The sequence below is a fragment of the Herbiconiux sp. genome (assembly GCF_023264895.1).
Classification (GTDB): Bacteria; Actinomycetota; Actinomycetes; order Actinomycetales; family Microbacteriaceae; genus Herbiconiux.
In genome coordinates, this window is record NZ_JAHFUY010000017.1 from 1 (window position 1) to 53,632 (window position 53,632).

General features: G+C 69.7%; 62 protein-coding genes and 2 pseudogenes (1 of these 64 cut by a window edge). 25 read left to right on the forward strand and 39 right to left on the reverse strand.

From position 1 onward, the window contains the following. From Q0D57_RS01860 to Q0D57_RS01895, 8 genes and pseudogenes are all read right to left on the reverse strand, one after another. Positions 1-355, reverse strand: a pseudogene (locus tag Q0D57_RS01860) (PucR family transcriptional regulator); the annotation flags it as partial. A gap of 23 nt (positions 356-378) precedes the next feature. Beyond that, positions 379-1,467 (reverse strand): DUF917 domain-containing protein, encoded by a 1,089-nt coding sequence (locus Q0D57_RS01865; protein WP_291037214.1) that lies wholly within the window; start codon positions 1,465-1,467, stop codon positions 379-381. Continuing rightward, positions 1,464-2,657 (reverse strand): hypothetical protein, encoded by a 1,194-nt coding sequence (locus tag Q0D57_RS01870; RefSeq protein ID WP_291037217.1) that lies wholly within the window; start codon positions 2,655-2,657, stop codon positions 1,464-1,466. The genes Q0D57_RS01865 and Q0D57_RS01870 overlap by 4 nt, the downstream gene beginning before the upstream one ends. A gap of 174 nt (positions 2,658-2,831) precedes the next feature. Then, the gene (locus Q0D57_RS01875; RefSeq protein WP_291037220.1) at positions 2,832-3,812 is read right to left on the reverse strand and encodes an ABC transporter permease; all 981 of its coding nucleotides are present in this window, start codon (positions 3,810-3,812) and stop codon (positions 2,832-2,834) included. 12 nt (positions 3,813-3,824) lie between these two features. Then, on the reverse strand, positions 3,825-5,327 hold the full coding sequence (locus Q0D57_RS01880; RefSeq protein WP_291037223.1) for a sugar ABC transporter ATP-binding protein: 1,503 nt from the start codon (positions 5,325-5,327) through the stop codon (positions 3,825-3,827). Between the two features lie 90 nt (positions 5,328-5,417). After that, positions 5,418-6,422 carry a sugar ABC transporter substrate-binding protein gene (locus Q0D57_RS01885; RefSeq protein ID WP_291037226.1) on the reverse strand — a complete coding sequence of 335 codons (1,005 nt, stop codon included), beginning with the start codon at positions 6,420-6,422 and terminating at the stop codon, positions 5,418-5,420. A 76-nt stretch (positions 6,423-6,498) separates the two neighbouring features. Beyond that, positions 6,499-8,226, reverse strand: a complete 1,728-nt coding sequence (locus Q0D57_RS01890) for a hydantoinase B/oxoprolinase family protein (protein WP_291037230.1) — start codon at positions 8,224-8,226, stop codon at positions 6,499-6,501. Between the two features lie 2 nt (positions 8,227-8,228). Then, positions 8,229-10,283 carry a hydantoinase/oxoprolinase family protein gene (locus tag Q0D57_RS01895; protein WP_291037233.1) on the reverse strand — a complete coding sequence of 685 codons (2,055 nt, stop codon included), beginning with the start codon at positions 10,281-10,283 and terminating at the stop codon, positions 8,229-8,231. A gap of 395 nt (positions 10,284-10,678) precedes the next feature. On the opposite strand from Q0D57_RS01895, the gene Q0D57_RS01900 reads away from it, so the two are divergent. Both Q0D57_RS01900 and Q0D57_RS01905 read left to right on the forward strand, forming a co-directional pair. Continuing rightward, complete coding sequence (locus Q0D57_RS01900; RefSeq protein WP_291037236.1) at positions 10,679-11,206, forward strand: helix-turn-helix domain-containing protein; 528 nt, start codon at positions 10,679-10,681, stop codon at positions 11,204-11,206. Next, complete coding sequence (locus Q0D57_RS01905; RefSeq protein ID WP_291037239.1) at positions 11,203-11,754, forward strand: PIN domain-containing protein; 552 nt, start codon at positions 11,203-11,205, stop codon at positions 11,752-11,754. The genes Q0D57_RS01900 and Q0D57_RS01905 overlap by 4 nt, the downstream gene beginning before the upstream one ends. A gap of 100 nt (positions 11,755-11,854) precedes the next feature. Here the strand turns inward: Q0D57_RS01905 and Q0D57_RS01910 are convergent, their stop codons facing one another. The 4 genes from Q0D57_RS01910 to Q0D57_RS01925 form a co-directional block, all read right to left on the reverse strand. Then, positions 11,855-12,739 carry an EamA family transporter gene (locus Q0D57_RS01910; RefSeq protein WP_291037242.1) on the reverse strand — a complete coding sequence of 295 codons (885 nt, stop codon included), beginning with the start codon at positions 12,737-12,739 and terminating at the stop codon, positions 11,855-11,857. After that, complete coding sequence (locus Q0D57_RS01915) at positions 12,736-13,623, reverse strand: helix-turn-helix transcriptional regulator (protein ID WP_291037246.1); 888 nt, start codon at positions 13,621-13,623, stop codon at positions 12,736-12,738. Before Q0D57_RS01915 ends, Q0D57_RS01910 begins: the two co-directional genes overlap by 4 nt. A gap of 22 nt (positions 13,624-13,645) precedes the next feature. After that, positions 13,646-14,500, reverse strand: a complete 855-nt coding sequence (locus Q0D57_RS01920; protein ID WP_291037249.1) for an SDR family oxidoreductase — start codon at positions 14,498-14,500, stop codon at positions 13,646-13,648. A gap of 142 nt (positions 14,501-14,642) precedes the next feature. Further along, positions 14,643-15,521: a PHB depolymerase family esterase gene (locus Q0D57_RS01925; RefSeq protein ID WP_291037252.1), complete on the reverse strand. Its 879-nt coding sequence runs from the start codon at positions 15,519-15,521 to the stop codon at positions 14,643-14,645. An 81-nt stretch (positions 15,522-15,602) separates the two neighbouring features. On the opposite strand from Q0D57_RS01925, the gene Q0D57_RS01930 reads away from it, so the two are divergent. Continuing rightward, positions 15,603-15,947, forward strand: a complete 345-nt coding sequence (locus tag Q0D57_RS01930) for a MerR family transcriptional regulator (protein ID WP_291037255.1) — start codon at positions 15,603-15,605, stop codon at positions 15,945-15,947. Positions 15,948-15,975: 28 nt separating this feature from the next. Here the strand turns inward: Q0D57_RS01930 and Q0D57_RS01935 are convergent, their stop codons facing one another. From Q0D57_RS01935 to Q0D57_RS01950, 4 genes are all read right to left on the reverse strand, one after another. Further along, the gene (locus Q0D57_RS01935) at positions 15,976-16,362 is read right to left on the reverse strand and encodes a DUF5615 family PIN-like protein (RefSeq protein WP_366518571.1); all 387 of its coding nucleotides are present in this window, start codon (positions 16,360-16,362) and stop codon (positions 15,976-15,978) included. Further along, positions 16,308-16,532 (reverse strand): DUF433 domain-containing protein, encoded by a 225-nt coding sequence (locus tag Q0D57_RS01940; RefSeq protein ID WP_291037260.1) that lies wholly within the window; start codon positions 16,530-16,532, stop codon positions 16,308-16,310. The genes Q0D57_RS01935 and Q0D57_RS01940 overlap by 55 nt, the downstream gene beginning before the upstream one ends. A 57-nt stretch (positions 16,533-16,589) precedes the next feature. Next, a complete protein-coding gene (locus Q0D57_RS01945) occupies positions 16,590-17,150 on the reverse strand; it encodes a dihydrofolate reductase family protein (protein ID WP_291037560.1) in 561 nt (186 codons plus the stop codon). 197 nt (positions 17,151-17,347) lie between these two features. Further along, positions 17,348-18,106, reverse strand: a complete 759-nt coding sequence (locus Q0D57_RS01950; RefSeq protein ID WP_291037263.1) for an alpha/beta hydrolase — start codon at positions 18,104-18,106, stop codon at positions 17,348-17,350. A gap of 42 nt (positions 18,107-18,148) precedes the next feature. Here Q0D57_RS01950 and Q0D57_RS01955 point away from each other — a divergent pair, with 42 nt between their 5' ends. Beyond that, on the forward strand, positions 18,149-18,532 hold the full coding sequence (locus Q0D57_RS01955) for a cupin domain-containing protein (protein ID WP_291037266.1): 384 nt from the start codon (positions 18,149-18,151) through the stop codon (positions 18,530-18,532). A gap of 78 nt (positions 18,533-18,610) precedes the next feature. Next, entirely contained in the window at positions 18,611-19,477 is an 867-nt protein-coding gene (locus Q0D57_RS01960) for an alpha/beta hydrolase (RefSeq protein WP_291037268.1), read from the forward strand. A 39-nt stretch (positions 19,478-19,516) separates the two neighbouring features. Here the strand turns inward: Q0D57_RS01960 and Q0D57_RS01965 are convergent, their stop codons facing one another. Next, a complete protein-coding gene (locus tag Q0D57_RS01965) occupies positions 19,517-20,245 on the reverse strand; it encodes a TetR/AcrR family transcriptional regulator (protein WP_291037270.1) in 729 nt (242 codons plus the stop codon). An 85-nt stretch (positions 20,246-20,330) separates the two neighbouring features. Here Q0D57_RS01965 and Q0D57_RS01970 point away from each other — a divergent pair, with 85 nt between their 5' ends. After that, on the forward strand, positions 20,331-21,188 hold the full coding sequence (locus Q0D57_RS01970) for an NAD(P)H-binding protein (RefSeq protein WP_291037272.1): 858 nt from the start codon (positions 20,331-20,333) through the stop codon (positions 21,186-21,188). A gap of 72 nt (positions 21,189-21,260) precedes the next feature. After that, positions 21,261-21,494 (forward strand): hypothetical protein, encoded by a 234-nt coding sequence (locus Q0D57_RS01975; protein ID WP_291037274.1) that lies wholly within the window; start codon positions 21,261-21,263, stop codon positions 21,492-21,494. Positions 21,495-21,543: 49 nt separating this feature from the next. Here the strand turns inward: Q0D57_RS01975 and Q0D57_RS01980 are convergent, their stop codons facing one another. Both Q0D57_RS01980 and Q0D57_RS01985 read right to left on the reverse strand, forming a co-directional pair. Next, positions 21,544-22,311 carry an SDR family oxidoreductase gene (locus tag Q0D57_RS01980; RefSeq protein ID WP_291037277.1) on the reverse strand — a complete coding sequence of 256 codons (768 nt, stop codon included), beginning with the start codon at positions 22,309-22,311 and terminating at the stop codon, positions 21,544-21,546. After that, positions 22,308-22,733, reverse strand: a complete 426-nt coding sequence (locus Q0D57_RS01985; RefSeq protein WP_291037278.1) for a nitroreductase/quinone reductase family protein — start codon at positions 22,731-22,733, stop codon at positions 22,308-22,310. The genes Q0D57_RS01980 and Q0D57_RS01985 overlap by 4 nt, the downstream gene beginning before the upstream one ends. Positions 22,734-22,811: 78 nt before the next feature. Between Q0D57_RS01985 and Q0D57_RS01990 the strand changes: the two genes are divergently transcribed. Further along, a complete protein-coding gene (locus tag Q0D57_RS01990) occupies positions 22,812-23,354 on the forward strand; it encodes a TetR family transcriptional regulator (RefSeq protein WP_291037279.1) in 543 nt (180 codons plus the stop codon). On the opposite strand, the gene Q0D57_RS01995 is transcribed toward Q0D57_RS01990, so the two are convergent. Then, positions 23,351-24,292 (reverse strand): 2-dehydropantoate 2-reductase N-terminal domain-containing protein, encoded by a 942-nt coding sequence (locus tag Q0D57_RS01995; RefSeq protein WP_291037283.1) that lies wholly within the window; start codon positions 24,290-24,292, stop codon positions 23,351-23,353. The two genes, Q0D57_RS01990 and Q0D57_RS01995, sit on opposite strands and share 4 nt — an antisense overlap. Positions 24,293-24,377: 85 nt before the next feature. Between Q0D57_RS01995 and Q0D57_RS02000 the strand changes: the two genes are divergently transcribed. Next, a complete protein-coding gene (locus Q0D57_RS02000) occupies positions 24,378-24,923 on the forward strand; it encodes a TetR/AcrR family transcriptional regulator (RefSeq protein WP_291037288.1) in 546 nt (181 codons plus the stop codon). An 874-nt stretch (positions 24,924-25,797) separates the two neighbouring features. Beyond that, positions 25,798-27,159, forward strand: a pseudogene (locus Q0D57_RS02005) (bifunctional diguanylate cyclase/phosphodiesterase); the annotation flags it as partial. A 39-nt stretch (positions 27,160-27,198) separates the two neighbouring features. On the opposite strand, the gene Q0D57_RS02010 reads toward Q0D57_RS02005, so the two are convergent. Continuing rightward, positions 27,199-27,840 carry a LysE family transporter gene (locus tag Q0D57_RS02010; protein ID WP_291037291.1) on the reverse strand — a complete coding sequence of 214 codons (642 nt, stop codon included), beginning with the start codon at positions 27,838-27,840 and terminating at the stop codon, positions 27,199-27,201. A 69-nt stretch (positions 27,841-27,909) separates the two neighbouring features. Between Q0D57_RS02010 and Q0D57_RS02015 the strand changes: the two genes are divergently transcribed. Further along, positions 27,910-28,329, forward strand: a complete 420-nt coding sequence (locus Q0D57_RS02015) for an Lrp/AsnC family transcriptional regulator (RefSeq protein WP_291037293.1) — start codon at positions 27,910-27,912, stop codon at positions 28,327-28,329. A gap of 16 nt (positions 28,330-28,345) precedes the next feature. On the opposite strand, the gene Q0D57_RS02020 is transcribed toward Q0D57_RS02015, so the two are convergent. Beyond that, positions 28,346-28,915: a hypothetical protein gene (locus Q0D57_RS02020; protein ID WP_291037295.1), complete on the reverse strand. Its 570-nt coding sequence runs from the start codon at positions 28,913-28,915 to the stop codon at positions 28,346-28,348. A gap of 11 nt (positions 28,916-28,926) precedes the next feature. Next, on the reverse strand, positions 28,927-29,787 hold the full coding sequence (locus Q0D57_RS02025; protein ID WP_291037299.1) for a hypothetical protein: 861 nt from the start codon (positions 29,785-29,787) through the stop codon (positions 28,927-28,929). Positions 29,788-29,918: 131 nt separating this feature from the next. Here Q0D57_RS02025 and Q0D57_RS02030 point away from each other — a divergent pair, with 131 nt between their 5' ends. The 5 genes from Q0D57_RS02030 (at position 29,919) to Q0D57_RS02050 (ending at position 32,713) form a co-directional block, all read left to right on the forward strand. Then, on the forward strand, positions 29,919-30,194 hold the full coding sequence (locus Q0D57_RS02030) for a hypothetical protein (RefSeq protein ID WP_291037302.1): 276 nt from the start codon (positions 29,919-29,921) through the stop codon (positions 30,192-30,194). A gap of 100 nt (positions 30,195-30,294) precedes the next feature. Beyond that, the gene (locus tag Q0D57_RS02035; protein WP_291037305.1) at positions 30,295-30,816 is read left to right on the forward strand and encodes a hypothetical protein; all 522 of its coding nucleotides are present in this window, start codon (positions 30,295-30,297) and stop codon (positions 30,814-30,816) included. A 48-nt stretch (positions 30,817-30,864) separates the two neighbouring features. Continuing rightward, positions 30,865-31,599, forward strand: coding sequence for an SDR family NAD(P)-dependent oxidoreductase (locus tag Q0D57_RS02040; RefSeq protein WP_291037309.1), 735 nt, complete (start codon positions 30,865-30,867; stop codon positions 31,597-31,599). A gap of 180 nt (positions 31,600-31,779) precedes the next feature. Continuing rightward, positions 31,780-32,343 (forward strand): nucleotidyltransferase domain-containing protein, encoded by a 564-nt coding sequence (locus Q0D57_RS02045; RefSeq protein WP_291037312.1) that lies wholly within the window; start codon positions 31,780-31,782, stop codon positions 32,341-32,343. Next, positions 32,330-32,713 carry a hypothetical protein gene (locus tag Q0D57_RS02050; protein WP_291037315.1) on the forward strand — a complete coding sequence of 128 codons (384 nt, stop codon included), beginning with the start codon at positions 32,330-32,332 and terminating at the stop codon, positions 32,711-32,713. The genes Q0D57_RS02045 and Q0D57_RS02050 overlap by 14 nt, the downstream gene beginning before the upstream one ends. 25 nt (positions 32,714-32,738) lie before the next feature. Here the strand turns inward: Q0D57_RS02050 and Q0D57_RS02055 are convergent, their stop codons facing one another. The 7 genes from Q0D57_RS02055 to Q0D57_RS02085 all read right to left on the reverse strand — a co-directional run bounded on the left by Q0D57_RS02055 (position 32,739) and on the right by Q0D57_RS02085 (position 40,160). Then, on the reverse strand, positions 32,739-33,836 hold the full coding sequence (locus Q0D57_RS02055) for a hypothetical protein (RefSeq protein ID WP_291037318.1): 1,098 nt from the start codon (positions 33,834-33,836) through the stop codon (positions 32,739-32,741). 51 nt (positions 33,837-33,887) lie between these two features. Then, on the reverse strand, positions 33,888-34,370 hold the full coding sequence (locus Q0D57_RS02060; RefSeq protein WP_291037321.1) for a pyridoxamine 5'-phosphate oxidase family protein: 483 nt from the start codon (positions 34,368-34,370) through the stop codon (positions 33,888-33,890). Positions 34,371-34,440: 70 nt separating this feature from the next. Then, entirely contained in the window at positions 34,441-35,247 is an 807-nt protein-coding gene (locus Q0D57_RS02065) for an IclR family transcriptional regulator (RefSeq protein ID WP_291037324.1), read from the reverse strand. Between the two features lie 60 nt (positions 35,248-35,307). Further along, positions 35,308-36,243 carry an ABC transporter permease gene (locus Q0D57_RS02070; RefSeq protein WP_291037328.1) on the reverse strand — a complete coding sequence of 312 codons (936 nt, stop codon included), beginning with the start codon at positions 36,241-36,243 and terminating at the stop codon, positions 35,308-35,310. Further along, the gene (locus tag Q0D57_RS02075; RefSeq protein ID WP_291037331.1) at positions 36,240-37,361 is read right to left on the reverse strand and encodes an ABC transporter permease; all 1,122 of its coding nucleotides are present in this window, start codon (positions 37,359-37,361) and stop codon (positions 36,240-36,242) included. The genes Q0D57_RS02070 and Q0D57_RS02075 overlap by 4 nt, the downstream gene beginning before the upstream one ends. Next, entirely contained in the window at positions 37,361-38,980 is a 1,620-nt protein-coding gene (locus tag Q0D57_RS02080) for an ABC transporter ATP-binding protein (RefSeq protein ID WP_291037334.1), read from the reverse strand. The genes Q0D57_RS02075 and Q0D57_RS02080 overlap by 1 nt, the downstream gene beginning before the upstream one ends. Before the next feature lie 79 nt (positions 38,981-39,059). Then, positions 39,060-40,160 (reverse strand): BMP family ABC transporter substrate-binding protein, encoded by a 1,101-nt coding sequence (locus Q0D57_RS02085; protein ID WP_291037337.1) that lies wholly within the window; start codon positions 40,158-40,160, stop codon positions 39,060-39,062. A 185-nt stretch (positions 40,161-40,345) separates the two neighbouring features. Here Q0D57_RS02085 and Q0D57_RS02090 point away from each other — a divergent pair, with 185 nt between their 5' ends. From Q0D57_RS02090 to Q0D57_RS02105, 4 genes are all read left to right on the forward strand, one after another. Further along, positions 40,346-40,750, forward strand: coding sequence for a hypothetical protein (locus Q0D57_RS02090; protein WP_291037341.1), 405 nt, complete (start codon positions 40,346-40,348; stop codon positions 40,748-40,750). Between the two features lie 118 nt (positions 40,751-40,868). Beyond that, positions 40,869-41,627, forward strand: a complete 759-nt coding sequence (locus tag Q0D57_RS02095) for an N-acyl homoserine lactonase family protein (RefSeq protein ID WP_291037344.1) — start codon at positions 40,869-40,871, stop codon at positions 41,625-41,627. Position 41,628: 1 nt separating this feature from the next. Continuing rightward, positions 41,629-42,363: an SDR family NAD(P)-dependent oxidoreductase gene (locus Q0D57_RS02100; RefSeq protein WP_291037347.1), complete on the forward strand. Its 735-nt coding sequence runs from the start codon at positions 41,629-41,631 to the stop codon at positions 42,361-42,363. Between the two features lie 69 nt (positions 42,364-42,432). Then, a complete protein-coding gene (locus tag Q0D57_RS02105) occupies positions 42,433-43,986 on the forward strand; it encodes a GMC family oxidoreductase N-terminal domain-containing protein (protein WP_291037350.1) in 1,554 nt (517 codons plus the stop codon). Between the two features lie 78 nt (positions 43,987-44,064). Here the strand turns inward: Q0D57_RS02105 and Q0D57_RS02110 are convergent, their stop codons facing one another. The 7 genes from Q0D57_RS02110 to Q0D57_RS02140 form a co-directional block, all read right to left on the reverse strand. Continuing rightward, positions 44,065-44,520, reverse strand: a complete 456-nt coding sequence (locus Q0D57_RS02110) for a YbhB/YbcL family Raf kinase inhibitor-like protein (protein ID WP_291037357.1) — start codon at positions 44,518-44,520, stop codon at positions 44,065-44,067. Positions 44,521-44,557: 37 nt separating this feature from the next. Then, positions 44,558-45,436: an alpha/beta hydrolase gene (locus Q0D57_RS02115; RefSeq protein WP_291037360.1), complete on the reverse strand. Its 879-nt coding sequence runs from the start codon at positions 45,434-45,436 to the stop codon at positions 44,558-44,560. Next, positions 45,436-46,371: a 3-hydroxyacyl-CoA dehydrogenase NAD-binding domain-containing protein gene (locus tag Q0D57_RS02120; protein ID WP_291037362.1), complete on the reverse strand. Its 936-nt coding sequence runs from the start codon at positions 46,369-46,371 to the stop codon at positions 45,436-45,438. The genes Q0D57_RS02115 and Q0D57_RS02120 overlap by 1 nt, the downstream gene beginning before the upstream one ends. A 73-nt stretch (positions 46,372-46,444) precedes the next feature. Further along, positions 46,445-47,224, reverse strand: a complete 780-nt coding sequence (locus Q0D57_RS02125; protein ID WP_291037363.1) for a class II aldolase/adducin family protein — start codon at positions 47,222-47,224, stop codon at positions 46,445-46,447. Between the two features lie 38 nt (positions 47,225-47,262). Next, on the reverse strand, positions 47,263-47,844 hold the full coding sequence (locus tag Q0D57_RS02130; RefSeq protein ID WP_291037364.1) for an amino acid synthesis family protein: 582 nt from the start codon (positions 47,842-47,844) through the stop codon (positions 47,263-47,265). Continuing rightward, positions 47,841-48,986, reverse strand: a complete 1,146-nt coding sequence (locus tag Q0D57_RS02135; RefSeq protein WP_291037366.1) for an NAD(P)/FAD-dependent oxidoreductase — start codon at positions 48,984-48,986, stop codon at positions 47,841-47,843. The genes Q0D57_RS02130 and Q0D57_RS02135 overlap by 4 nt, the downstream gene beginning before the upstream one ends. Before the next feature lie 99 nt (positions 48,987-49,085). Beyond that, positions 49,086-50,216 (reverse strand): M20/M25/M40 family metallo-hydrolase, encoded by a 1,131-nt coding sequence (locus tag Q0D57_RS02140; protein WP_291037369.1) that lies wholly within the window; start codon positions 50,214-50,216, stop codon positions 49,086-49,088. Positions 50,217-50,492: 276 nt separating this feature from the next. Between Q0D57_RS02140 and Q0D57_RS02145 the strand changes: the two genes are divergently transcribed. The 5 genes from Q0D57_RS02145 to Q0D57_RS02165 are packed head-to-tail and all read left to right on the forward strand — an operon-like array spanning position 50,493 to position 53,235. Continuing rightward, positions 50,493-51,323 (forward strand): SDR family oxidoreductase, encoded by an 831-nt coding sequence (locus tag Q0D57_RS02145; RefSeq protein WP_291037372.1) that lies wholly within the window; start codon positions 50,493-50,495, stop codon positions 51,321-51,323. Positions 51,324-51,340: 17 nt separating this feature from the next. Then, positions 51,341-51,676 carry a hypothetical protein gene (locus tag Q0D57_RS02150; protein WP_291037376.1) on the forward strand — a complete coding sequence of 112 codons (336 nt, stop codon included), beginning with the start codon at positions 51,341-51,343 and terminating at the stop codon, positions 51,674-51,676. A 10-nt stretch (positions 51,677-51,686) separates the two neighbouring features. Next, positions 51,687-52,199: a DUF2243 domain-containing protein gene (locus Q0D57_RS02155; RefSeq protein WP_291037379.1), complete on the forward strand. Its 513-nt coding sequence runs from the start codon at positions 51,687-51,689 to the stop codon at positions 52,197-52,199. Beyond that, entirely contained in the window at positions 52,196-53,011 is an 816-nt protein-coding gene (locus tag Q0D57_RS02160) for a cytochrome c oxidase assembly protein (RefSeq protein ID WP_291037382.1), read from the forward strand. Before Q0D57_RS02155 ends, Q0D57_RS02160 begins: the two co-directional genes overlap by 4 nt. After that, complete coding sequence (locus Q0D57_RS02165) at positions 53,008-53,235, forward strand: RNA-binding S4 domain-containing protein (RefSeq protein ID WP_291037385.1); 228 nt, start codon at positions 53,008-53,010, stop codon at positions 53,233-53,235. Before Q0D57_RS02160 ends, Q0D57_RS02165 begins: the two co-directional genes overlap by 4 nt. A 40-nt stretch (positions 53,236-53,275) precedes the next feature. Here the strand turns inward: Q0D57_RS02165 and Q0D57_RS02170 are convergent, their stop codons facing one another. Then, positions 53,276-53,545, reverse strand: coding sequence for a type II toxin-antitoxin system RelE/ParE family toxin (locus Q0D57_RS02170; RefSeq protein ID WP_291037388.1), 270 nt, complete (start codon positions 53,543-53,545; stop codon positions 53,276-53,278). Then, positions 53,542-53,632 carry the 3' portion of a type II toxin-antitoxin system Phd/YefM family antitoxin gene (locus tag Q0D57_RS02175; RefSeq protein ID WP_291037391.1) on the reverse strand. Its footprint extends 194 nt past the window's final position, so only the last 91 of its 285 coding nucleotides appear in the window; its start codon lies beyond the right edge, outside the window; the stop codon is at positions 53,542-53,544. Before Q0D57_RS02175 ends, Q0D57_RS02170 begins: the two co-directional genes overlap by 4 nt.

Here is a 53,632-nt window from a genome sequence, read left to right on the forward strand (position 1 = left end):
CCTCGAGCGCCCCGAGCTCCCTGGCAAGGGTGAGGGCGGTGCGGTCGATGCCGTCGGAGGTGGTGAACAGCGCCACACCGAACCGGCGGGCGAGCTCGATCACCGACTCCGAGAACGACTGCTCCGAGACGATCAACGCCACCGCCCGCCGCTCCCAGGCGTACCGCAAGGCCACCGACACCACCCAGCCGCCGAGCGCCAGCTCTTCGGCGAGCAGCACGATGCTGTCGGGACCCACCTCCAGAATCTGCTCCACCCGGGTGATCAAGGAGATGTCGCGCACCGACTGGGCTGACGACGGGATGTGATGACCGGTGAGACCGGCGCTGTCGTGGGCCACCAGCAGATCGCGCATACTCACTCCGCGCCTCATCGCGCTCATCGCGCCCTCCCACCTCTCACGGGGCCGACCACGTTCATGGCCATCGGTTCGACCAGGGCCCGGCCCGCGGCGGTGTACCACTGAGCCGCCGCCGGGAAGGTGATGAGGTCGAGCTTGTTGCCCACCCACAGGTCGTCGAGGCCGGCGACACTCGCGTCTTCTGGCCGCACCAGCGTGATCACATCGGGCATGACCGCCTGGATGGCACCGTCGACGATCATCATGAGGATCTCGTTCTGGATCTCGAGCCGCACGATGCGACCCTGCGCCTCGTCGACGAGAGTGGCGCTGGAGGGTCGGTCGGGAAGACCGGGGACCGACGGCCGGGAGAGTCCTTCGACGTCGGTCACACGCGCGCGGATCACCTTGCGGATGCCCAGCAGCGAGGTCAACCGCACGTACTTCTGCTGCGTGTGCAGTGAGGAGTCGAGGATCTGCCCGATCTCGATCAGTCGGGTGATACTGCCCACCACTCCGTGCTCGCCGAGCTGCGCTGCTGTCACCGGATAGGAGGCCGTGGCAGCCCAGCCACCGAGCTCCGAGGCCAGCGCGCGCACGATCCGTTCCGCGCGGGCGGGGGCGAAGACGTCGACGACGGCCGTCTCCCCCGTAGGCCCGGTGAGTGCGATCGGCCCGGCGCTCAGCCCGGCCAGGGCGAGCGTCGTCTGGCTGACCAGCGGGAGAACCCGGCCCATCGGGTCGGCATCCACGAGCGGGAGCCCTGTCCGCAAGGCCACGCTCACCGCAACCATCGCGTTCACACTCGCTGCCGCAAGGGGGAAAACGCCCTGGAGGGGAACCCCGAGGCGCTCCTGAAGCAGCGCGATCGCCGTCTCGAACTCGTCGCCGACGGGAATCATCTCCGAGAACATCAGGCCCTGGTTCACGAAGCCGATCGAGGTCGTCATCGCCGCAGGGTCCAGGCTGCCCACCGGGGCGAGAACCGGACCACCGCCACGCAGCTCGAGCAGCGCAAGGGTCATGTCGCGGTACTGCTTCGAGCTCTCGTGATCGATGGTGCACGCCACGAACATCGCCCCCGTGCACAGGTGGCCCACGTCGGCCGCGTTGAGACGGCGGCTCATGCTCGGCGCTCCTCGAGGCGGGCGCCGGACGGGAACCCGGATGCGTCGGTGTCGGCCATTCCGCGCACGCGCACGCGGATCATCTGCGCCTCGCCGTAGGTCGTGGCGAGCACGCGGGACTCCGTGATGCGCACGCCTGCCGGAAGCGCACCCCACGACACGAGATTGGCCCTGGCGATCGCCTCGCCCTCTGCGAGCACCCGCTCGATGTCGTCGGCCCCGACCACCCTGGCCACGCGATTGTGCCAGTACGACACCGGCGCGACGGCGGCGCCGACCGCGACCAGATCGTCGTCGGTGACCAGTGTCGGTGCGATGCCGAAGGATTCGAGTTCGCTCTCCGCCCCCTGCACCAGAACCGTCACCGGGGGCTCCGCCGAACCGGAGAGGAGAAGGTCGGTGAGGGGAACGACATGGGCCACGCTCGAGGCGAGCGAGATGCCGCCGCGGAGCACGGCCCGGCTGACCACCGAGGGCAGGCCATCGACGAACTCGCCGATCCGCACAGCCCCTGGCCGGGCGACGATGATCCGCGCGTCGGGACGACGGGCGAGTTCGGCGGCACCCAGCATCTCGGCCGCGAGATCGGCGCAGATCGAGTGCACCGGCGTGATGGCGAGTCGCGACAGCGGTGTGCAACCGCCCTCGTTCGTGGCGACGAAGGCCCGCACACCCTCGCCGAGGCCCTGGCCGACGGCATCCGCGAGGCTCGCTGCGAGCTGTTCCGCACCCGCGAGCAGCACCGCATTCAGCACGGCGGTGAATTCCCGCACGAGGAGGCTGTCGCTGTAGAACGTGCTCGACTCGGTGATGCTGCCCACCGCCACCGTGGAACGGAGCAGCTCGGCCGCGCGGTGCTCGTGCTCGGGGTTGACCGCCGCGCCTGCAGCCGACACGACGAGGTGCGATCCGGCATCCATTCCCGCCGACAACCGCGACAGCTCCTCCTCGCCCAGCGGCACGAGCTCATGCCCGAGAGCGTTGTGCCCCCCGCTGACGTGGGCGATCTCGACGGGGATGCCCTCGGCCGGCCAGAGATGGCGACGCGGTTCCCGTGGCCGCCTCGGCTCGATCAGGACGGAGACGACCGAAGCGTCCACTTCTCGGTCGAGTGCGCCGCTGACCTCGAAGACCACTGCGGAAACGGGCTCCGAACCGTCACCGGCGAGCAGCGCCAGAGTGTCGGCCACGACACGGGTCCGGCCGCCGCTCGCGGCGCTCCGCGCGCGACTGAACCGGCCGTCTGCGTGCGCAGCGACGGCGGAGACCTCGTCGCGAGTCACGCGCACGCCGATTCGCATCTCATCCTTCCGCGCCGCCGTCGGGTCGTTGGGTGGTGCTCTATTGTCGCTCGCCCGGCACCGTCACCCGCGTGAGCGCCTCGACCGACGGGAGAGCCAGGAGTCGGCCGCCACCGCGACCAGGATCAGCACACCGGTGACGACCTGCTGGTAGGTGGTGTCCCAGCGCAGCAAATTGAACCCGTTGCCGATCACAGTGAGGATGATGACCCCCACGACCGTGCGCCAGACTGCCCCGGCGCCACCGAGGATGCTCGTGCCACCGATGACGACGGCCGCGATCGCCGTGAGCTCCATGCCGATGCCCATCGAGGGCTGGGCGGAGCCGGCACGGGAGGCGAGCACCATACCGGCCGCCGCCGCGCAGACGCCGTTGATCGCGAACACCGAGATGTGGATCAACGGGGTGCGCACACCGCTCAGCCGCGCGGCTTCCGCATTGCCGCCGACGGCGTAGACCCGGCGACCGAAGGTCGTTCCCCAGAGCACCAGGCCGAGCACCACCGCCGTGACCGCGAACAGGATCGTTCCGCCCGACACCCCGTCGAGCACCGGGAGCGCCCAGACCCTGAAGGCCTCGAGCTGGTCGCTCGTGACGGACAGGATCGCCCCACCGGTCAGCACGATCGCGACACCACGGTAGATGATGCTGATGGCCAGGGAGCCGATGAACGAGTTCACCCGGGTGATGACGATCATGGTTCCCGTGATCGTGCCGAGGATCGCCCCGACGGCGAGCGCCAGGATGAATCCGACGACGACACCGAACTGGGTGGTGAGGAAGACCCCGGCGATCGCGGAGACGGCGAGCGTGGCCGACGAGGAGAGGTCGAACACTCCCGAGACGATGCACAGCGTCGCGCCCACGGCGAGAAGGCCGATCACCACGGCCTGATCGAGCAGGTTCACGATGTTCTGGCTGGTGAGGAAGGTGGTCGTCGAAAGGCTCAGGTAGACGACGATGGCGAGGAGGCCGCCCAGGATGCCGAAGTCCTTGAAGTCGACGCGGCGCCGGCGCGGGGGCGTTGCTGTGTCCGTTGTCATGGTTGTCATCTCCTAGAGGAAGGCGGCGGACATGATGTCCTCGCGGTCAGCGGGGCTGGGGAACTCGGCGACGACCCGTCCCGCACGCAGCACGAGGATCCGGTGCGACAGGGCCATCACCTCCTCGAGCTCGGAACTGACCACGATCACGGCGGTGCCGGCCGCGGCGAGGTCGAGGATCAGGTTGTGGATGTTGACCTTGGCGCCGATGTCGACGCCTCGAGTGGGTTCGTCGATGAGGAAGACCTCCGGCGGCGTGACAAGCCACTTGCCGAAGAGCGCCTTCTGCTGATTGCCGCCTGACAGCGCTCCGACCGGCACGTGTCGCACGCTGCCACGCACGTCGACCATCGCGACGACGCGGTCGACCGCAGACGCCTCGGCACCCTGGCGCACGATGCCGCCGATCTGACGTCCGCCCAGTGAGGGCAGGGCGATGTTCTCGGCAGTGGTCCGGCGCAGCACCAACCCCTCGTCCTTGCGCGATTCCGGCACCAGGGCGAGACCGCGGTCGATCATCCGGCGGATCGTCGCCCGGCGCACCGGAACCCCCGAGACCGACACGCGGCCCGCGGTGATGCGATCGGCACCGAAGAGCGCCCGGAGCGTCTCGGATCGGCCGCTGCCGACCAGACCGGCCAGACCGAGGATCTCGCCACGGCGCACCTCCAGGCTGACGTCGAGGATCCGGTCGTTGGTGAGCCCCTCCGCCTTGAGCACCACCGGGGCGGAATCCGCGAGGGGGGCCGGAGTCCGCGACAGGGCGGTGACCTCACGACCCACCATCAGCCGCACGAGCGAGTCGCTGGTGTGAGCGGATGCGTCCTCGGTGGCGATCTGGGCTCCGTCGCGGAGCACGGTGATGCGGTCGGCGATGCCGAGCACCTCCTCGAGGAAATGCGACACGATCACGATCGTCGTGCCCCGGGCGGCGAGAGTGCGCAGCACCTCCAGGAGCTGCTCGGTCTCGGCCTCCGCCAAGGCGGCGGTGGGCTCGTCCAGGCACAGCACGCGTGAACCGCGAGCGAGTGCCTTGAGGATCTCGACCTGCTGTGCCTTCCCGAGCGGCAGCGAGGCGACCAGCGCGTGCGGATCCAGATCGAACCCGACCTCGCCGCAGAGTTCGTCGAAGCGGCGCCGGTCGGCGGCCGGTGTCGCGAATCCGGCCGCGTTGGCCCAGCCGCCCAAGAAGACGTTCTCGAGCACGGTGCGCTGCGGCACGAGCGCGAGTTCCTGCGAGATCAATGAGACGCCATGGGCGATCGAGTCCCGCGGGCTGGAGAGCCGTGTCGGCACGCCGTCGAAGAGCACGGCTCCTGCGTCGGCCGTGATCGCACCGCCCAGGATCTTGAGCAAGGTCGACTTGCCGGCGCCGTTCTCGCCGAGGAGGCCGTGGATCTCGCCCGGGGCGATCTCGAACGAGATGCCGCGCAGCACCGAGATGCCGTTGTACGACTTGCCGACCCCGTCGAGCGCGAGCACCGGGGTGCTGGTGAGCGTCGTGGGCTTTCCCATCGATGGTCCCTTTCGTGATCCGTGGCGGAACGGACGTTCCCTCCGGTGGAACTCGCCTTCGCGGTCCACCGGAGGGAGACGCCGAGACGATCAGTCGTCGTAGGTCGCTTCGAAGCCCTCGAGGTTCTCCGCGGTGCCGATCCCCTTGCTGGGGGTCAGATCAGCCTCGGAGATGGCCACCTCGACGTCTTCACCCTGGTGCTTCTTGATGCCCAGCTCCGCAGCCGTCTCGCCGTTGAGGTAGAGATCGAGCGTATAGGTGGCGAACCAGTCGCCGCTGCGCACCGCCTCGATGGCCTGACGCGAGGAACCGTTGCCGATGAACAGCACCGGGCTGTCCGGTCCCGCCGCGAGCCGAGCGCCACCGACCGCCTGCGACGAACCGATCACGACGTCGACATCCGGGTTGGCGGTGATGATGTCCTGGAAGGCGGCCTGGCCGGCATCCGCCGTGTACCCGCCCTCGACCTGCGCCACGACCTCGGCGCCACCTGCGGTGAGCGTGTCCACGACGGCCTGGGTGCGGGCATTGTCCAGCGGCAGGGCTCGGAAGCCCTCCATGTACCCCACCTGACACGGGTCGGCCTTCGCCTCCTCGCAGGCGAGCAGGCCCATCTCGCCGAGCTTCTCACCGTTGACCACGGCGGGATCGACGATGGAGATCGCACCGTCGATCTGCGGCTCGACAGTCTCGAAGTCGGGGCCGACGGCCGTGAACTCCGTGACGACCGTGATGCCGGCCGCGATCGCCTCTTCGAGGGGGCGCTGCACGACGAGGTTGTCGTTGGCCTGGATGATGATGATGTCGTACTGGCCGGAGGTCACGGCATCCGTGACCTGCTGGGCCTGGAGCTGGCCGTCGAAGTTCGAGTCGACGAACTCCGAGGTCGCGCCCAGCTCCTCGGCCTTCGCCTCGACACCGTCGTAGACGCCCTGAGCGAAGGAGTTGGCGGCGGCGAAACCGAAGAAGCCGATGCTCAGCTGCTCGTCGTCTCCACTGTCAGCGGAGGGCTCGGGGCCTGACCCGGCGCAGCCGGCCAGGAGGGCGACCGTGGCCAGGGCCAGGCCGGGGACTGCGAAGTATTTCGTCTTCATGGCAGATATCGCTTCCTCGTGTGAGTGTGTCGTGATGGGGCGGGATGTGTTGCGGGGTGAACGTCAGGGGTGGGCTTCAGGATGTCGACTTCAGGACGTTGTGGGTGTAGCCGTAGTCCGACTGCGCCTGCTCGGCGGAGACGAACCCGTTCTCCACGTCGTAGCGCACGGCCTCGAGATCGCGCTCCTCGGGGTTTCCGTAGCCGCCTCCGCCGCCGACGGCCAAGCGGATGATCGTGCCCTTCACCGCTGGCCGGGCATTGACCTTCAGCGTGCGGAACTCCTCAGGCGTCCCGGGATCGATGACCACCTCCGGGCCCACGGCGTCATCTCCGCCGAACAAGCCCCAGGCCGGAGTCGTGGAGCGTTCGAACCAGAGGCCGAACACGCCGTCGGCGAGGAACTCGTACTCGCGGATCACACCGTTGCCACCGCGCCAGCGCCCGGCCCCACCCGAGTCGGGGCGGATCGAGTACTCGCGGATCCGGAACGGCCACTTCGTCTCGACCATCTCGATCGGGAAGTCCTGGAGCGAACCGTTGACGTTGTTGATCAGGGCCGACTCGCCGTCCGCCCCCTCCCACGCTCCCCAGCCGCCGAGGGTGGCCTCCATCGACACCCAGTTGCGACCGACCCGCGGATCGAACCCGGCGCTGGTGATGATCATCGAATCCCCGTGGCTCGCGGCGGCGACCCGGTCGGGCAGAGCAGGGGCCAGCGCGCGCGAGACCATGTCGATCAGCATGCCCAGATGGGAGAAGTACCACTGACAGGCGGCGGGGGCGACCGCACCGAGCACGGAGCCCTCGCGCACCTTCACCGTCAGCGGCCGGAAGGATCCGCCGTTGGAGTTCGTCTCAGGGCTCACCAGGATCTTGTACCCGACGCGCAGAGCCGAGATGGCCTGCGCGACGCCGCAGTTCACGGGGCCTTGGGTCTGATCGGCCGACTCCGTGACGTCGAACTCGATCTGGTTGCCCGAGACCGTGACCGTCAGTTTGATGGGGATGGGCACGTCGAGCGTGATGCCGTCATTGTCGAGGTAGCCCTCGGCCGAGTAGACGCCGTCGGGGATCTCCCGCACTCGCTCGAGCTCGAGCTCTTCGGTCTGACGGAAGATCTCGTCCCGCGCGGCCTCGATCACGTCGAGGCCGTACTTGCGCACGAGCTCCTGCATCCGGATGGATCCCATCCGCAGGGCCGCGATCATCGCGTGCATGTCACCGACGGTCTGGTAGGGGAAGCGGGTGTTCGTCTGGATCAGCTCGACCACATCCGTCTCCACCCCCTGGGAGATGAGCTTCACAGGGCCCATCCGGAACCCCTCCTGGAAGATGTCGGTGGAGTCCATCGAGGCTCCGACGTCCTTTCCGCCCATGTCCATCCAGTGGGCGCGGGTGGCCGAGAACCCGACCAGCACCCCGTCCACGAAGACGGGCGCGAAAATGGTGACGTCGTTGAGGTGGGTGCCGCCGATGTAGGCGTCGTTCAGGATCCAGACGTCGTCGTCACGCCACACGTCGCGCCCGTACTTCTCCTCGACCGCCTTCGAGCAGGTCTCGATGTTGCCGAGGAAGAGGGGAAGCCCGGCAGACTGCCCGAGCACCTGATGGTGCTTGTCGAGCAGGGCGACGACGCAGTCGCCGCCCTCATAGATGATCATCGAGTACGCCGAGCGGATGAGCGTGGCGTTCATGTCCTCCGCGGCGCTCGTCAGGGCATTCCGCAGGATCTCGACGGTGACGGGGTCGACCGTGACCGGGTCGACGGTGACCGGGGATGCGGTGGCGGTGGTGGACGTCATGTTCAGGCCTCACTTCCGAGTTCGAGATTGGTGATGATGAGCGTGCCGTGCTCGTCGACCGCCACCGAGAATCCCGGGGGCACGACGGTGGTGGCGGTGGCCTCGATGACGATCGCCGGGCCGGTGAAGACGTGTCCGGCCCGCAACGCGTCGCGCTCGGTCACGACGGTGTCGAGCTCCTGCCCGTCGAAGATGACCTTGCGGATCTCGTGGGCGAACTCCGGGCCCTCCGCTGCCGCGATCAGGAAGGCGTTCGCCGACTCGAGCCGGCCGACGACCCGGGTGCGCAGGGTGACGATCTCGATCGGGGCGCCCAGGGTGGAGTGCCCGTATCGCGCTTCGTAGGCTTTCGCGAACCGGGCGCCCAGGTCGTCCAGGAAGTGCTCGGCCATCGGTTCATCGGCGCTCTCCAGCGGCACGGTCAAGAAGTACTCCTGGCCGAGGTAGCGCACGTCGACCGCATGCTCGGCGGAGCGGTCGGCGGCGGGGATCCCTTCGCTCTCCAGCGAGGCCAGCGCCTCCGTCTCGACACCGCGCAGCACGCGGCTCATGTCGGTCGTGTCGATGTCCTCGTCGAGGAAGTAGTAGGGCTCGGTGAAGTCGCGCCGGATGTCGCCCTGCAGCATCCCCCAGGCGGAGAAGGCTCCGGGGAACCGGGGCACGATGGTCTCGCGGATGCCGAGTTCCTTCGCGAGGAAGACCGCGTGCATCGGGCCCGCGCCGCCGAAGGCGACAAGCGAGAAGTCACGGGGCTCGATGCCGCGCGAGATCGTGATCGTGCGGATGGCCTGGGCCATCTGTGAGTTCGCGACGTTGCAGATGCCCTCGGCCATCTCGACGACGCCGAACCCGAGCTTCGCACCGACTGATTCGAGGGCGCTCACCGCAGCGTCACGGTCCAGGCGCATCTGGCCGCCGGCGAAGTTCTCGGCGTCGACCCGGCCGAGCACGAAGTTCGCGTCGGTCACCGTGGGTTCCGTGCCGCCGCGGCCGTAACAGGCCGGGCCGGGCTGGGCGCCCGCTGACCGCGGACCGACCCGCAGACCGCCGGCCTCGACCCAGGCAACCGAGCCGCCTCCCGCGCCGATGGTGTGGATGTTCACGATGCTCATCAGCATCGGGAGGCCTTCGAGCGTCGCCTCGGTCGAGACATCCGGCACGCCGTTCACGACGAGCGAGACGTCGAACGAGGTGCCGCCCATGTCGACGCCGATCAGGTTGTCATTGCCGACGATCTTCGTCAGGGCCTCGCCGCCGATGGCGCCACCGACAGGACCGGAGAGCAGTGTCTGCAGGGGCCGCTCCCTCGCTGATCTGGCGGTGAGCACTCCGCCGGAGGACTGCATGATGTGCAGAGGGGCCTCGACACCGCGGGCGGTCAGCTTCTGTTCGAGATCGACGAGATAGCTGCGCACGACCGGGCCGGTATACGCCTCGATCACCGCCGAGGAGGTGCGCTCGTACTCGCGCCACTCCTTGGCGGCCTCGTGCGAGAGCGAGACGGTGAAGTAGTCGCCGAGCACCTCGCGGAGAATCTCGCGCGTGCGCAGTTCGTGGCTCGGATTGCGGTAGCTGAAGAGGTAGCCGACGGCGATCGCGCCGTACCCGTCGCGCTTCGCGCGCTCGGCGGCCTCGCGCACGGCGGCCTCGTCGAGCGGGACGAGTTCGCTGCCGTCGTACTGGAAGCGGCCGGCGATGCCGACCACGTCTTTGCGCTCGACGAGCGGCTCCGGCTTGCGGTACTGGGCGTCGTAGAGTCGCATCCGGGGCCCGCGGGCGATGTGGTAGACGTCCTGCACCCCGTCCGTCGCGAGCAGGAGCACGCGCACTCCGCGCCGCTCCAGGAAGGCGTTCAAGCCCTGCGTGGTGCCGTGCACGATGAAGTCGATCTCGGCCAGGTCGTCGATCATCGATTCGAGCCCACCGAGCACGCCGGTGCTGAGTTGCCCCGGAGTCGTCGACGCCTTCGTCGCCCGGAACTCCCCCGTCGCCTCGTTGAACGTCACGATATCCGTGAAGGTTCCGCCGATATCCATCGACACCCTGTAGCTGGTCACTGCATGCCTCCTGCTGGATCTGAATTAGCGTGAATGCTATTGGGGCGACAGATTGCGGAGGAGTGCAGGATGCACTCTCAAACAGGCGGGCAGAATGCGGTTCGCATAATCCGCACGACGACTACCTTCGGGCATTCGACCCGATGGCCTCAGATCGGCGGAAACTCGCCGAAGTATCCCGGCGCGACAGTCATGTTTCAGCGACGTAAGACCTGTGTTACGAAGCCCGGAGCCGCCCGCCGACGCGTCGGGTGCCCACACTTTGGCCCGCTGCGACGCGCGTCGAGTTCGTCCGGCACCTCCGGTGGAAGTGGCCTGATTCAGCTCGACACGATGGAGGAAACCGCTCAACCGTATGTTCGATTTTTTCGTTTTGGTCGAGTACGATTGACGCTATGAGCACCTCGCCCAACACGCCACGTGGTGCCCGCAAGGCACAGACCTACCTCCCCGAGGCCAACGCCCGCGAGGAGATTCTCGATTTCGCCGAGTTGATTCGCGAGCTTGAGGCCTTCCTCGCGCAGAACTCGTCCAAGGCTGCACTCGTCGACCCCCAGGGCAATGCTCGTCCCATACCGGATGAGATCTTCCGCATCCTCGACCAGGTGACGAACGCCCTCGCCGCGGGTTCGGGCATCACGATCGTGCCTCAGGGCATGTCCATGACGACGCAACAAGCCGCGGATTTCCTCGGTATCAGCCGCCCGACGCTGGTCCGTCTCCTGGAGGCCGGCGACATCGCTTACGACAAGCCCGGCCGTCACCGTCGTGTCCAACTAGAGGACCTGGTCGACTACCAGGCGAACTTCCGTTCCGAGCGCCGTGCTGCGTTGCGCGAGTTGCAGCGCGCCAGTCTCGGGGCGAAGGTTCAGGTCGGCAACCCGGCTGACGTGAAGCGTCGTGCGGAGCTGGACGCTGAGTGAGCTTTCCGGCCTTCTTCGACACCAACGTTCTCTACGGAGCGCTGCTCAACGACTTCATCCTCGAACTCGCGGACAGTGGACTGTTCCGGCCGCTGTGGTCGAAGGATGTGCTGTTCGAGCTGGCAAAGAACCTCGTCAAGAACGGCGAGGATCTGGCGCTCGTCGAGAAGCGCGTCGGCACGATGGAGCTATACTTCGCTGATGCGCTGGTCACCGGCTACGACGACCTGGTGCCGACGATGACGAACGACAAGAAGGATCGGCACGTCCTCGCAGCCGCCGTCCGAGGCAGTGCCGAAGTGCTTGTGACCTTCAACGTGAAGGATTTTCCGACGGAGTCCGTCGAGCCGTTCGACCTCGAGGTCGTCCACCCCGACGCCTTCCTCCTGGATCAGCTCGATCTGTACCACGCGCCGACGCTCCGCGCCCTGGTTGAACTCGTCGAGGGGTACGACTCTCCGGCGATGACCGTCGATGACTTCCTGCTCGCGCTTACCCGTGCAGGAGTGCCGAAGTTCGTGGATGCGGCCCGGTCGAAGCTCTATTGAATATCCGTCTGAGCGATCCCTCCAACCCGTAACCAGCCTGGGTCAGGATTATGAGTAACCGGGTTAGTCATAAAGACGACAAGCGGAGCGCACCCCGGCTTCACGTAGTCGCGAGCACCGCGCTGGCCGCGAGCGCAAGCGCGAGACCGACGATCTGCAGGAGCGTCAGACGCTCTCGGAGCACGACCGCTGCGAGGATCACCGTTCCGATCGGGTACAGGGCGTTGAGGACGCTGACCACCGGGAGGACATCCGCGGTCGCCCCTGAATGGAGGGCAGCCTGGATGAGGACGTTCGCGGAGGCGTCGAGCGTGCCGCAGATCGCGAGCTGCAGCCACAGCTTGCCGCTTCGACCCGGTGACAGAGTGGTGGCAGGTGCTTGTCGGCGCCGTTCGCGGCCGATGACGACGGCCACCCCGATCCACATCACAACCGCCTGCACGATGCGCGCCACGACGAGAGGGGCCAGCCCCTCGTCGGGCGATGTCGCCGCGTAGGCGAGCACGAGCCCACCGAACCCGCAGCCTGATATTGCCGCAGTGAGGAGCCCGCGACCTGTCAGCCGCGAACCCGAACGATCCTTCACCGCGCCGACCAGTGCGACGGCGATGACGGCCACGATCATCGCGGTGGCTCCGAGGGCCGAGAGCCGCGAGCCCGCGAAGATCAGGCCGATGCTCACCGGCACGATGACCGACACGACGGATGTCACCGGCGAGAGCACGCTCATCGGGCCGACCGCGAGCGCGGTGTAGAGCATGAGCACACCGACCGAGCCCGACACCCCGGCCACGGCGCCCCAGAGGAGTGCGTTCGCCGTGAACTGCCCGCCGAGCACCGCGAGACCGACGACGAGCGGCACCAGACCGATGAGCGCCGCCCAGGCCGTCGCCACGATCGGGCGGATCGATCGCGACGCCAGCCCACCCAGGAAGTCGGCGAATCCGTAGGCCAGCGCCCCGGACAGTCCGAGGAGGATCGTCACCGGTTCGGCCAGCTCTCGCGTGCCGCCTGAGGTCCGCCGGGAACGGATCCGGCCCAGCTCGCGAGCAAGGAGAGCGACTGCTCCGACGCCGAGCCCGGCTCCGTCGTGTAGATGTAGAGCGTCTGGGACGTGTCTCCGGGGAGGGTGAGGGTCTCGAAGTGGACGTCGAGCTCGCCCACCAGGGGATGGTTCAGGCGCTTGGTGCCGTGCGTGCGCTGGTGCACCCGGTGCGCCGACCACCACTGGCGGAACTCACCGCTCGCCCCCGACAGCTCACCCACGAGCTGCTGGGTGCCCTTGTCGTCCGGTGTCAGCGCCGCGTCCAGGCGCAGCGCCTCGACCGCGTTGCGGGCCTGCTCCTCCCAATCCCGGAAGAGAGTTCGCGCATCGTCGTCGAGAAGCAGCCAGCGGGCGTAGTTGCGGCTCCTGGCCGGCATCGATTCGAAGTCGGCGAAGAGCGCCCGCGCGAGAGCGTTCGATGCGAGGATGTCGGTGCGACGACCCAGGATCAGCGCCGGCTGGGTGCTGAAGGAGTCGAGGAGTCGGTGGAGCCCCGGCCTCACGCGCTGCACGGAGGGGCGAGAACGGGAGACCGGGGCTCCCGCCGTGCTGATCAGGGTGCGGAGATAGTTCTCGCCGGCGGTGTCCAGGTCCAGAGCCCTGATGAGAGCCTCGACGACCTGTGTCGACGGGGTGACGCTGCGGCCCTGCTCGAGGCGCGTGTAGTAGTCGGTGGAGACACCGGCGAGTACGGCGACCTCCTCTCGGCGCAAGCCGGGAACCCGACGGATCCGGCCATCTGGGAGCAGCCCCGTCGTCTCCGGGTTCCGGCGCGCGCGAGCACGACGGAGGAACTCCCCCAGCTCCCGGTGCGGATCCGTCATGCCTCTATTCTCCCCACGACTCTCAGCGCACGTAGTCGGTGCTCTGCGCGAGTTCACGGCCCGCGAGGACGTCGGCCTTCAGCGAGTCGGCCTTGCTCTCGGCGAGGCCCGAGGAGTCCGAGCCGAGCTGCTGGTGCAGCGGACCGCTCCCCCGCTGAGCGATGGTGACGAACGCCGCAGCGGCCCTGGCCGGGTCGCCGGGCTGAGTGCCCGGCATCTCCTGGTGCGCGGCGATCATCTCGGTGATCTCCGGATACGCGTTCGAGCGGTCACCCGTCAGCACGAGGGAGTCCGCCGTCAGGAACGCCGTGTCGAAGTAACCGGGCTCGATGACCGTGACACCGACGCCGAATCCTGCGACCTCGGCGGCCAGCGACTCGGAGAGGCCCTCCACGGCGAACTTCGCCGCGCTGTAGAGGCCCCAGCCCGGGAACGCGAGCAGGCCCACGATCGAGGAGACGTTCATGATGTGCCCGCTGCCGGCCGCGCGCAGCTGCGGCAGAACGGCGCGGATGACATTCCAGGTGCCGACCACCTGCACCTCGAACATCGCGCGGATGCCCTCGGTGCTGGTGTGCTCGACGGCGCCGAGGATGCCGTAGCCGGCGTTGTTCACCACGACATCGATGCGACCGAACGTCTCGGTCGCCTCGGCGATCGCGGCACTCACCTGCGTCTCGTCGTTCAGCTCCACCTCCAGTGCGAGGAGGTTCGCGGTCTCCACATCGCTGAGCGCGGCAAGGAGGCGCTCCGAAGAACGCGTGGTGGCTGCGACATGATCGCCGCGACCGAGCAGGTGCTTCACCAGGGCGAGGCCGAGGCCGCGCGAAGCACCGGTCACGAACCAGACGGCGGGGCGGTCGGTGGGGTAGGTCATCAGGGTTCCTTTCGTTGGGGTGCTTCCAGCCTCCTCTCGCGCCGGACGGTCGCTCCCGCCATACCTGGCCCGCTAGCGCCTAGGTCTGCCAGTCCTACCCGCACAGCCCTCGGGCTCTGATCCAGCCGCTCTTGTCGTGCGATCACACAGGTCGACTGAGTGCGCCCAGCGTGTCGAGAACGATGTCTTCGATGGGGCGGTCTGCCGCTGTTCGGCCGAGCAGCGCGGGTGCCGGTTTCGCGCCGGGGACGGTGTGGCCGCCGCCGCGGACCGTGTACAGCGTGACGGGCGGTCGGCCCGACTCTCGGTACGTCGTCTCCTCCATCCGGGGGCGGCGGCGCGTGGCGGGTGACACGGGGAGCAGCGTGACCACAGGGACCGCGGAGATGCCGTTGCGGCGCACGAAGTACTCGGCCGTGGCCGGGGCGGAGAGCGCCACTCCCCCGACCTTGAACATCCTGCGCGCCCACCACGCCATCCGGCCACCCGCGTAGGGGACGATGCGATCCGCTGTACCGGCCACGACAGTAAGGGCGATGGGGTGTTCGGACGCCTCGGAGAAGGGGCCGAGGAAGCCGGATCGGTCGGGCATTGTCGCTGCCACGACCACCGCGCCCGCGAGGAGATCCGGTGCCTCGTGGACGAGACGGAAGACCATCTGGCCGCCGTTGGAGTAGCCGACACCGACGACCTTGCTCGTATCGATGCGATGGGATCGGCGCACGGAGTCGACCACGGCACGCGCGAACGCGACGTCGTCCACCTGCTCCAGGCGGGCCGGAAAGGAGCTCTCGGCGCGGGCGTCGTTCCAGTTGCCGCGGTAGCCGTCGAGGTAGACCACAACCGCACGATTCTCCGTCGCAAGCCGGTCGAGGGCACCTCCCGTGAAACGGCGGTGGATCTCGCCGTCTTGCCTCGAGCCGTGGAAGACCAGCACGAGGGCACGGTCTTCGGGGCCGTCTGCCTCTCCGATCACCGTGAACGAGCGAGTGCGGCCTGCGGCCGTGACAGTTGAACGCATGAGACATCCTTCGTGTGCGGACGGATCTCGCCCGGACACCGTCACGCTAGACTCTGACATCATGTCAAGGTCAAACACGCGATGAAGATCGGCGAGGTCAGCCGGCGCAGCGGGGTGAGCGCGCGGTCACTCCGTTACTACGAGCAGCACGGGCTCATCTCTGCTCGCCGCGAGTCGAACGGGTACCGCGAGTACGACGACTCGACCGTGGAGCGCGCCGAGATCATCCAGATGCTGTTCGGAATGGACTTTCCGCGGGAGGTCGTGACTTCGGTGCTGGCGTGCACCGGCGACGCACCAGCGGCCGCGCACGAAGCACTCGCGGAGCAGCTCGTGCACGTGCGGGCGGAGTTGGCGGAGCGGATCGAACGGCTCAGCGCCACGCACCGGCAGGTGAGTGCGTTCCTGGAGGAGCACGGGCGCTGAAGAGCGGCGACGACGCGCCCCCGGCACGTCAGCGAAGTTCGACGAGATCGTTGCCGGCGTCGATCATGTCGACGACGGTGTCGACCAGAGGCTCGAACCACTCGATCAATGCGTGGCGCCGAGTGTTGCCCACACGGATCCACACGATCGCAGGCGATTCACCACCCAGTGCGAGCATGCTCGGGAAGTCCTCGTCTTTCGTCACGAGGACCGCACTGTGTTCGAGCGCGTAGTGCCACAACTCTCGGTCTGACGCATTCGCTGGACCGATGTCGGTCACATGCTCCGCATGATGGCGTGAGCCGTCAGGATGCGGGCAAGTGCCGGCGGCAGCTGGGCGTCGACGAGGAAACGCACGAGCTAAGACGCGAGCAGAATCGGGTGATCGGCCTGAGCAGCCGCGTATGCCAGGCAGGCTCGGATGTCTTCAGCGGTCAGGTACGGGTAGTCCTCGAGGATCTCCGCCTCGGACGCACCGGCGGCGAGCAATGACAGAACGTCGGTCAATCGGATGCGCGTGCCGCGAATAGCCGGGCGGCCGTGCACGACCTCCGGGTTGACGACGATGCGATCCAACAAAGACATGTCTCAAGGGTATCGGTGAGGCGTGTATTTCGGTTAGTAGCAGCTCGGAGGCGAACCTCACGTGACGGCAGGGCGGTAGCGCAATGCCATGGCTCCCGAGCGGAAGTCCTGGCGGTCGACGAGCTCGAGCTCGACACGCTCACGGAGTCCGGCGAACAGGGTCGGGCCGCGGCCGGCGAGCACCGGTTGCACGACGAAGGCGTACTCGTCGATCAGCCCGAGGTCGGCCAGCGCCAGCGGCAACGTCACGCCGCCCACGGACAGGGCCTTCCCGGGCTGCTGCTTCAGGCGCCGGACCGCCTGCCCCAGATCGCCCCGCACGAGTTCGGCGTTCCAGTCGACCTCGCCGGGCTCCAGCGTGCTCGATACGACGTACTTCTTCGTGCTGTCGATGTTCTCGGCGAACGGGATGTCCCACTGGTCCATCCAGTCCGGCCACTCCCCCGAGGCCGGCCGGCGCCAGGCCGACTCCATCATCTCGTAGGTCACCCGGCCGTAGATCAGGGCGTCCGCTCGCTCCATCTCGGCGGTCCAGTAGCGCATCGAGTCCTCGTCGGGCGCGAGGCCCGCTTCGTGGTGGACGCAGCCGTCGAGGGTGACGTTGATTCCGTAGCGCAGTGGTCACATCCGATGCTCTCCCTCGAAGCGTGCGGAGCGTTTCACTGGTTCCCCGCCAGGCTACTGGCGGGCGCTGATCCGGGGAATGGTCACTGTGGCGAGACCGAGCCTTCCGCACCGGCCTGTCGAAGGTCATCCTCCGCCCGGACGCCGGGCCGCTTGAGATCGGCACTCGGGCGGGAGTGACGGCAGACAGCTCAGAGCACCCGGTCGAAGAACTCCGCCGTCACGGTGCCGAAGTTCGCGGTGGGGTTGGTCGGCTCAGGGGTGGGCCTGTCTGCCCAGGAGTGCGTCGCATCCGGGATCTCGTGCAGCTCGACGGGGGCGCCCGCGGCGGTCAGGGCATCTCGGAGGGACAGCGCCTGCGTGAAATCGACGATCTCGTCGGCCGTGCCGTGCGCCAGGAGGGTGGGTGGCGCACCCGGTGTGACCCACGTGATCGGGCTCACCTCGGCCAGGGCCGCCGGGGTCGGGGGAGGGCCCATCAGCCACGTCACCTCGTTGGGGTCGTCGATGTCGATGTCACGCAGGTCGGTGGGGCACGCCGCGAGCGATGCCGCCTTGACCACGACCGGCTCACGGAGGGCCAGGTGCGCCGCCAGATGCGCCCCGGCCGAGAAACCCCAGACCGCGATCCGCGACGGGTCTCCCCCGAAGTCGGCGATGTGATCCTGCACCCACGTGAGGGCGTCGTGGGCGTCGTCGTACTGCGCCGGCCAGGTCGCGGCGCCGCTCAGGCGGTAGGTGACCGAGACGGTCACGTAGCCGCGGGCCGCCAGGAGGGGGTTCAGCCACGGGTGCATCCCCGCGCCCCGGTCGCCCTCGTGCCAGCCGCCGCCGTGGAAGAAGATCGCGACCGGGAGCGGGGCGGCGCCGGGCTCGCGGTGCGGAGTCAGGACGTCCAGCTCGAGGGCGGGATCCGCTCGACTGTACGGCAGAGAGGGGTGGAACGTCATCGGCGTGACCATACAGAGAACGGTAGCCGCCAGGATGGTCTCATGAACGCTCTCTCCAGCATCGATGTCGCCGCCGAGCTCCGCCAGGTCGAGGCGCACTGGACGCCGCGCGTCGTCGGGCGGGTGAACGACCAGTACGTGAAGGTCGCGAAACTGCTCGGCGAGCTCGTCTGGCACGCCCACGACGCGGAGGACGAGATGTTCCTCGTGGTCTCGGGCCGGCTCCGCATCCAGCTCCCCGACGACCAGGAGGTCGTGCTCACCCCGGGGCAGTTCTACGTCGTCCCCCGCGGCGTGCAGCACAACCCCGTCGCTGAGGAGGAGGTGGAGATCGTGCTCATCGAGACCGTCACCACCGCCCACACGGGCGACGTGGTGGTGGAGGGCACGGTGCCGGTCGAGCGGCAGGTCGGCGACTTCCGGTAGATGCACTCGGTCGACCTCTGGTGGGCCGCCGACCCCGAGGCGTACCATGCGGTGAGTTCCGCCACGGAGGAGGCCGCAATGACGCACCACACCCTCGAGCTGCCCGAGGTCGACCTCGTGTACGACGTGCACGGGCCCCTGCCGACCGCCGACGGCCGACCACCGCTGATGATGATCGGCCAGCCGATGGACGCGAGCGGGTTCCAGGCCCAGGTCGCCTTGTTCCCGGATCGCACCGTCGTGACCTACGACCCCCGCGGGCTCGGCCGCAGCACGCGCAAGGACGGCGAGGCCACGAACGAACCCGAGACCCAGGCCGAGGACGTGCACGCCGTCATCGAGGCACTCGGCGCCGGCCCGGTCGACATGTTCGCCAGCAGCGGCGGCGCGGTGACCGCCCTCGCGCTCGTCACCGCGCATCCGGATGACGTCGCGACCCTCGTCGCGCACGAGCCTCCCCTCGACTGCGTGCTGCCCGATGCCGAGGCCGTCCAGCGCGCTCGGGATGCCTACACCCGGGTCTACCAGGAGAAGGGCTGGGGCGCGGGCATGGCCGGGTTCGTGGCGATGACCTCCTGGGAGGGCGAGGTCACGGAGGAGTACCTCGCACGACCGGCGCCCGACCCGGCCGCGTTCGGCATGCACACCGACGACGACGGGAGGCGGGACGACCCGCTGCTGTCCGAGCGGTCGTGGGCCGTCACGGCCTACCGACCGGATCTCGAGGCATTGAGAGCCTCCCCAACCCGGATCGTGATCGCGGTCGGAGAGGAATCACGGAAGGTCTACACCGGCCGGAGCGCGATCGCCCTCGCCGAGCAGCTCGGCCAGGAGGCGACGGTCTTCCCGAGCCACCACGGCGGCTTCCTGGGCGGCGAGTTCGGCTACGCCGGCCAGCCCGAGGCGTTCGCCGCCACGCTCCGCGAGGTGCTCGACCGGCGCTGAGGCGCGCGTCGCCGAGAACGGCGAGCCCGTGCCTGACCTTCAGCTCGTGCGCTCGTCGGCGGCCAGAGCGCGATCGAGCCACTCGGCGAGGAGCAGGCGCTCTGAGTCGCTGAGCGAGGTCAGCGAGGGCGTGATGGCCCTGAAAGCCACCGTCGTCGCGAGCGTGTCGTCGGGCTTCCGGATGGGCGGGTCGGTGAGGATCTGCGCCAGCACCGCCTCGAACATGGCCTCACCCAGGCCGAGGTCGCGCTCGTCGACGGGAGTCGCGAGCAGCGCCTGGATCGTGCCGATGCCGCCCGCCTGCACGAGACCGAGGGCGCGCTGCTCGGTGACGCGGAGTCGGCCGGATTCGGCGACCCGGCGTATCCGCTTCTCCAACACGCGCCGGCCAGCGGTCGCCGACGGTGAGCTCAGCGCGCGGCCCGGCTCGCTCAGCAGCCGGAAGACGTCGGGATTCTCGAGCCCGAACTCCAGCTGCGTCAGCCAGCCGGCCCGGAGGTCGTCCACCGGATCCACTCCGTCTGAGGCGGCTGCGTCGACGGCTCCGGCCTTCGCCTCGACGAAGGCGGTCATCACGTGCTCGGCGACCGCCTCGAGCAAGCCGTCCTTGTCGCCGAACTGGCGGTAGATGGCGGGCGGCTGCACGCCGGCCCCGACAGCCACCGCGCGGGTCGTGACAGCCGCCGGACCGCGGTCCTTCAGCAGGAGCGCGGCGGCATCGATGATGCGCGCACGGCCACTCGGGCGGGAATCCAGAGGATCTTCCATGTATCAACGATACCGCACAGTTGTTATCGCTGAGATTTCAGTGATACCTTCATGGCGATACCACCGATACCACCGAGAGGTCACCATGATCATCGTCACCGGCGACACCGGCGCCCTCAACGGAGCCACCGTCGACCACCTGCTCGAACGACTGCCCGCCGACCGCATCGCCGTCGTCGCCCGCGACGTCGCGAAGGCCCGCCGCTTCACCGACGCCGGCGTGGAGGTGCGCTACGGCGACTACGCCGATGCCGCGTCACTGCCGGCCGCCTTCGACGGGGCGGACCAGCTGCTGCTCGTCTCCGCGAGCGACCCGAGAGCCGACGCGGTCTCCCTGCACCGCACCGCCGTCGACGCGGCGGTCACCGCCGGAGTCGGCCGCATCCTCTACACGAGCCACCAGGGGGCCGCGCTCGACACCCCTTTCGGGCCCGGTCGCGACCACGCCGCCACGGAGCAGCTGCTCATCGACTCCGGCATCGCCTGGACGTCGCTCCGCAACGGCTTCTACGCCCACAGCCTGAGCTGGCTCACCGGACCGTGGCGCGAGACCGGCGTCATGGCGGTGCCCGCAGACGGACCCGTGTCGTGGACCTCTCGCGACGACGAAGCCGAGGCCGCCGCGATCGTCATCGCCTCGGACGGCGCCTACGACGGCCCGGTCACGCTCACCGCAGCATCCGCGCCCACCCTCGACGAGGTTGCTGAGATGGCGAGCGAGATCGCCGGCCGCCGAATCGGGCGGGTCGTCGTGGACGACGAGGAGTGGGTCGCGACCCAGGTCGCAGCCGGACGGCCGGAGACGATGGCCAGATTCACTCTCGGCATGTACCGCGCGGCGCGCGAGGGCTTCTTCGCCGGCACCGACCCCCTGCTCACCACGCTTCTCGTTCGCGAGCCCCGGTCGGTGCGAGAGGTGCTCGAGTCCACACAGGAGCACTAGCGCACGTCCTCGTGATGTCACCGACCACGTCAAGGGGTAGCGGGCATGACGGGGCGGGTTGAGGCTGGACTCATGTCGATGTCAGAGCCCTTCGTGCCGAACATGAGTGATCGCGACGATTCCCCCGCCGCCGCCGACCCAGGACCCGGTGCACCCGGGGCGACCGCCGAGGACGGCGTGCAGGACGCCGCGACCGAGGCCGAGCAGGAGGGCGTGAACCCCGCCACGCAGAACCCGCCGTTCCGCACGCCGGAGCCCGGCGCCGGCGCCGGCAATACCGCTGCCGACCTCGGCGAGCGCGACTAGCCAGCCCGGCCGGCGGCCCGCTCCGTTGCGCGTGACGGCCTCGCCGCCCTCAGAGCAGCGTGCCGCCCGAGACCTCGAGGCGCTCGGCCGTCACCCAGCGCAGGTCGTCCGACGCCAGCGCCGCGATCGCATCCGCGATCTCGTCGGCCTGCCCGACCCTGCCCAGAGCGGTCTGCGCCGCCAGCGTGCTGCGGAGCCCCGCGTCATCGCGCATCGCACCGCCGTTGAAGTCGGTGGCCGTCGGGCCCGGAGCGATGCTGTTGACCCGGATCCCGCGGGGCCCGAGCTCCACCGCGAGGCTCCGGGTGAGCGCCTCCAGCGCCGCCTTCGACGCCGCGTAGAGCGAGGTCCCCGCGCTCACGTGACGGGTGAGCGACGTCGACACGGTGATGATCCGGCCGCCCTCGCCGATGTGCGGCGCCAACGCCTGGATGAGGAAGAAGGTGCCGCGCACGTTCGTGCCCATGACCGCCTCGAAATCGTCGACGCGAGCATCCTCGAGCAGGCCGAACACGCCGACGCCCGCGTTGTTCACCAGCACGTCGATACCGGAACGGCCCCACCGCTCGCCGATATCGCGCAGCAGCGAGTCGGCGAACGAGGCGAACGACGCGACATCCCCCAGATCCAGTCGCGCCGTAAGCGCGTCGCCCCCCGCGGCCTGGATCTCGGCCACGGCACGATCGGCCTCGGCGGCGTCGCCCCGATAGGTCAGCACCACGGCGAACCCGCGCGCGGCGAGGGAGAGGGCCGTCGCCCGCCCCAGACCGCGGTTGCCCCCGGTGACCACGGCGATGCGCGGCGCGTTCCCGCTCATGACGCGTCTCCGTCCGGGAACTCGACGCTCACGAGAGGACTGCCCTGCAGCCACTCCTCGAGGGGCTCGACCGGCTGCCGAATGCCGGCGGGGTTCCACGGCTGGTTCAGGTCGGCGATGATCGATGTGAACACCGCCTCCCGCTCTGCCCGGTCGAGCACCGGCGTGCCCACGGCGCGCAGATCGGCCCGCACCCCGTGCTTGAGGTGGAACACGAGATCCGGATTCGCCACGATGTTCGCATACCAACTGCGCCGCGCGGGCGACGTCGACAGATAGATGCGGCCGTCGACCCGGTAGAACCAGACCTCGATCCGCCGAGGCCCGCCGGTGCGCGCTCCGGTGGTGGTGATGTCGATCGTGCGCTCTCGGGCACGGGATGCCGGGGTGATGGCCAAGGCCTGTTCGATGCGGGGATCCACTGCGCTCCTAAGTAAGTATCTATTTACTTATAGGCTAGGTCGAGACCGGATGCGTGTCAACCGACGAGCGGAGAGTGCATGGGCCAGCGAGACGCCGGGGCGACCCGAGCCCGGATCCTCGCGGCTGCCGTGACCGAGTTCGCCGCGCACGGCCACTCGGGCGGCCGGATCGACCGCATCGCGAAGGACGCGGGGAGCAACGTCCGCATGATCTACGCCTACTACGGCAACAAGAGCGGCCTCTTCGACGCGGCGCTCTCCGACGCCATCCGGCGGATGGCCGACGAGGTGCCACCGCGGCCGACCGAGCTCCCGGCCTGGGTCGGCGAGCTGTTCGACTTCCACCAACGGCAGCCGGAGGTGCTGCGCATCTGCCTCTGGGCCCAGCTCGAACGACCCGAAGCCGCCTCCGAGCCGCTCGAGACCTACCTCGCGAAGGTCGAGTCGCTGCAGCAGCAGGCCTCCCCCGTCATCGGCGCGGTCGACCTCCTCGTCATCATCTACGCCGTCGCCCAGGCCTGGCAGCTCGCGCCGGTCGGCCTGCTGTCGGCCGACGGCAGCGCCTCGCACGAGACGAGGCGGGCTGCCGCGGTCGAAGCGATCACCCGCCTCCTGGCCTAGACCCGCCCCTCCACCTGCTCGTCGAGGCGCGGGGTGGGGATGCCGAGCCGGCGCGCTTCACGGAGCGTGTCGGCGAGCACGGCGCGGGGTTCGGCGGCGAGCGGATCGGTGTGTGCCGCAAGGCTCCGTCGAGCGATCGGGACGAGCGCCGTCACCCACCCGGACACCACTCCGAACAGCCGGGGCATCCGGAACGGGATCAGCGCGGTGCGGTGCCGGCCGAGGTCGATGCCGCGGGCCTCGACGAGGGGCAGGAGCTCGCGAGCCGTCAGGAACGCGGCGCCGAACGCTCGACGGTCGCCGATCATGTTCGCCAACGACCCGCTCCGCACCCCCTGCGCGAACATGCCCGCGTCGGCGATGACGTGCAGCCACAGCCAACCCCGGATGTCGCCCTCCCACCGCACGGCGATCCCCGCGTGCCGAAACACCGCGTGCACCGCCTGCTCCCTGGGGCCCGGCGACGCGGCCGCCCTGCCGAGGATGACCGAGGGCAGCAGGGCGCCCCACAGCGAGCGGTCCGCCAGGAAGCCGCCACCCGCCTGAGGGAACCCGAAGACGAGGCGTTCGGACGGTATCGGCGCGACCGCCTCGAGCGGCTCCTCCCAGATGTTGCCGAAGACCAGCACGGTCGCCGCACCCAGCCGAGGCGCCAGGAACGCCGCCGCCTCGGCGAGACGATGGTGACCGACGCTGAGCACGACCAGATCGAAGCCGTCATTAGCCGAGAGCGATTCGCGGAGCCGTGGCCGGAACGACTCACGCACCCGTCGACCGAACGGCTTGCGACGCCCGTCGATCCAGTCCAGTCGCACGTCGACTCCGTACTCGGCAGCGCGGCCGGGCCGCACGTAGAACTCGACGTCGTGGCCGGCGGCCTCGAGCACCCGCCCGTAGATCGTCGCGATCGTCCCGCGGCCGAACATCAGAATGCGCACGAGCGGTTCCCTTCGTAAGATGGAGACCATCTCCAGCTAGGAGAATATGGAGATCATCTCCAGTTGTCAAGGAAGGTGCGTCGCGATGGAGAAGCGAGTTCTGCGAGCCGACGCCCGCCGCAACCGCGAAGCGATCGTGGCGGCCGCCCGCGCCGTGTTCGATGACGACGAGCAGCTCCGCTTCGATGACTTCGCAGCCCGGGCCGGGGTGGGAGTCGGGACCCTGTATCGGCACTTCCCCACGCGTGAGGCCCTGGCCGCCGCCGTGTACGAAGGAGAGGTGGCCGGACTTCTCGAGCAGGCCCGCGACTCGACCCGGTCGGCCGGCGAGAACCTCGATGCCTTCCTGCGCGGATTCGTGGAGTACCTGGTCGCGCACGCCGGCCTCGCGCGCACCCTGGCCGCCGTCGTCGACCCCGCGGTGCAGGCCGACCGCGGCAGCGAGCTCGAGAACACCGTCGCAGACCTCCTGCAGCGGGCCGCCGCCGACGGTGCCGTGCGCGACGACGTCGGCGTCGGCGCGATCATGATCGTGCTCCACGGGATCGGCTCCGCGACCGACCGTCCGCACTGGGCCGCCGAGGCGCGTGGAGCGGCGGACCTGTTGCTCGCAGGACTCAGAACGGGGTAGTTTCGCCATTCGCGCCCCGAGGCCAATACTCTGAACCCGGGGGCACACCGTGGTTGGAGATTCAATGAGGCGATCGGCCTCGGCGCGGAGCGCTTTCGCAGCGCTCCCGGCGCCGGTGCGCGTCCTGGCGCTCCTCGCGACAGCCGCCCAGCTCGCCTACGTCGCCAGCCTGCTCCTGCCCTTCGGGAGCGCCGAACTGGTCGTCGACGCGTGGGCCTCCATGATCGCCGAATGGACGGCCGTGCTCACGTGCTGGGCCGCCGTCGTGCTGCTGGCCTCGAAGCGGGTCGTCCCGGTCATCGCCTCCGCCGCCGTGACCGCCACCGTGCTCGGCGACACGGTCTTCCTGGCGGCGACGGATGCCGACGGCGTCACGCCCTTCCCCTCCCCGGCCGACCTGCTCTACCTCGCCTTCTACGTGCTGCTCCTCGTGGCGATCGTCCTCGCGGCCCGAGACCTCCTGACCGGCCGCGGCGCCGTGGTCGTCTTCGACGTCGTCGTGGGCTCGCTCGGCTCGGCCTCGGTGCTCGCCCTCGTGCTGACCCCCGTTCTCGACAGCACGGTCATCAGCTCCGACCCCGTCGCGAGCCTGCTGTCGCTCAGCTACCCGGTGCTCGACGTGCTGCTGATCGCCGCCCTCGTGGGGCTCCGCGCCTCCGACCGGTCGGGCGCACCGTGGCTCCTCCTCGTGCTCGGCCTCGCGCTCTTCGCCGGTGCCGACATCGTGTACGCCATGGACGTCCCCGACTCCGGCTACGTCGTGGGCACGCTGCTCGACGCGGGGTGGAGCCTGGGGGTGCTGCTGATCGTGCTGTGGATCTGCCAGTGGGCCGTGCCCCGCGATCCGGCCCCCTCTCCCACCCTCCCGTCCCGGATGGGGACCGCCGTCTCCGTGCTCGCCATCGTCTGCGCGCTGGCCGTGCTCGTCATCGCGCCGGCCGTGTCCGGATCCGTCGTGGCCGTCATCCTCGCGGTGGCCACCGTCATCTGCACCATCATCCCCGTCGCCATCCGCCGCCGTCAGCTGCGGGCCCAGCGCGACCTCGATCCGCTGACGGGAGTGGGCAACCGCAGTCTCGTCGAGCACCGCGCGGATGAGGCGCTGCCCACGCTCTCGACCGCGACCGTCATCCTCCTCGAACTCGAGGACATCGGCGAGATCTCCGAAGCCCTCGGGCACGGCGCGAAGGATCACGTCCTCGGCCGCGTGGCATCCGCTCTTCGCGAGACCGCGCCGGCGGATGCGACGGTCAGCCGGCTCAGCGGGAACGAGTTCGTCGTGTTCGCGCCGGGCCTGCCGGGTGAGCAGCGCGCTTCCCTGCAGGCCGGCGTGCAGGCCGGGATCGCTCGGCCGATCCGGGTCGCCGACCTCGATCTCGTGGTGAGGTCGACCGCTGGGGTCGCGGTGTTCCCGCGCGACGGCGACACCTTCGCCGAGCTGATGAAGCATGCGGAGTCCCTCGTGCGGCGCGCCAGGAGGAAGGGGCGGGTGGCCCCGGACGGTGACGGCGAGCACGACGCCCTCGACCGGCTGAGGGGCCTGCACGAACTGAGGTCGACGATCGGCCGGGAGCAGGTCGTGCTGTGGTACCAGCCGCAGATCCGCATCTCCACGGGTGTCGTCGAGGGCGTCGAGGCGCTGGCCCGGTGGGAGCATCCGACCCGCGGCCTGCTCGGCCCCGACCGGTTCATCCCGCTGCTGGAGGACGCCGGGCTCCTGACCGGATGGACGCACGACATCCTCGTGAATGCGCTCGACCAGGCGGCCGAGTGGGCGGGCCTGGGCATGCCCCTGCGGGTGGCCGTCAACGTCTCCGGCGACTTCCTCACCGAACCGGGGTCGACCGACCGCGTGCTCCCGCTCCTGCACGAGCGGGGGCTGGACCCGTCGCTCCTCACACTGGAGATCACCGAGCAGCACGTCATCGACGATGCCGATCGGGTGGCCGCCGCCCTCGAGCCCCTCCGCGCCGCCGGCGTCCGCGTCTCGCTCGACGACTTCGGCACCGGATTCAACTCACTCACCTCGCTGCACGGCCTCGACGTCGACGAGCTCAAGCTCGACCGCAGCTTCGTCTCGGCGCTCACCACCGACCCGCGGGCTCGGGCGCTCGTGCGGTCGATCGTGGGGCTGGCGCGCGACCTCGGCATCGAGACGGTGGCCGAAGGGGTGCAGTGCGAGGAGGAGCTCACGATCCTCGCCGAGGTCGGCTGCACGTCGGCCCAGGGCTACCTGATCTCGAAGCCGGTGCCGGCCGGTGCCATCGCCCGGGCGTTACTGCGCCCGCTCGACCACCGTGTGCACGATCAGCGTGACGCCGAGCAGCACCACCACCCCGTGTCCGACGACCGTCGTCCAGCGCCGGATCGCCGGCCCGGCCCTTCGCCCCACGGCGGCGCCGAGCGCGACGAGCAGGGCCTGCCAGCCGAACGACGCGACGCCCACACCCGCCACGAACGACGCAGCCGCGGAGGGTGACTGCGTGAATCGGTCGAGGCCGCCGGCGAGGATCCCCGAGAAGTAGAGCAGCGTTGCCGGGTTGAGCGCCGTGAGCCCCAGGAAGAGGACGAAGCGCCGCAGCGACTGTTGCTGATGCCCCACAGGTCGACTGACGGGAGTCTTCGGGCGGCGGGCTGAGAGGAGCCCGTGCACCCCGAGAGCGATCACGATCGACCCGCCGACGATCTGGGGCCACGGCGTCCAGCTGTCGACGAGCCCGCCTACCACCGAGCCCGCGACGACAGCCGCCACGCCGTAGAGCACGTCGACGGTGGCCACGGCGGCGGCGGACGGGAGGCCCCGGCGGAGCCCACGAGCGGCACCCTCCTGGAGAAGCAGGATGCCGATGGCGCCGAGGGGAGCGGCCAGAGCGAGACCGGCGACACCCCCGGCGACGAACGAGACGAGAACACCCATGGGTCGACCCTGGGGCCGCTCCATCGACGGACCGGTGTGTTCGTGCAGTCATCTGAGATGATCTGTCGCATGGATGCCACAGACAGAGAGATCATCGACATCTTGCGAGCGGATGGGCGGGCATCGTTCAGTGAGGTCGGCCGCAGGATCGGACTCAGCACGAACGCGACGGCGGCACGGGTGCGTCGCCTCGAGCGCGACGGTGTGATCGTCGGCTACCGCGCGGTCCTCGCCTCCGACACCGCGGACCCGGCCGGTGGGCTCGAGGCGTTCGTCGACGTGCGGCTCGGCGAGGGGCGCGACTCAGAGGAGTTCCTGGCCTGGGCCCTCCGGATGCCGGAGATCCGGGACGCCGTGCACGTGACGGGAGCCTACGACTATCTCGTGAATCTCCGCGTGAGCGGCACCCCCGCTCTCGACCGCCTCCTCCGTCGTCTCAAGACGGACGGCGGCGCCACCCTCACCCAGACGCGCCTCGCCCTCCGCTAGGCCGCGGCGCACTCCGTCAGGGGGCGTCGGCCGGCGTCACCTCGAGGGAGGGATCGACGTAGCCCGCCTGCTCGAGGGCGGCGAGGAGGTCGGCCCGGTAGGCGGCGAGGTCGCGGTCGTCGAAGACCTCGACCGAGCCGTGGACCGTCGTGGCCTCGACCTCGAACGTCTGGTCGACCTTCGCGCCCGGATCGGCGAGCACGTCGAGCCACAGCTGCACCGCCGCGAAGTAGCGCTCCGACCGCTCCGGGTCGTAGCCGCGCCACTCCAGCACGCCGCCACCCGAGCGGGCGTCGTCGTGGCTGAGGATCAGACGCACCGGCATCGCGCCGAGCGGCGACTCCTCGACGACTCGCAGCGCGGTCTCGATGAAGTCCCGCGTCTCGTCGGGCGACAGATCGGCGAGGGCGGCGTCGACCACGATGCCGTCGAAGCTCCCGGTGACCCGCAGGTCGGCCGGCTGGGGATCGACGTCGCGGAGGCGCTCGGCCACAGCATCGCCGACCGCGTGGGAGCGCTCATCCGGAGTCGTGTACTGCGGCGTGCATCCGGTGAGGAGCAGAGCACCGACCACAGCGACAGCCACCAGCCGGCGCCTCACTGGACGCTCCCGTAGAGCGCCGTGGCGGGGGTGTCGCCGCCGAGGCTGTAGGTCACCGTCACCGAGGGCTGGAGCACACCCGCGCCGCCGAGGATCGCCAGGATCTCGGCGGACTGCTCGGGCGTGAGCTCGCTGCTGCCGGTGAGCCGGAGCGTCGTGGCATCCGGCTCGAAACCCGCAGCCGCCTTACGGATGTAGGCGAGGTCGGTGACCGCCTCGATCGCCTCCGCCCAGTCGGCGGGCAGGGCCGGGCGGCCCGATCGATTCGTGACCAGCGTGTCGTCGACGAGGGCCTCCGTCTGCAGAGCCTCGAAAGAGGCCGAATCCGCACCCGACGCGCTGAGCGCACCCACCATGGCGTCGAACGACTCGCTCACGGAGGGCCCGGGCTCCCCCGGCTCGCCGGAGTGCACGTTCAGGACCCCATCGCCCGTCTCGTCGAAGACATTGAACCTGACCTCGGTGAAGCCCTCGTCGAGGAGGCTCGCCCAGATCCGGACATCCCGCTCGAGCCGGTCCGGGTCATCGAGGATCGGGGTGGTGAACTCGGTGGCGACCACGGCGTCACCCGGGTACACGGCGACGAGCGTGAGCTCCTCGGGCCGGTCGGAACCGAGCCCGTCGAGGACTTCGCGCACACCCAGCGCCGTCGCGACGATCTCGTCCTCCGGGGCGGACGGATCGATCTGCACGTGGTCCTCGTAGGGCGCGACGATCACGCCGGGAACCTTCTCGACCTCGAGCATCGCGTCGTACGCCGCCCGATCCTGCTGCTCCTCCGCCCCCGCGCAGCCGACGAGCCCCAGCACGAGTCCCGGGACGAGCACGACGATGATGGGTCCCCCGGTGCGTCGCATCATCCGACCCTATCCGGTGACCTCGTCCCGTGCCCTCTGTCCAGATTGCGCGGATGAGGCCGCCGGGGGTTGCGGCCGGGCCGGAATCGGCGTTGCTTAACGACAACTGTTGACCGATCTCGGGAGGTGTCGTGGTTCAGCGTGCGGCACTCATCGTCTCCGCGGTCGTCGCGATCGCGCTCATCGTCGTCGGCTGTGTCACCCTGGCCGTGCCCCGGGGCGCGGAGGACGTCCTGAGCGGGATCGGGTACGAACCGCTCCCCTCTGGCGTCGCGATCGGAGGGCCCGTGACGATCGCGAGCATCGTGCTCGTCGGGGTCGGACTCCTGCTGCTCGCCTTCTCGGCCGGCGTCGCGTTCGCCAGAGCACACCCCGCCCGATGGACCGACCGGCCCAGGAAGCGCTGATCATCCCCACTCACCCATGGGTGAATCTGAGGTGATTGTGCTGGGTGCGCACCGTCCGCTCCGTAGGTTGGTAGGCGACGCCGCACGAACCGGGAGCCCGATGGACAGCATGCAGCGCCTCGCGACCTACCTGGAGGCCGACCTCCACGAACACGCCGCCGTGGCTCTCGAGGCCGGACCGAACGGCACGGGCACCGTCACGGTCGAACCCCACGAGCCCGCAGCCATGACGCTCACCGTGACGGGAGGCCGCGACGAGATCCTCGGGATCGAGTTCGCGGGCGTCGCCGCCGTCGAATGCCTCGGCAACCGCCGCACCCTGCAGGGCCGCACGATGCAGCCCGTTGACGAGCTGTCGCTGCTGATCAGTGCCGTCGCCACCGGAGGGGCGGAGCTCTTCGCGTCGCCGGTGCGCGGGCGGCTGCTCTGCCTCGGAGGGCCGACGGCGGAGAGGAGCCGCCGCGTCAGGCGGATGAGGCAGGTCGGCGGTTGGGCACCGATCGCGCCGGAGCTCAGCCCGATGTCGACCCTCCTCCGAACCATCGACCCCGCCACCACGCTCATCCTTCCCGCCTACCGGCTGCCACTCCCGCGGCAGAGCGGGCTCGAGCTCGCCGTCTGACGACTCTTCCGCTGCCGGCCCTCCCGCGAATGGGACGAGGATGATGGGATGGCACGCATCCTCATCACCGGTTCCACCGACGGACTCGGCCGCGCGGCGGCAGAAGCGCTCCTCGACCAGGGTCACGAAGTCGTCGTGCACGCCCGCAACGACAGCCGGGCATCCGCGATCTCTTCACTGACGGATCGTGGCGCCGACCTCGTCATCGCCGACCTCGCCGAGCGTCAGGCAGTTCTGCGCGCCGCGGCCGAGCTCGACGCCGGGCCCCGGATCGACGCGGTCATCCACAACGCCGGCGTGATCTCGGGCGCGAGCGTGCTGCCGGTGAACGTGGTGGCCCCCTATCTCTTCACGGCGCTCCTCGGCACCCCGACGCGGCATGTCTACCTCAGCAGCGGCATGCACCGGGGCGGCAAGCCCACGCTCGACGGACTCGACTGGAACGGCGAGCGCGAGACCGCGAGCTACTCCACCAGCAAGATCCTCGTCGCCGCGCTCTCCGCCGCGGTGGCCGACCGCTGGGCTCCGGATGTGCTCGCGAACGCGGTCGATCCGGGGTGGGTCGCGACGAAGATGGGCGGCGCCGGCGCCCCCGACGACTTTGACCTGGGCCACGAGACGCAGGAGCGCCTGGCGACGGATCCCGAGCTGCGGATCACGGGCGGCTACTGGCACCACGGCCGGCAGCAGCAGCCCGCGGCGCCCGTGAGCGACCCGACCTTCCGGGAGCGGCTCCTCACAACCCTGGCGGACGCGACCGGAGTCCCCCTGCACGACCGCTGATCCGGCGGCGTGCGGAGGCTCCTGTGCGCCCGATGTTGCTTTTTCGTCGGATGTAACGGAAAATCATCACACATGACGAAATAGTGTGAGGTTGCAATGCAGGTGCAGTCCCCTTTCCTCGCGATCACACGCTCGCTCGACGGGTCCGTTCTGGAATCGCTCGTGCGGGCACACCAAGCGATGAGCATCGCGGAGATCGCCCGCTCGACCGAGAACTCCTACGCGGGCGTGCGCAGCTGCGTGCTCAGGCTGAGCGCCCAGGGAACGGTGCACGCCAGCCCGGCCGGCAAGCTGACGCTCTACTCGTTCAACGCCGATCACATCCTCGCTCCGGCCATTCGCGAGATCGTGGGCGCGAGAGCCCGGCTCTGGGAGCGCATCACGACGGCGATCACCGAGACGTTCGCCGACCAGCCGATCTACGCCGCCGTGTTCGGCTCCGCTGCAACCGGCACGATGACCGACGAGAGCGACATCGACATCTACCTCGAACGGCCCGCGGGAGCCGACCCCGACCGATTCGATGTCGATGCCGACTCGCTCGCCTGGCAGGTCTCACGGCTCACCGGCAACGAGGTTCGGCCCCTCATCTACGGAGAGGAGGAGGTCTCGGGTGCGATGGCCGATCAGCGCGTGCTCGCCGACATCGCGCGTGACGGCGTGACGGTGGCGGGAGACGATGCGGGCTTCCGACGCCGGCTGCGGCGCGCCTCTCGCGCGAGGTCCGACCATGCCGCGCGTTGACCGCGACCCCGGCGTGCTCGCGGGGCGCACGATCAAGATGGGGCAGTTCGTGGAGGCAGCCGAGATCATCCTCGCCCTCGCCGATGACGACGAACTGCGCGACGCCGTCGTCACTCTCGCCGTGCATGCCGGGATAGCCGCCTCTGACGTGATCTGCCTCCGCCGACTCGGCTACTACTGGCAGAGCAGCAGCCATCACGAAGCAGTCGACCACCTGCGCCGGGCCGATGCCTCGTCTGCCGGGCACCTCGCCACCCTGCTCGCCCTCAAGACGCGCGCGGGGTACGGCCACGACACGATGACCTCGAGCAGCATGGCGCGGTCGGTGCGCGCCATGCAGCATCTCGCCGCAGCGGCGCGGGCGGCCTGACCGCAGGCGTGCCGGGTCGCGCTCGCTACTTGTCGTCGATGATCGACATGAAGCCCGCGAAGGCGAAGATGCCCGGGACCGCGTAGAGGAGGATCAGGGTGAGGATCCAGCCCACCCGGCCCAGGATCGGCCAGAGGCCGCGGCTCCGGTAGGCGCTGGTGAGGCGGCGGCCGTCGGGGCCGATGATGCGGGCCGGGCGGGCGAACTGGCGGGGAACGCGGTCGTCGCGGTAGGCCGCGGCGCGCTTGGCGAGGCGGAGGGCTGCGCCGGTGAGGAGGGTCTCGATTCGCTGCCAGGCAGCCGGGTCCGAGTAGTCCGCCGCCGACGGGGTCGAGAAGACCAGGCGGCCGTCGATGATCTCGACGTCGAAGGCGGAGGCGTCGTCGATGAGCGCGGCCATCACATCCGGGGTCAGCGCGTAGAGGGCATCCGTCTCGTAGCCGCCCGGCGCGTACGCCTCGAAGTGGCGGTCGAAGTCGCCCTCGAGCGAGAGCCGCTGCTGCCGGTCGACGCTCGTGGGGAGGCCGCCGGGCGACCGGCCGTTCGCCAGGGAGTCGAGATAGAGGTGCGGCAGGGGCGACGGGAGGGTGACCGCGAGGTAGCCGCGCGTCTCCGGCTTGCCGTGCAACCCGGTGCGCACCACGAGGTTGCCGAACTCGACCCTGTCGTCGCCCTGCGCCACGAACCGCGGAGAGGCCGACGCCCGGCCCGCCGGCTGCGCGATCAGGGTCGGCAGCGGCGAGCCCGCCCGCGGCCTCGGCTCGAAGCCGTTCGCGAGCGCCGTGAGGGTCTGCCGCCACTCGGCGAGGCGAGCCCTCGGCGACGGCGGCCGCTTCGCCCAGCGCTGCAGCAGCACGGCGCCGGCGATCCAGGCCGCGAGCACGACCACGGCGATGCCCAGGTCTCGCCAGTCGTCGGGCCCGGTGTCGTTGTCGCCGTACCCGTCGACGCGGATGCCGATGGCCATGAACACGATGAAGCAGTACCAGAGCATGAGGCTCCAGGTGACGTGCACGAGCATCTGGCGCCGAGTGGGCACCCAGGCCGGTCGGGCGCTCCGACGCTGCGTCGCCATGGCCGCGGCCACCTCGGCGGGAGGGGCGGTGAGCCAGTGCGAATCCACCGTTCCACCGTACCGAGATCGCGCCCAGACGGCCCGCGCGGGGCAGCCGGGCTACAGCTCGATCTTCTCGTTGTCGATGTCCATCGGCGTGCCCGTGACCTTCGACTTCACGAAGCTGAACACCGTGGCGAGGGTGGAGCCGGGGGTGTCCCAGTACTCCGCCGAGTCTGCGTGCACGATCAGCGCGCGCACGTTGGGGTCGGTGCGGCCGCCGGGGAACCAGGCCTCCACACTCGGGTCCCACATCTCGTCGATGTAGCTCTGCTCGGTGGTGAGCTCGGCGTGCCCGGTGAGCGACACCCAGGAGTCGTTGGAGCCGAAGGCCAGGTTCACGATAGGGTTCGCGGCGAGCCGCACGGCCGTGGAGGACTCGGCGCTGACGAGGAACCAGAGGTCGCCGTCGAAGCGGTGGTGCTGCTGCTGCATGGCGAACGGCTGCGACACCGGGTGCCCGGCGTCGTCGAGGGTCACGATCATCGTGAGCGGGAAGTCGTCGAGCAGGTCGGCGAGGGTCTCGAAGTCGGTGCCGGTCATGGGTGCTCCATTCGGTGGGTGAGGAGCTTCACGCTACGCCCGCGTGACCGGGCCGCCTAGGGGCCCGGGCTCAGGCGCGCTGCTCGACCGCCTCGCGGAACTGCTGGGCTCCGGAGCGCACCGCCTCGGCGATCTGCGCCTTGTGCTCGTCGGTGAGGCGGTAGTCCGGAGCCACGATGGTGAGAGCCCCCACCGAGATGCCTCCGGTGTGCACGCTCGCCGCGCTGGCCCAGACACCGCGGTCGACCTCGCCGGCGCTCTCGGCGTAGCCCGTGGAGCGCAGGGCGTCGAGGTCGCTCTCGAGCTGCTTCTTCGCCTGCTTCGACAGGGCCGGACCGAGCCGGTTGAAGTACTGCGCGAGCTTCGCCGCGCTCAGCTCGCTCAGCAGCAGCTTCGCGGCCGCTCCGCCGTAGACCGGCATGAGGTTGCCGGGCTGGAACGAGATGGAGATCGGGTGGTCGGACTCGGCGATGGCGAGACAGACGGCCGAGTCGTTCACCCGGCGCAGGTACAGCGCCGTCTCCCCCGTCTCGGCCGACATGCGGTCGAGGATCGGCTGCACCTGGGCGCGGAAGTCGATCACGGTCTCGGCCGCCCGCGACAGCCGGAGGATCTGCGGCGACAGCACGAACCGCCCCTTCTCGCGCTCCTCGATGAGGTCGAGCTCGCGCAGCAGCGAGATGTAGCGATAGGCGCTCGGCACCGAGATGTCGTGCTTCTCGAGCACCTGGTCGACGGTGATCTCGGGGGTGCTCTCACTGAACTCGAGCAGGATCTGCAGGGCTCGGCGTGCGCTGTCGACGCCCTTCGTGCGCTGCGGCTCGGGGGCGACGGACTCCGCGGCCGACGTGGAGGAGGTCGGATTCTCGTCAGTCATGGTGGGCTCCGCTCGATACTAATGTGCCGCAGCACCACAGGTGTCGCACTTCCGCGCTCGTCATCGTGCACCGCGCGTGTAGGGCGTGCCGAGGGCCGGTGGTACCACTGAACTCCGGGCGAACACGATCAGCATCACGATCACGATGATGAACGGCAGCATCTTGATGATGTCGGCCGGCACCGTGAACCCGATCACCTGCAGCGCGGGCCCGATCGCCACGGCCAGGCCGTAGACGAGCGACGTGATCATGACGACGAGGATGCGACCTCGCGAGAGCATCGTGATGACGATCGCGATGAAGCCGAGACCGTTGGTGAGCATGGGGCTGAAGGTGGCCGTGGTGAGCAGCGCGAGATAGGCGCCGCCGAGCCCCACGAGCGCGCCGCTCAAGAGCACGGCGATCGACCGCGTGCGCATCACGTTGCCGCCGGCCGCGTCCAGCGACGAGGGCTTCTGCCCCGCCGAACGCGTCGAGAGACCCCAGTTGGTGCGGGCGAGCCCGAACGCGAGCCCCAGGATGAGGATGATGCAGACCCAGAAGATGCCCGACTGCTGGAATAGCGACGGGCCGATCACCGGGATGTCGCCGAGGCCGGGGATCGCGAGCTTCGGCTGCGCGCCGAGGCTCGTCGGCGACGTCGTGTAGTTCTGCAGGTAGAGCACGCTCGTGATGCCCTCGCCGATGAGCGTCACGGCCAGTCCGATGACGATCTGGTTGAGGCCGAGCCACACGTTGAGCACGAGCATGGCGAGGTTGGCGACGATCCCGCCGACCGCACCGGCGAGCATGCCGATCCAGAAGTCGCCCGTGGTGAGCGTCACCACGAACCCGGTGTAGGCGCCGATCAGCATGACGCCCTCGATGCCGAGGTTCAGCACGCCGGCCTGCTCGCCGATGGTCTCGCCGACGGCGGCGAGCATGAGCGGCATGGCCTGGGAGATGACGGTGGCGATGAACACCGTGACGAAGGCTGCGGTCAGCATGTCGCTCATGCCGAGGTCCTTTCCGTTGCCTTGCGGAAGGGCTGCAGGACGGTTCGCCGGAGCCCTGGGGGGAGGTAGCTCTGGCCGAGCCGTCTGCGCTCTCCGATGTACTCGGTGACCGTCATGAACAGCAGGATGAGTCCCACGATCACGAGCAGGAAGTCGACGTTCAGCCCCGCCTGCTGGGCGGCCAGGGTGCCGCCGGTGGCGAGCACGGCGTAGAAGGCCACGAACGGGATCGCGGCCACCGGCCGGAAGCGCGCGAGGAACACGAGCGGCATCACGGCGTCGCCGTAGCGCGGATCCCAGTCGGCCCGCTGGTAGGCGAACTGCCCGAGGATGTCGACCGAGCCCGCGAGGGCGATCAGTCCGCTCGACAGGGCGAACAGCAGGATGACCATCCAGGTCGAGTTGAGGCCCACGTGGCGCGCGGCCTTCGGGCTCGCCCCGAAGATGTCGACCCTCAGGCCGAACGAGGTGCGGCTCAGCACGTACTGGGCCACCACGGCGAGCACGATGGCGATGATGAAGCCGATGTGGATCTCGGTGCCCGGGATGTAGGGCAGCAGGTCGTCGTCCGAGATGACGGCCGTCTGCGGGGTGGAGGTGCCCGGATCCTTGAAGACGCCCTTGATGAGGAGGTTCACGACACCCACGGCGATGAACGACATCACGAGCGAGGTGATGATCTCGTTCGTGCCGTAGCGCGCCTTCAGGATGGCCGGGATGAGCGACCACACCGCACCCACGAGCACCGCGACGATGAACACGACGATCGTCGCGAGGAACGCCGGCATGACGCCGTAGAGGATCGGCCCGAGCCCCGAGGCCACGACGGCTCCGAGCAGGTACTGCCCGTTGTAGCCAAGGTTCCAGAGCTGCCCGCGGAAGGCCACGATCAGGCCCACCGCCACGATCACGAGCGGCGCCATGAGCGAGAGGCTGCGCTGCCAGTTGGTGCCGGTGATGCCGTACTTCCACACCCCGGCGAAGAAGTCGAGCGGGCTGCTGCCCATGGCGAGCATGATGAGGCCCGCCACGATCAGGGCCAGGAGCACCGGCACGACCGATCGCACGAATCCCGTCGCGAAGCGCTGGGCCGTGGTGGTCTCGTTCGGAATCGTCATCAGTCGGTGCCTTCGATCGCGCCAGTCATGTAGTGGCCCACCTTCTCGGCGGTTCCCACGCCGTCGTTCACGACCCCGCCCACCAGCCGGCCGCGCGAGATCACCTCGATGCGGTGCGAGAGCTCGATCAGCTCGTCCAGGTCGGTCGAGAGCAGGAGCACCGATCCCCCGCCCGCGGCGAAGTCGATCAGGAGCTCGCGCACGAGATGCACGGTCTTGAGGTCGAGCCCGTAGGTGGGCTTGTTGACCACCACCAGTCGTGCCCCGTTCGTGAGCTCGCGGGCGAGCAGGATCTTCTGGATGTTGCCGCCCGAGAGCGTGCCCGCCCTGGTCGCCGGCGACGGGGTCCGGATGCCGTACTCGTCGATCAGCCGCACGGCCTCGGTGTCGACGGCCTTGGGCTGGATGCGACCGAACCGCCAGAACGGCGCCTGGCCGATGCGCTTGATCACGAGGTTGAGGGCCACGGACATGGAGCCCACGGTGCCCTCGTGCAGTCTGTCGTCGGTGACGTAGCGCACGCCGAGCTGCTGACGGCTCCGCACCCCGGTGCGGGTGATGTCGTCGCCGTCGAAGAGCACGGTCCCGGATGACGCGGACCGCTGACCGGCGACGAGCTCGGAGAGCGCGCCCTGGCCGTGTCCGTCGATGCCCGCGATCCCGAGGATCTCGCCCTCGCGCACGGTGAGCGACACACCCTCGGCCTCGATGTCGCGGCCGCCGCCCTTGCTCGAGACGTCGCGCAGCTCGAGCCGCACGGGCCGGCTGTCGAAGTCGATGGCCGGGATCTCGCGGGTGGCCGCGGTGGCTCCCGCGAGCTCGGCCGCCTCCTCGAGGTCCGAGACGGCGTCCGCGCCGCCGCCCGCAGCCAGGTCGTCGCCGAACATCGCCGCGAGGATCGCATCCTGGGCCTGCTGCTCGCTGTAGGCCGCGAGCTCCTCGACGGAGATGTGGCCCACGTTGCGTCCGGCGCGGAGGATGGTCACGCAGTCGCCCATGGCGTAGGCCTCGCGCAGCTTGTGCGTGATGAGCACCACGGCGAGGCCCCGCTCCTTGACCCGCTCGATGCTCTCACCGAGATGCTCGATCGCCTGGGGGGTGAGCATGGAGGTGGGCTCGTCGAGCACGAGCAGCCGGCTGCCCTTCCACATCGCCTTCGCGATCTCGACCTGCTGCTGCTGACCGAGACCGAGGTCGGCCGTCAGCGCGTGCGGGTCGATCTCCACGCCGAGCAGATCGGCGAGCTCGCCGAGTCGCTCGGTGGCGCGCTTCTTGTCGAGCATCACGCCCGACTCCCCGAGCATGAGGTTCTCGAGCACGGTGAACGCCGGCACCAGCGTGGAGTGCTGGTGGACGACGCCGATGCCGAGGTCGACGGCGACCTTCGGCGAGCTGATGTCGACGACGGAACCGCCGATCGAGACGCTGCCGGAGTCGGGCTGCTGCATGCCGGCGAGGATGCTGATGAGCGTGGACTTGCCGGCGCCGTTCTCCCCGAGGAGGCAGTGCACCTGCCCGCTCAGGATGTCGAGCGACACGTCGTCGTTGGCGATGACGCCCGGGAAAGCCTTGGTGATGCCTCTCAGCGAGATGACTTCGCTCGTGGCCGTTGTCGTCACGGGAGCTCCTTGGTGCGGGTGGAGGGGTCGGTGCCGCGTGGGGAGCGGCACCGACCCCGATCGGGCTGATCGGTCCGGGTCAGGCGCCCTTGGCCGCGATGACCGCGGCGACCTCTTCGGCCGACGTCGCGATGGTGGGGACGATCGATCCGTCGATGATGCCCTTCGAGGCCTCCTCGACCGCGGCGGTGATCTCCGGGGTCATGTTCTCGGTCTCCTGCAGGTACATGCCGCCGTTCTCGACGTCGACGGGATAGGTGACCGTTCCGAAGATGCCGGCGTCGACGTCCTTGATGGCCTGCACGTAGGCGGGCTCGTAGTTCCAGCGCACCGACGTGAGCAGCTTGCTCGGGTCGCTGAGGCCGGGGGTGACGTCTCCGATGTCGGCGATGTACTTCACGCCGTCGGCCGCGTCGATGGCCTGCAGGTAGCCGTGCGTGGCCCCGTCGCCCATGCCGAAGACCACGTCGGCGCCGGAGGCGATCAGCTGCTCGGTCGCGACCTTGCCGCCCGCGGCGTCGGCGTAGGCCGCCGGGCCGACGGAGGTGTAGAGCACCTGGACGGTGGGATCGACGCTGTAGACGCCCTCGGCGAAGCCCGACGACATGGCGAACCAGTTCGCGTTGTCGGCCGAGAGCACCATGCCGACCTTCTTCGAGGTGGTCGACAGCGCCGCGGCGACCCCGGCGAGGTAGCCGCCCTCCTGCCCCTCGGGCTTGGCGGCGGCGATGAGGCCGGGCACGTTCTCCTCCGCACCGGCGTCCTGGATGAGGATCGGCACCTTCTTGGCCGACGCCGCGCTCGCGGCCCCCACGTTGTAGCCGGAGGCGTGGGCGACGATGAACTGCGCCCCTCCGTCGGCGACCTGGTTGAGCACGGTCTCGATGTTGTCGTAGCCCGCGTCGGGAACGATGGTGACCTCGATGCCGAGCTCCTCGGCCGCTCCGTTCGCCGCCTCGATGCCCGCCTGGTTGTAGCCGAAGTCGCTCTCGTTCTCGGGGGCGACCAGCGCGAACGAGGTCACCTCCGTCGTGCCCGAGGACGAGGTCTCCGAGGTTCCGGAATCGCCGCCACGGCCCGACGAGCAGGCTGCGAGACTGAGGGCGAGTGCGCCGGAGACGGTGATGACCGCCACGCGTGATGCCGTGCTGCGGCGGGAGCCGCTGATGAAACCGTTCATTGCCGAGATCTTCCTCTCAGGGGTGATGGGCCCCCGGGCCAGTGAGTGCTGCAGTGCGGGATCCTCTTACATTGTGCGGGGGTAGCGATACGATATGAGAAGAATTGGTTCATGCCAAGCTTGAAATTCAGTTGTTACACGTCTGAAACACGTCCCGTCGACGATGACCGGAGGAGGTTGACCCCATGAATCGAATCACCCGCGCCGCCTTCTCGGTCGCGCCCGCCATCGTCATCGCCGCTGCGCTCGTCTCGTGCAGCACCGGTCCTGCGCTGTCGGAACAGGATGCGGAAGCACTCGCCACGCTAGCCGAGGTCGCCGGGCCCACGTCGGACGTCGACCCGGACGCCATCACGAGGACGGAGTGCTGGCTGCCCTCCGACCACCCCATCGACGACCCCGCGGTGAGCGACACGAGCTGGCGCGTGCTCTGCCGGGCGCACTACACCGACGACAGCGGCGAGCGCTATCAGGACGCGACCTGCGTGGGCGACTTCGCCCTCGACCCGATGCTCGACCACTGCTACCGCTGGGCCTTCTACACCGGCATGCCGATGTTCGAGGACGAACCGGCCGTGCGCGCCGGCTGAGCAGCACCCCGTGTTTCGGGCGTGTGAACTCAGGGCCGATCGCTTGACACCGTCGAATTTCTTCTCATAACGTGACCATCAATTAGCGACAGATGATAATCACGAAAGCGAGCCGCACATGCCGGACCCGAAGGTGTATCTGTTGGACGGCGGCACGCTCGTGATCGACGAGTCGGATGTGCACTGGCACATCAACGCGGGCAACCCTGTTCGGTTCCCCGTCTACAGCGTGCTGATCGAGCATCCCGACGCCCTCATCCTCTACGACACGGGCTTCGACCTCGACCACGTGAACGCGGTGCTGCCCTTCGAGCTGCCCCTGCAGACGCCCGAGCAGACGATCCCGGCCCAGCTCGCCGCGATCGGCTTCAGCCCCGACGACGTCGACATCGTGGTGAACTCGCACTTCCACTTCGACCATGTGGGCGGCAACAAGCACCTCACCAAGGCCACCACCCTCGTGCACAAGGAGGAGCTGCGGCACGCCAAGGTGCCCGAGCCGTTCGAGCGGCTCGGCTACTCCGACCTCTCGTTCGACCACGCCGAAGTCACCTACAAGCCCATCTCGGGCGACTACGAGATCGTTCCGGGCGTCTGGCTGTTCGAGACGCCCGGCCACACCATCGGTCACTACTCGCTGCTGGTCGAGCTGGCGAACGAGAAGAGCATGCTGTTCTGCGGCGACGCCGCCTACACCCGCACGACCCTCGAGAAGGAGTGGATCGCGGGCTTCCACCTCGACCCCACCAAGTCGGTCGAGGCCATCCGCCGACTCAACTACCTGGCCCGCACGCGGAACGCCGACGTCTACCCCTCGCACGAGCTCGAGCCGTATCTCGGCTGGAAGCTCGCGCCCGAGTTCTATGGAGGACACTGAGATGCCCGAGACCGACCAGCGAGTAGCCCTCATCACCGGGGCGGCCCAGGGCATCGGCGCCGCCATCGCCGACGAGCTCGCCGCCGACGGCATGAAGGTCGTCGTGACCGACGTCAACACGGCCGGCGCCGAGGCCGTGGCCGCGCGCAACGGCGGTGTCGCCAAGACCCTCGACGTGAGCGACCCGGAGCGCGTGCAGGAGGTCGTCGATGAGATCGTGGCCGAGTTCGGCCGCATCGACGTGCTCGTGAACAACGCGGCGCTCGTGCCCCTCACACCGTGGGCGGACATCTCGTTCGCCGAGTGGCGCAAGGTCATGTCGGTGAACCTCGACGGCATCTACCTCACCACGCACGCCGTCACGAAGGTGATGGGCGAGGCCGGCTACGGCCGCATCGTCAACATCGCCTCGAACACGTTCGTGGCCGGCACCCCCGACTGCGCCCACTACGTGGCCACCAAGGGCGCCTCGATCGGGCTCGTGCGCGGGCTCGCCGGTGAGCTCGGACCGCTCGGCATCACGATCAACGCTGTCGCGCCCGGCATCATCGCGAGCGAGGGCGTGCTCGCGGGCCCCCACCAGGCGGGGTTCGAGTACGTCGTGCCCATGCAGGCGATCGACCGGCGCGGACTGCCGCAGGACGTCGCGCCGGCCGTGGCGTTCCTGGCCTCGGAGAAGGCGGGCTGGATCACGGGGCAGACCCTCGTGGTCGACGCCGGGCACACCCGCAACTGACGGCGGTGCGCGAGGCATTCCCGACAGAGACGCCGACACAGACACAGACACAGACACAGAGGACATGACATGGGCTCCGACGTCCTGATCATCGGCGCCGGATCGGCGGGCAGCGTCGTCGCGAACCGCCTCAGCGCCGACCCCTCCCGCCGGGTGACCGTGCTCGAGGCCGGCACCCGCGTGACCGACCCCGAGATGCGGCGGCCCGAGCTCTGGCCCTTCATCCACGGCCGCTCCTACGACTGGGCCTATCGCACCACGCCGCAGCCGGGGCTGGGCGGCCGCGCGCTCGAGTGGGCGCGCGGCCGGGGGCCGGGTGGATCGAGCCTCGTGCACGCGATGGCCCACATGCGCGGATGCCGTGCAGATTTCGACCACTGGGTCGAGGCGACGGGCGACCGACGCTGGTCGTGGGAGGCACTTCTTCCCGCCTTCATCCGCTCCGAGAACTTCGAGGGTGGAGCGGGGCCGGTCGATCCGGTGGTCCACGGCACCACCGGCCCCCTGCCGGTGATGCTGCCGGGGCCCGGGCTCTCGAGCCCGCTCGTGCAGGACTACCTCACCGCGTGGGAGGCGCTCGGCGTTCCGCGCATCCCCGACCACAACGGCGGCGAGATGCTCGGGGCCACCCCGAACTCCCTCACCATCCGGAACGGCGAGCGCGTGACCGTCTCCGATGTCTACCTCGACCCCGCCGCCGGCCGGCCGAACCTCTCCGTGCTCACCGGGGTCACCGTGCACCGCCTGGTCATCGAGGGCAGTCGGGTCACAGGCGTCGCCATCACGCGCGAGGGGCGGGACGAGGTGCTGCACGCCGACGAGGTCATCCTCTGCGGCGGGTCGATCGGCGATCCGCTGCTGCTCATGCGATCCGGCATCGGCGATCCCACCGTTCTCGAGGAGGCGGGCGTGCGGCCGCTCCTCGAATCGCGCGGAGTGGGCGCGAACCTGCACGACCATCTGCTCGGCGCCGGCAACCTGTACTCCGCCGCACAGCCCGTGCCGCCCTCCCGGCTGCAGCTGTCCGAGTCGATGACCTACCAGTCGCGACTCGGCCTCGGCGAGACGGCCGGCACCGTCGACATCGTGGTGGGCTGCGTGGTGGGCCCGAGCGCCTCCGAGGCCCTCACCGCCGAGGCCGGTGGGATCGCGCCGGGAGAGGGCTGGACGCTGCTCTTCGGCGTGACCAACCCCACCAGCCGGGGTGCACTGCGCATCTCGGGCCCCGACATCGGCGACGAGCCCGTCATCGATCCGAACTACCTCGACACGGAGCACGACCGTTCGATGTTCCGGCTCGCTCTGGAGCGCGCCCGGCTCGTGGGGGGATCGGCGGGTCTCGACGGCTGGCGCGGGGAAGAGGTGCTGCCGGGCGCCGGTGTCTCGACCGACGCCGAGGCCGATGCCTTCATCGCGAAGGCGGCCATCACCCACCACCACCCCGTCGGGACCCTCAGCATGGGCGCGCACGACGACGCGCCGGTGACACCCGACCTGCGGCTCCGCGGCCTCGACAACGTGCGGGTGGTCGACGCGTCGGTGATCCCCTCGATCACGGCGGGGCCGGTGCACGCCTCGGTCATCGCGATCGCCGAGACCTTCGCCGCCTTCTACGACGACTGACGGCGGGTTCGGGCCGGACGCACAGCGCCCCCTCGTCGACGGGGAGTCGGCGAGGGGGCGAAGCTGTTGCGGGCGGGGTCAGCTGCTGAACGTGCCCGAGAAGCGCGCGGTCTCGATCACCGAGTCGGCGTACTGCGCCAGGAACTCCTCGCGGGAGGGGTCGCCCTCGACGGGCTTGCTCAGGGCGTAGAGGTGGAAGAAGTAGTGGTGCGTTCCGTGCCCGGCCGGCGGCTGGGGGCCGTAGTAGACCGCCGCGCCCGCACCGTTCGGGGCCACGTGCACGCCGGGGGCCGAGAGGTCGAGCGTGGTGGCGTCGGCGGGGATGCCGTAGACGACCCAGTGGGTGAAGCCGTTAGGCAGCGGGGCATCCGGGTCGTTCAGGATGAGGGCCAGCTCGACGGTGCCCTCGGGTGCTCCGGAGAGCTCGATGCGGGGGGTGTCGTTGCCGCCGTCGGCGCTGAAGGAGTCGGGGATGCGCCCGAGATCCGCGATGTCGGGGCTCGAGACGGCGAGCTTGTCGATGAAGAGGGCCATGGTGTTCCTTTCGGTCAGGTGGGGAAGGGAGGGCAGATCAAGGGGTGCTGGATGAGGGACCGGGCAGCAGACGGGCGATCTCGTCGGCCACCAGCTCGGGCCGTTCCTCGGGGATGTAGTGGTCGGCCTCGTCGATGACGACCCAGCGGTCGTCGCCTCGCAGCGCGACCGCGCGATCCCACGCGGCCTCGCTCACAATGGTGCTCCGCTTTCCCCGCAGGTGGGTCATCGGAGTGGCCACCTGCGCGAACTCGTCGGCGTACGGGGTGCGGAAGCCTTCGATCAGCTGCGTCATCGCCTCGGCGGAGGCGAGCGGCTCCCAGCTGCCGTCGCTCTGCCGGTGGTAGCCCCAACGGGCCCGCCGGGAGACGGCGCCGGGCAGGATCAGGCGGTACCGTCCGCGCAGGTAGTGCTCGATCTCGGCCGGGCTGCCGAAGCCGCGGAAGCCGCCGGCCACCCGCACCTCGAGCTCGTCGAGCACGGCGGGCTCGACGAAGGGCGTGTAGTCGACCACCACAGCCCCCGAGACCCGATCCGGATGCCGGGCCGCCGCGAGCCACGCGTTCCGGCCACCCAGCGAATGCCCGGCCACCAGCGCGGTCGGGAGGCCGAGGGCATCGAGCACCGTGATGACGTCCGAGACGAAGTCGTCGCCGGTGTACCCGTGCGCCGGCTTGTCGCTTCGGCCGTGCCCGCGCTGGTCGAGTGCGATCACGGTGGCCCGCCCCCCGAGCGCGTCACCCACGGGCTCCCACACGGCGTGGTTGGCCGAGGTGCCGTGCAGCAGCACGACCGCGGGGCCGCTCCCCCGCATCCGGAACGCCACGTCGACCGCGGCGCCCCGGGTGCGGGAGAGTCCGTCGCCGATCCCGACGACCGAGATGGGGCCGGAGCCGGGACCGGGGCCCGAGCCCATCAGACGCTGGGGATGGTGGAGAGCGTCTTGCGCGCCGCGATCAGGCCCGTGATGATCTCCTTGCGCTTGGCATCCACGTCGCCCTCGCCGTATTCGTACATGCCGCCGTTCGACTTGAAGCCGAGCTGGCCGGCCGCGATCTTGTCCTTGATGAACTGGGGGGTGTCGGTGCTCACGTCGAGATCCTTGTTCAGGTAGCTCGAGACCGCCTGGTAGATGTCGAGGCCCGCCATGTCGAGCAGGCGGGTCGGCCCCACGACCGAGAGCTTGTAGCCGATGCCCCACTTGACGCAGGCATCCAGGCCCTCGGGGGTCACGATGCCCTCCTCGAGCAGCGCCATGCACTCGCGCAGGATGGCGTAGAGCACCCGGTTCTCGACGAAGCCGGGGATCTCCTTCTCGAGCACGGGCACGTAGTTGAAGGCCTTCACGATCTCGGTCAGCTGACCCACGAGCTTCTCGTCGGTGGCCTTGCCCGGGATGATCTCGATCATCGGGATGAGGTGGGGCGGGTTCGACCAGTGCATGCCGATCAGTCGGCCCGGGATCGTCATCGACTCGGCCATCGTGCTGATCGGGATGCCGGAGGTGTTCGTGGCGATGATGACCTCGTCGCCGATGCGCGCCTCGAGATCTGCCAGGACCTTCTGCTTGAGCTCGAGCTTCTCGGGCACGGCCTCGATGATGAGCTCGGTGCCGGCGACGGCCTCGTCGAGGTCGGTGCCGAACGTGACGGATCCCCCCGGCGCCGACGGCGAGCCGACGGCCTCGAGCACGCCCTGCACCACTCCGTAGGCGGCTTCGGCGCGGGCGATCGCGTCTTCGGAGATGTCGTACAGGCGCACGGTGGAGCCGGCGCGGGCCAGGACGGCGGCGATGCCGGGGCCCATGGTTCCGGAGCCGATGACGGTGGCGACGGTGGGGAGACTGCTCATCTTGATGCTCTCTTTCGCGAGGTGGAACGGGTGGGAGTGGTCGTGCGGGGAGGGCCCGCTCGGATGATGGGGCTCAGACGCCGGGCGGCAGCCCGATCGGCGAGATGCCGATGCCGAAGGCGGTCTCGACCCGGTCGAGACGACGGTTGAAGTAGGTCCAGAAGTTGTGCTGGGCCTTGGCCGGATAGATCCGGTCGAACTTCTCCTTGGTCTCCTCGGCGTCGGGCTCGATCGGGGTGAACCCCGACGCCTTGAGGTCGACCTGGAAGCGAGCGGCCTTCTCGAGGAAGATGCCGGTGAGGGTGACCTCGGCCACTGTGCCGCCCACGAACGCCACGCCGTGGTTGGCGAGCAGCAGGGCCTGCGCGTTCCCGAGAGCCGCCGCGGCGGCCACCCCGAGCGGCACCGTCGTGATGATGTGGCTCGTCTCGGCGAAGCGCGGCACGCCCTCGTAGGCGAACCACACGCCGTGGTTGTTGTACGGCTTCAGCTGCTCGTCGGAGGCGCCGAGCACGGTCGAGAAGTGCGCGTGGGAGTGGCCGACGAAGTTCACGTCGGGTCGCGCCTTCATGATCTCGGCGTGCAGGGGCCATTCGAGGTGGCGGAGGCCCGTGCCCTCGAGCACGGCGCCGTCGAAGTCGATCAGGATGAAGTCGTCGCCCTCGACCTCGCTGAGTGCGAGGTTGCCGCGCTTCAGCCACAGGCCGCGGCCGAAGGGATCGCGGAACGAGAGGTGGCCCATCGACATGTCGCCGTGCCCCTCGAGCTCGAGGATGCGATGCGCTCGGGCGACGTCGGCGAGGATGCTCGCGATGGACTGGTCTTCGTAGTACGCGGTGTGCGAATAGGTCACAGCTGCTCCTCTTTATAGGGGGGTGTCACTGCCGGCGCTCAGCCGGCGGCCCGAACGTCGGCGACGGTCATGCCGCCCACACGGGCGTTCACCCGGCCACCTGTCGCCACCGCGGCGATGATGACGATCTCGTCGGGCCGCGGCGCATCCGGCAGGGAGAGGGTGATGGCGTCGTAGTGCGAGCGTACGTAGACCTCGTCCTTGAAGGCGAGCGGGATGTCGATCGCCGTTCCGGTGCCGGCGACCTTCGTCGCCGAGGAGATCCATGCGGTGCCGCCTCCGACGGCGTCGCGCAGGGCGTTGCCGAACACGGTCGTGACGCAGGCCACGATGTGCTCCTGCTCGCCGTTCACACCCACGAGCCCGCCCTTGCCGTAGCTCTCCACGGGGCGTCCGCCCAGCAGGGCGACGGCGCGCTCGCCGAGCTCGGTGCCGAGGCTCGCGCTGGCGTCGGTGAGGGGCGAGAGGTCCTCCACCCACCGGCCCGCGAAGGGGTTCTCGAACACGACGGCAACGGCGGCCTTCATGAGCGGCTGCTCGGGCGCGGGGCCGAGCTCGTGCACGGTCTCCTGCACGAAGGAGTGCCAGGCGCGGACCTTGTAGATGGAATCGATGCTCATGCGTGTACCTCGTGTCGGTGCGGATCGGTCGGGTTGTAGAGGGCGGTCTCGACGCTCTCGCCCACGAACTGGTTGCCCTTGGCCATCTCGCGGGTGTCGGCGTACCACTGGGAGCGGTCCTGGGCGAGGTCGGTGTAGGGGCGCTCGACGCGCTCCCACTCGACGAGGGCCCCGGGCAGATCCGCGTCCGCCTTCACGGCCTCGGTCGCGGCCACCGCCAGCGTCCAGGCGTTCTGCATCGCGGTGCCCGCACCCTGGGCGAGCGCCGGGCACATCGCGTGCGCGGAGTCGCCGATGAGGGCCACGTGACCGTCGGTCCAGCGCTCGAGCCGCGTGGTCTGGTAGCCGTAGTAGCGGCCCTGGATGCCCGCGGCATCCTGCAGCACCGGTGCGAGCTGCGGGAACACCGAGGTCCAGAGCTCGAGGTCGATCGGCACGCGCGATCCGTCGGCGTCGGCCGAGGGCGACATCAGCGCGATGTACAGCTCCTCGTCGTTGGCGGGCGTGTAGAGCACACGCAGCACCCGCGGGTCGAGGTTCCAGAAGTCGATCACGTTGTCCCACTCGGTGTCGGGCTCGAGCGCCTGCAGCTCGGCCTTCCGCCGGGGCACGAGGAAGCGGGTGATGCCGTCTCGCGACCGCTCACGCTTCAGCGGAATGCCGAGGGAGTCGCGCACAGGCGAGCCCACACCGTCGGCGCCCACGACGAGGTCGGCGTCGAGCGTCTCACCGTCGGCCAGCGTGATGGTGCCGTCGGGCGTCGCGCCCACCACCTCGGAGCCCGCCACGATCTCGACGCCCGACTCGCGCGCCGCGGTGAGCAGCGTCTCGTGCAGGTGGGGCCTCGTCATCGTGCGCCAGCGGATGCCCTCGAGGACCTCCTGCGACTGGATCTCGTTGTTCATGCGCGTCTCGTAGGCGGGCGGCGTCATCGAGCGGGACTGGAGGTCGGGCGTCGCGCCGATCCGGTCGAGCACCTGCAGGCTGTTGTTCCACAGCACGATGCCCGCTCCCTCCGCCCGGAGCTCGGGGGCGCGCTCGTGCAGCCGCACGCTCCACCCCATCTGCGCGAGAGCGGCGGCGGTGGTGAGGCCCGCGAAGCCCCCGCCCGAGATCTCGGCGTGGCGTCGGCTGTCGGTCATGTGCTGTTCCTGTCTGTTCTGGTCATGAGGTGCTGGTCGTGGGCCGTGCGCCGCGGGGTGCCCCCGGGCTGCCGGCGGAAGGGTGTCCGGAGCGCCGGGTCAGAGGTCGGCGGCGGCGATCCTGATCACCGAGAGGCCGATGACCTCGGCGGTGGCCACCGCGTTCGCCAGGCCGGCAGGACCCGCGAACTCCTCGGCGCCCCGGCTCGTGTGGTAGCGCCAGCCGTCGGGGCTCCCGACTCCCACGATCGCCGCGCGGGTCACCTGGGTGACGTTGCCGAAGTCGGTGGCGAAGCCGAGGGCCGGCGGATCGGAGACGAAGTCACGCCCCGCGGCGGCGAAGGCGTCGGCGACGAGCGCCGTGACCCCCGCGTCCGGCTTCACATCGGCGATCTCCGCCGTCGTGCTCCAGCTCGCCGGGCCGATCAGCTCGTGCAGCTCGGCGGCCAGGGAGTCGAGTTCGGCCTCGGACCAGGCGAAGACGAGGAAGGCGGCCTCGAAGACCATCCCCGCTGACTCCTCCACGTCGCCGTCGAGAGTGACGCTCTCGATGATGAGGGTGGCCGGGTCGAGGGCGGCGGCGACCTTCGCGACGTTCGCGAGGGCGACCAGAGGTGCCGACTCCACGTCGCGGCGGAGCGTGCGGCGACCGACGACGCGAGCCGTCTCCCGGCGCATCAGCAGCGAGGTCGGCCACACCGTGTCGATGAACTCCGGATGCGGGTAGAGGGCGACGTCGATGTCGTCCCACACTCCGCGGGCGGCGGTGAGGGCCTTACCGCTGCCGAGCTCACGGGTGAGCGGCGAGTGGATCTCGTCAGCCGGGCAGCCCACGATCACCACCGAGCCCGCGAGCTCGTCCTTCACCGCGGCGAGGGCCAGCGCGGCGCCGAGCACCCCGCCGGCCTGGGGGCCGTGGCCGCAGGCGTGGATCGGGTTCACCTGGCCCTCGTCGTCGATCGAGGCGGGCGCGTCGTAGACCGCGATGACCCCGACGGAGTTGCCGGGAGCGCCGAAGCCGAGTTCTGCGCGGAACGCGGTCGGCATGCCGGCGACACCCTCCGTGACCGCGTAGCCCGCGTCACGGAGCGTCTCCACCAGGAAGCGGGAGGTCTCGATCTCGCGGTGGGCGAGCTCCGGATGCTCGTGGACGAAGTCGACGATGCCGCGGATGGTGGTCTCGGCCTCGGCGACGGCCGTCCGGAAGGCCGTGTCGGTCGTCTCGGTCATCTCGGGCTCCTCTCCTCGTGCGGGGGCGTCCCGATCCCAGGACGCGTGATCTGAATTCTTACCATGTAGATCGCAGTGTCAGCATATGACGCAGTGCAGTGAATTATTCAGGAGATCAGGAGATGTAACAAGGCTTTAACACTTCGGGGGCGATGCGCTCGCGAGGCACCCGGTTCCCGCGGCAGGTGTCAAGCCCCCTGCGATGGGGCGGAGGCGGCCGTAGCGTCCTGCACGACGGCGATCGCCGTCATCCGCAGCCGACCGAGAGGACGAACCATGGCAGAGCAGCAGACCCCGCCCGGCACCGAGCAGGAGATGCGCGAGAAGCCCGACCACGGCGAGACGAGCTACGTGGGCTCTGGCCGCCTCGAGGGCAAGGTCGCCGTGATCACCGGCGGCGACAGCGGCATCGGCAAGGCCGTGGCCATCGCCTTCGCGCGGGAGGGCGCCGACGTGGTCATCTCCTACCTCGACGAGCACGAGGATGCGGCCGAGGCCGTCGACCTCGTCGAGCAGGCCGGCCGCAAGGCGCTGTCGATCTCCGGAGACCTGGCCGATCCGGCGCACTGCCGCGACATCATCGCGAGCACCGTGGAGGAGTTCGGGCGGGTCGACGTGCTCGTCAGCAACGCCGCGTTTCAGATGGACCACCCGACGCTCGAGGAGGTGCCGGACGAGGAGTGGGACCGCACCCTCGCCATCAACCTCAGCGCCTACTTCCACCTCGTCAAGGCGGCCGTGCCGCACATGCCCGCCGGCGGGTCGATCATCGGCAGCTCGTCGGTGAACTCCGACATGCCCTCCCCCACCCTCTTCCCCTACGCGGCCACCAAGGCGGCGATCGCGAACATGAGCGCCTCGTTCGCCCAGCTGCTGGCCGAGAAGGGCATCCGCTCCAACAGCGTCGCGCCCGGGCCCGTGTGGACCCCGCTCATCCCGGCCACGATGCCCGAGGAGAAGGTGGAGTCGTTCGGCCAGCAGTCGCCTCTCGGCCGCCCGGCGCAGCCCGCCGAGCTCGCCCCCGTCTACGTGCTGCTCGCCTCCGACGAGGGCAGCTACGTCTCCGGTGCCCGCATCGCCGTGACCGGCGGAACCCCGATCCTGTGAGCTGGGAGCATCCGCGCATGACCGAGCACGCCGACCTGCCCCTGCCCGACTACGACCACGTCACCGTGGGAGCCCTGCCCGCCGCCATCGCGCCGCTCGGGGCCGACGAGGTGCAGCAGCTCCTCGACTACGAGCGCGAGCACGCCCACCGCCTGCCGGTCACGACGGTGCTCGAACGGCGGATCGAGCGGCTGCGATCCGGCGAGGCCGAACCGTCGACGGGAGGCGGTGCGGCCGGCCGCCCCGAGACCAACGCGGCGCCCGGTGGCCAGGGGGTGAGCCCCGCCACCTCGGGGCCGCCGATCAACCCGCCGTCGCACGGCACGCCGACGAACCCGGCGCAGCCCCGATGACCGCACGCCCATGACCGACTCCTCCCCCACCTCGGCGAGCGCAGCCCGGCCCGGCTGGCGCGCCCGTGCCGAGCGCTCGGCCCAGAACGTGTGGTCGGGCGTGCTGTTCGGGGTGGGGCTCGTGGCGTTCGTCGACGAGGCCGTGTTCCACCAGCTCCTGCACTGGCACCACTTCTACGATCTGGGCACGCTCGCGCTCGGGCTGATCTCGGACGGGTTCTTCCACGCGCTGAGCTGGTTCGCCACGATCGCCGGGCTGTTCCTCGTGGCGGATCTCCATCGGCGGGGTGCGCTGCATGGGGCTCGGTGGGCGGGCGGAGTGCTCCTCGGGGCGGGAGCGTTCCAGCTCTACGACGGCACCGTGCAGCACAAGTGGTGGGGCATCCACCAGATCCGGTACGTGGAGGATCTGCTCGCCTACGACCTGGTGTGGAACATCACGGCGGTCGCGATGATCGCGGCGGGCGTCGTGCTGGTGGTGCGCACCAGGAGGGCGAGGACGCTCGCGCGGGACGTGCCGTGAGTTCGTCTGTCGCCGCCGGGCTCCACGTGCACGGTGGCGGGAACGCGCTCGAGATCACCCTCGTGCTCATCGCGGCCCTCACGGTCGTCGTCTACACCGGGGCCGCCGTCGCATCGCGCCGGCGCGGGAGGCCGTGGCCGCTCCACCGCGTCGTGCTCTGGTCATGCGGGGTCGCGCTGGGCACGGCATCCGTGGCGGGGCCGCTCGCCGCGGCGGCGCACGCGAGCTTCGTGGCGCACATGTGGGGGCACCTGCTGGCGGGGATGCTCGCGCCCGTGCTGCTCGTGCTCGCGGCGCCGGTCACCCTCGCGCTCCGCACGCTCGACGTGGTGCCGGCCCGCCGGCTCTCGCGGCTGCTGCGGAGCCGCCCGGCGCGGTTCGTCGCGCATCCGGTCACCGCGGCGGTGCTCTCCGTCGGCGGGCTGTGGGTGCTCTACGCGACCCCTCTCCTCGAGCGGATGCAGGGCGATCCGCTGCTCCACCTCGTCGTGCAGGCCCACGTGCTCGTGGCGGGCTGCCTGTTCACGGCGGCGGTCATCGGCCTCGACCCGCGCCCGCACGCGCCCTCACGGGTGCTGGTGGCGGTCGTGCTCGTGCTGGCGACCGCGGCGCACGGGATCCTCGCGAAGCACCTGTACGCGTCTCCGCCCTCCTCGGTCGCCCTCGCGGATGCGCGGGAGGGCGCCCAGCTCATGTACTACGCCGGCGCGTGGATCGAGGCCGTGGTGATCGTCGTCTTCTGTGCAGAGTGGTACCGCGCGGGCGGTCGCGGTCTCCGCGCATCCGCCCGGACGGCTAGCATTCCAGCATGACGAACCCCGGCCCGATCGACGACGTCTCCATCGGCGGAGAGATGATCCGCCTCGGTCAGTTCGTGAAGTTCGCGGGCCTCTCCGACAGCGGAGGCACCGTGAAGGAGGCCGTCGCCGACGGCGACGTCACGGTGAACGGCGAGGTCGAGTTCCGCCGCGGCCGCCAGCTGCACCCGGGCGACGTCGTGGGATTCGAGGGGCGCCGGGCCCGCGTCTGCCCGTGAGGTCGAGCCCGCGCGATGCCCCACACGTGCTCGGCGCCGCTCACTTGTAGGCGTCGCGCCGGTGCACGATCGTGACGACCTCGATGATGACCTGGGCGTCGAGCACCCGGTACAGCACCCGATACTCTCCACGGCGGGCCGAGTACAACGGGAAGAGCGGCTCGCTCAGCTGCTTGCCGACCCGCTTCGGATTGTCGCGCAATGCGCCCATGATGAACTCGAAGGCCGCCGTGGCCACCTTCTCGGGCAGGTCGTCGGTCAGCGCCCTCTTCGCCGAGCGGGTGAAGCGCACGTCGTAGTCGCGCCTCATCCGGGCAGTCGGCCGGCCTTGACCATGGCCGCGCGCACATCGCCGACGTCCACCAGGTCGCCGGAGCCGATCTCGGCGAGACCGACC

Bases quoted from the DNA above. Each gene is read 5' to 3' on its own strand.
- Q0D57_RS02015 (WP_291037293.1), top strand. From the start codon at position 27,910: ATGGATGCCACAGACAGAGAGATCATCGACATCTTGCGAGCGGATGGG.
- Q0D57_RS02135 (WP_291037366.1), bottom strand. From the start codon at position 48,986: ATGACCGACAGCCGACGCCACGCCGAGATCTCGGGCGGGGGCTTCGCG.
- Q0D57_RS02090 (WP_291037341.1), top strand. From the start codon at position 40,346: ATGAATCGAATCACCCGCGCCGCCTTCTCGGTCGCGCCCGCCATCGTC.
- Q0D57_RS01880 (WP_291037223.1), bottom strand. From the start codon at position 5,327: ATGGGAAAGCCCACGACGCTCACCAGCACCCCGGTGCTCGCGCTCGAC.
- Q0D57_RS02155 (WP_291037379.1), top strand. From the start codon at position 51,687: ATGACCGACTCCTCCCCCACCTCGGCGAGCGCAGCCCGGCCCGGCTGG.
- Q0D57_RS01925 (WP_291037252.1), bottom strand. From the start codon at position 15,521: ATGCGTTCAACTGTCACGGCCGCAGGCCGCACTCGCTCGTTCACGGTG.
- Q0D57_RS02170 (WP_291037388.1), bottom strand. From the start codon at position 53,545: ATGAGGCGCGACTACGACGTGCGCTTCACCCGCTCGGCGAAGAGGGCG.
- Q0D57_RS02150 (WP_291037376.1), top strand. From the start codon at position 51,341: ATGACCGAGCACGCCGACCTGCCCCTGCCCGACTACGACCACGTCACC.
- Q0D57_RS02050 (WP_291037315.1), top strand. From the start codon at position 32,330: ATGCCGCGCGTTGACCGCGACCCCGGCGTGCTCGCGGGGCGCACGATC.
- Q0D57_RS02120 (WP_291037362.1), bottom strand. From the start codon at position 46,371: ATGAGCAGTCTCCCCACCGTCGCCACCGTCATCGGCTCCGGAACCATG.
- Q0D57_RS02070 (WP_291037328.1), bottom strand. From the start codon at position 36,243: ATGAGCGACATGCTGACCGCAGCCTTCGTCACGGTGTTCATCGCCACC.
- Q0D57_RS01960 (WP_291037268.1), top strand. From the start codon at position 18,611: ATGACGCACCACACCCTCGAGCTGCCCGAGGTCGACCTCGTGTACGAC.
- Q0D57_RS01970 (WP_291037272.1), top strand. From the start codon at position 20,331: ATGATCATCGTCACCGGCGACACCGGCGCCCTCAACGGAGCCACCGTC.
- Q0D57_RS02095 (WP_291037344.1), top strand. From the start codon at position 40,869: ATGCCGGACCCGAAGGTGTATCTGTTGGACGGCGGCACGCTCGTGATC.
- Q0D57_RS01900 (WP_291037236.1), top strand. From the start codon at position 10,679: ATGAGCACCTCGCCCAACACGCCACGTGGTGCCCGCAAGGCACAGACC.
- Q0D57_RS01990 (WP_291037279.1), top strand. From the start codon at position 22,812: ATGGGCCAGCGAGACGCCGGGGCGACCCGAGCCCGGATCCTCGCGGCT.
- Q0D57_RS02000 (WP_291037288.1), top strand. From the start codon at position 24,378: ATGGAGAAGCGAGTTCTGCGAGCCGACGCCCGCCGCAACCGCGAAGCG.
- Q0D57_RS02115 (WP_291037360.1), bottom strand. From the start codon at position 45,436: ATGGGCTCGGGCCCCGGTCCCGGCTCCGGCCCCATCTCGGTCGTCGGG.
- Q0D57_RS02040 (WP_291037309.1), top strand. From the start codon at position 30,865: ATGGCACGCATCCTCATCACCGGTTCCACCGACGGACTCGGCCGCGCG.
- Q0D57_RS01955 (WP_291037266.1), top strand. From the start codon at position 18,149: ATGAACGCTCTCTCCAGCATCGATGTCGCCGCCGAGCTCCGCCAGGTC.
- Q0D57_RS02025 (WP_291037299.1), bottom strand. From the start codon at position 29,787: ATGCGACGCACCGGGGGACCCATCATCGTCGTGCTCGTCCCGGGACTC.
- Q0D57_RS02085 (WP_291037337.1), bottom strand. From the start codon at position 40,160: ATGAACGGTTTCATCAGCGGCTCCCGCCGCAGCACGGCATCACGCGTG.
- Q0D57_RS01875 (WP_291037220.1), bottom strand. From the start codon at position 3,812: ATGACAACGGACACAGCAACGCCCCCGCGCCGGCGCCGCGTCGACTTC.
- Q0D57_RS01920 (WP_291037249.1), bottom strand. From the start codon at position 14,500: ATGACCTACCCCACCGACCGCCCCGCCGTCTGGTTCGTGACCGGTGCT.
- Q0D57_RS01915 (WP_291037246.1), bottom strand. From the start codon at position 13,623: ATGACGGATCCGCACCGGGAGCTGGGGGAGTTCCTCCGTCGTGCTCGC.
- Q0D57_RS01940 (WP_291037260.1), bottom strand. From the start codon at position 16,532: ATGTCTTTGTTGGATCGCATCGTCGTCAACCCGGAGGTCGTGCACGGC.
- Q0D57_RS01980 (WP_291037277.1), bottom strand. From the start codon at position 22,311: ATGAGCGGGAACGCGCCGCGCATCGCCGTGGTCACCGGGGGCAACCGC.
- Q0D57_RS02075 (WP_291037331.1), bottom strand. From the start codon at position 37,361: ATGACGATTCCGAACGAGACCACCACGGCCCAGCGCTTCGCGACGGGA.
- Q0D57_RS02105 (WP_291037350.1), top strand. From the start codon at position 42,433: ATGGGCTCCGACGTCCTGATCATCGGCGCCGGATCGGCGGGCAGCGTC.
- Q0D57_RS02010 (WP_291037291.1), bottom strand. From the start codon at position 27,840: ATGGGTGTTCTCGTCTCGTTCGTCGCCGGGGGTGTCGCCGGTCTCGCT.
- Q0D57_RS02065 (WP_291037324.1), bottom strand. From the start codon at position 35,247: ATGACTGACGAGAATCCGACCTCCTCCACGTCGGCCGCGGAGTCCGTC.
- Q0D57_RS02110 (WP_291037357.1), bottom strand. From the start codon at position 44,520: ATGGCCCTCTTCATCGACAAGCTCGCCGTCTCGAGCCCCGACATCGCG.
- Q0D57_RS01890 (WP_291037230.1), bottom strand. From the start codon at position 8,226: ATGACGTCCACCACCGCCACCGCATCCCCGGTCACCGTCGACCCGGTC.
- Q0D57_RS01885 (WP_291037226.1), bottom strand. From the start codon at position 6,422: ATGAAGACGAAATACTTCGCAGTCCCCGGCCTGGCCCTGGCCACGGTC.
- Q0D57_RS02100 (WP_291037347.1), top strand. From the start codon at position 41,629: ATGCCCGAGACCGACCAGCGAGTAGCCCTCATCACCGGGGCGGCCCAG.
- Q0D57_RS02060 (WP_291037321.1), bottom strand. From the start codon at position 34,370: ATGACCGGCACCGACTTCGAGACCCTCGCCGACCTGCTCGACGACTTC.
- Q0D57_RS02130 (WP_291037364.1), bottom strand. From the start codon at position 47,844: ATGAGCATCGATTCCATCTACAAGGTCCGCGCCTGGCACTCCTTCGTG.
- Q0D57_RS01865 (WP_291037214.1), bottom strand. From the start codon at position 1,467: ATGAGCCGCCGTCTCAACGCGGCCGACGTGGGCCACCTGTGCACGGGG.
- Q0D57_RS02145 (WP_291037372.1), top strand. From the start codon at position 50,493: ATGGCAGAGCAGCAGACCCCGCCCGGCACCGAGCAGGAGATGCGCGAG.
- Q0D57_RS01965 (WP_291037270.1), bottom strand. From the start codon at position 20,245: ATGGAAGATCCTCTGGATTCCCGCCCGAGTGGCCGTGCGCGCATCATC.
- Q0D57_RS01950 (WP_291037263.1), bottom strand. From the start codon at position 18,106: ATGACGTTCCACCCCTCTCTGCCGTACAGTCGAGCGGATCCCGCCCTC.
- Q0D57_RS02035 (WP_291037305.1), top strand. From the start codon at position 30,295: ATGGACAGCATGCAGCGCCTCGCGACCTACCTGGAGGCCGACCTCCAC.
- Q0D57_RS01930 (WP_291037255.1), top strand. From the start codon at position 15,603: ATGAAGATCGGCGAGGTCAGCCGGCGCAGCGGGGTGAGCGCGCGGTCA.
- Q0D57_RS02140 (WP_291037369.1), bottom strand. From the start codon at position 50,216: ATGACCGAGACGACCGACACGGCCTTCCGGACGGCCGTCGCCGAGGCC.
- Q0D57_RS01975 (WP_291037274.1), top strand. From the start codon at position 21,261: ATGTCGATGTCAGAGCCCTTCGTGCCGAACATGAGTGATCGCGACGAT.
- Q0D57_RS02045 (WP_291037312.1), top strand. From the start codon at position 31,780: ATGAGCATCGCGGAGATCGCCCGCTCGACCGAGAACTCCTACGCGGGC.
- Q0D57_RS02165 (WP_291037385.1), top strand. From the start codon at position 53,008: ATGACGAACCCCGGCCCGATCGACGACGTCTCCATCGGCGGAGAGATG.